The organism is Sphingopyxis sp. EU05-FHT14B03, assembly GCF_058790875.1.
Genome location: NZ_JBYTDC010000005.1, coordinates 161,092 through 217,000 on the forward strand (window position 1 = coordinate 161,092; position 55,909 = coordinate 217,000).

Annotated in this window: 50 protein-coding genes and 2 tRNA genes (2 of these 52 running past the window's edge); 19 read left to right on the forward strand and 33 right to left on the reverse strand. The window is 65.9% G+C overall.

The features are described from left to right. On the reverse strand, window positions 1–48 hold the 5' end (the start) of the coding sequence (locus AC3WS4_RS23780; RefSeq protein ID WP_492740652.1) for an aromatic ring-hydroxylating oxygenase subunit alpha. The gene continues 1,182 nt to the left of window position 1, outside the view; only the first 48 of its 1,230 coding nucleotides appear in the window; the start codon lies at window positions 46–48; its stop codon lies off the left edge, out of view. Between the two features lie 101 nt (window positions 49–149). Here AC3WS4_RS23780 and AC3WS4_RS23785 point away from each other — a divergent pair, with 101 nt between their 5' ends. Continuing rightward, the gene (locus tag AC3WS4_RS23785; protein ID WP_492740651.1) at window positions 150–686 is read left to right on the forward strand and encodes a VOC family protein; all 537 of its coding nucleotides are present in this window, start codon (window positions 150–152) and stop codon (window positions 684–686) included. Window positions 687–817: 131 nt separating this feature from the next. Here the strand turns inward: AC3WS4_RS23785 and AC3WS4_RS23790 are convergent, their stop codons facing one another. From AC3WS4_RS23790 to AC3WS4_RS23830, 9 genes are all read right to left on the reverse strand, one after another. After that, window positions 818–1,636 carry a helix-turn-helix transcriptional regulator gene (locus tag AC3WS4_RS23790; RefSeq protein ID WP_492740649.1) on the reverse strand — a complete coding sequence of 273 codons (819 nt, stop codon included), beginning with the start codon at window positions 1,634–1,636 and terminating at the stop codon, window positions 818–820. 44 nt (window positions 1,637–1,680) lie between these two features. After that, window positions 1,681–2,889 (reverse strand): acyl-CoA dehydrogenase family protein, encoded by a 1,209-nt coding sequence (locus tag AC3WS4_RS23795; RefSeq protein ID WP_492740648.1) that lies wholly within the window; start codon window positions 2,887–2,889, stop codon window positions 1,681–1,683. 7 nt (window positions 2,890–2,896) lie between these two features. Further along, window positions 2,897–4,045, reverse strand: a complete 1,149-nt coding sequence (locus AC3WS4_RS23800) for a thiolase family protein (protein WP_492740647.1) — start codon at window positions 4,043–4,045, stop codon at window positions 2,897–2,899. Further along, complete coding sequence (locus tag AC3WS4_RS23805) at window positions 4,042–4,434, reverse strand: Zn-ribbon domain-containing OB-fold protein (RefSeq protein WP_492740646.1); 393 nt, start codon at window positions 4,432–4,434, stop codon at window positions 4,042–4,044. The genes AC3WS4_RS23800 and AC3WS4_RS23805 overlap by 4 nt, the downstream gene beginning before the upstream one ends. Then, window positions 4,431–5,492, reverse strand: a complete 1,062-nt coding sequence (locus tag AC3WS4_RS23810) for an acyl-CoA dehydrogenase family protein (protein WP_492740645.1) — start codon at window positions 5,490–5,492, stop codon at window positions 4,431–4,433. The genes AC3WS4_RS23805 and AC3WS4_RS23810 overlap by 4 nt, the downstream gene beginning before the upstream one ends. After that, window positions 5,489–6,736 (reverse strand): cytochrome P450, encoded by a 1,248-nt coding sequence (locus AC3WS4_RS23815; RefSeq protein ID WP_492740644.1) that lies wholly within the window; start codon window positions 6,734–6,736, stop codon window positions 5,489–5,491. The genes AC3WS4_RS23810 and AC3WS4_RS23815 overlap by 4 nt, the downstream gene beginning before the upstream one ends. A 75-nt stretch (window positions 6,737–6,811) precedes the next feature. Next, entirely contained in the window at window positions 6,812–7,600 is a 789-nt protein-coding gene (locus AC3WS4_RS23820; protein ID WP_492740643.1) for a ThuA domain-containing protein, read from the reverse strand. After that, window positions 7,597–8,613, reverse strand: a complete 1,017-nt coding sequence (locus AC3WS4_RS23825; protein ID WP_492740642.1) for an NADP-dependent oxidoreductase — start codon at window positions 8,611–8,613, stop codon at window positions 7,597–7,599. The genes AC3WS4_RS23820 and AC3WS4_RS23825 overlap by 4 nt, the downstream gene beginning before the upstream one ends. 9 nt (window positions 8,614–8,622) lie before the next feature. Then, window positions 8,623–10,746 carry a molybdopterin-containing oxidoreductase family protein gene (locus AC3WS4_RS23830; RefSeq protein WP_492740641.1) on the reverse strand — a complete coding sequence of 708 codons (2,124 nt, stop codon included), beginning with the start codon at window positions 10,744–10,746 and terminating at the stop codon, window positions 8,623–8,625. Window positions 10,747–10,864: 118 nt separating this feature from the next. Between AC3WS4_RS23830 and AC3WS4_RS23835 the strand changes: the two genes are divergently transcribed. Both AC3WS4_RS23835 and AC3WS4_RS23840 read left to right on the forward strand, forming a co-directional pair. Further along, window positions 10,865–11,863, forward strand: a complete 999-nt coding sequence (locus AC3WS4_RS23835) for an NADP-dependent oxidoreductase (RefSeq protein ID WP_187140364.1) — start codon at window positions 10,865–10,867, stop codon at window positions 11,861–11,863. A gap of 10 nt (window positions 11,864–11,873) precedes the next feature. Then, window positions 11,874–12,686: an SDR family NAD(P)-dependent oxidoreductase gene (locus tag AC3WS4_RS23840; protein ID WP_492740640.1), complete on the forward strand. Its 813-nt coding sequence runs from the start codon at window positions 11,874–11,876 to the stop codon at window positions 12,684–12,686. Window positions 12,687–12,784: 98 nt separating this feature from the next. Here AC3WS4_RS23840 and AC3WS4_RS23845 read toward each other — a convergent pair whose 3' ends face one another. The 5 genes from AC3WS4_RS23845 to AC3WS4_RS23865 form a co-directional block, all read right to left on the reverse strand. Then, the gene (locus tag AC3WS4_RS23845) at window positions 12,785–14,371 is read right to left on the reverse strand and encodes a fatty acid--CoA ligase (RefSeq protein ID WP_492740639.1); all 1,587 of its coding nucleotides are present in this window, start codon (window positions 14,369–14,371) and stop codon (window positions 12,785–12,787) included. 16 nt (window positions 14,372–14,387) lie between these two features. Then, complete coding sequence (locus AC3WS4_RS23850) at window positions 14,388–15,851, reverse strand: carotenoid oxygenase family protein (RefSeq protein ID WP_492740638.1); 1,464 nt, start codon at window positions 15,849–15,851, stop codon at window positions 14,388–14,390. A gap of 111 nt (window positions 15,852–15,962) precedes the next feature. Next, window positions 15,963–18,356, reverse strand: coding sequence for a TonB-dependent receptor (locus tag AC3WS4_RS23855; protein ID WP_492740636.1), 2,394 nt, complete (start codon window positions 18,354–18,356; stop codon window positions 15,963–15,965). Between the two features lie 130 nt (window positions 18,357–18,486). After that, a complete protein-coding gene (locus AC3WS4_RS23860; protein WP_492740635.1) occupies window positions 18,487–19,200 on the reverse strand; it encodes an SDR family NAD(P)-dependent oxidoreductase in 714 nt (237 codons plus the stop codon). After that, entirely contained in the window at window positions 19,200–19,949 is a 750-nt protein-coding gene (locus AC3WS4_RS23865) for a glucose 1-dehydrogenase (protein ID WP_492740633.1), read from the reverse strand. The genes AC3WS4_RS23860 and AC3WS4_RS23865 overlap by 1 nt, the downstream gene beginning before the upstream one ends. Before the next feature lie 117 nt (window positions 19,950–20,066). Between AC3WS4_RS23865 and AC3WS4_RS23870 the strand changes: the two genes are divergently transcribed. Next, window positions 20,067–21,704, forward strand: a complete 1,638-nt coding sequence (locus AC3WS4_RS23870; protein ID WP_492740632.1) for a GMC family oxidoreductase — start codon at window positions 20,067–20,069, stop codon at window positions 21,702–21,704. Window positions 21,705–21,937: 233 nt separating this feature from the next. On the opposite strand, the gene AC3WS4_RS23875 is transcribed toward AC3WS4_RS23870, so the two are convergent. Then, window positions 21,938–22,699 carry a ThuA domain-containing protein gene (locus AC3WS4_RS23875; protein WP_492740631.1) on the reverse strand — a complete coding sequence of 254 codons (762 nt, stop codon included), beginning with the start codon at window positions 22,697–22,699 and terminating at the stop codon, window positions 21,938–21,940. A gap of 125 nt (window positions 22,700–22,824) precedes the next feature. Here AC3WS4_RS23875 and AC3WS4_RS23880 point away from each other — a divergent pair, with 125 nt between their 5' ends. Next, window positions 22,825–23,607 (forward strand): SDR family NAD(P)-dependent oxidoreductase, encoded by a 783-nt coding sequence (locus tag AC3WS4_RS23880; protein WP_492740630.1) that lies wholly within the window; start codon window positions 22,825–22,827, stop codon window positions 23,605–23,607. Here the strand turns inward: AC3WS4_RS23880 and AC3WS4_RS23885 are convergent. Continuing rightward, on the reverse strand, window positions 23,604–24,704 hold the full coding sequence (locus tag AC3WS4_RS23885; protein ID WP_492740629.1) for an NADH:flavin oxidoreductase/NADH oxidase: 1,101 nt from the start codon (window positions 24,702–24,704) through the stop codon (window positions 23,604–23,606). The two genes, AC3WS4_RS23880 and AC3WS4_RS23885, sit on opposite strands and share 4 nt — an antisense overlap. A 256-nt stretch (window positions 24,705–24,960) precedes the next feature. Here AC3WS4_RS23885 and chrA point away from each other — a divergent pair, with 256 nt between their 5' ends. Next, entirely contained in the window at window positions 24,961–26,148 is a 1,188-nt protein-coding gene (gene chrA / locus AC3WS4_RS23890) for a chromate efflux transporter (protein WP_187140353.1), read from the forward strand. On the opposite strand, the gene AC3WS4_RS23895 is transcribed toward chrA, so the two are convergent. The 3 genes from AC3WS4_RS23895 to AC3WS4_RS23905 are packed head-to-tail and all read right to left on the reverse strand — an operon-like array spanning window position 26,143 to window position 28,821. Then, the gene (locus AC3WS4_RS23895) at window positions 26,143–26,925 is read right to left on the reverse strand and encodes an FkbM family methyltransferase (RefSeq protein ID WP_492740627.1); all 783 of its coding nucleotides are present in this window, start codon (window positions 26,923–26,925) and stop codon (window positions 26,143–26,145) included. The genes chrA and AC3WS4_RS23895 overlap by 6 nt on opposite strands. Beyond that, entirely contained in the window at window positions 26,922–28,076 is a 1,155-nt protein-coding gene (locus AC3WS4_RS23900) for a CDP-glycerol glycerophosphotransferase family protein (protein ID WP_492740626.1), read from the reverse strand. Before AC3WS4_RS23900 ends, AC3WS4_RS23895 begins: the two co-directional genes overlap by 4 nt. A 4-nt stretch (window positions 28,077–28,080) precedes the next feature. Continuing rightward, a complete protein-coding gene (locus tag AC3WS4_RS23905; RefSeq protein WP_492740625.1) occupies window positions 28,081–28,821 on the reverse strand; it encodes an HAD family hydrolase in 741 nt (246 codons plus the stop codon). 160 nt (window positions 28,822–28,981) lie between these two features. Here AC3WS4_RS23905 and AC3WS4_RS23910 point away from each other — a divergent pair, with 160 nt between their 5' ends. Next, entirely contained in the window at window positions 28,982–29,656 is a 675-nt protein-coding gene (locus AC3WS4_RS23910; protein ID WP_492740624.1) for a winged helix-turn-helix domain-containing protein, read from the forward strand. Further along, on the forward strand, window positions 29,653–31,017 hold the full coding sequence (locus tag AC3WS4_RS23915) for a sensor histidine kinase (protein WP_492740623.1): 1,365 nt from the start codon (window positions 29,653–29,655) through the stop codon (window positions 31,015–31,017). The genes AC3WS4_RS23910 and AC3WS4_RS23915 overlap by 4 nt, the downstream gene beginning before the upstream one ends. Before the next feature lie 44 nt (window positions 31,018–31,061). On the opposite strand, the gene AC3WS4_RS23920 is transcribed toward AC3WS4_RS23915, so the two are convergent. The 5 genes from AC3WS4_RS23920 to AC3WS4_RS23940 all read right to left on the reverse strand — a co-directional run bounded on the left by AC3WS4_RS23920 (window position 31,062) and on the right by AC3WS4_RS23940 (window position 38,902). Beyond that, window positions 31,062–34,388 (reverse strand): S8 family serine peptidase, encoded by a 3,327-nt coding sequence (locus AC3WS4_RS23920; RefSeq protein WP_492740621.1) that lies wholly within the window; start codon window positions 34,386–34,388, stop codon window positions 31,062–31,064. A 138-nt stretch (window positions 34,389–34,526) separates the two neighbouring features. Next, window positions 34,527–36,671 (reverse strand): prolyl oligopeptidase family serine peptidase, encoded by a 2,145-nt coding sequence (locus tag AC3WS4_RS23925; RefSeq protein WP_492740619.1) that lies wholly within the window; start codon window positions 36,669–36,671, stop codon window positions 34,527–34,529. A gap of 90 nt (window positions 36,672–36,761) precedes the next feature. Further along, window positions 36,762–37,184, reverse strand: coding sequence for a DUF4112 domain-containing protein (locus AC3WS4_RS23930; RefSeq protein WP_492740618.1), 423 nt, complete (start codon window positions 37,182–37,184; stop codon window positions 36,762–36,764). Window positions 37,185–37,236: 52 nt separating this feature from the next. Next, the gene (locus AC3WS4_RS23935; protein ID WP_492743030.1) at window positions 37,237–38,751 is read right to left on the reverse strand and encodes an ABC transporter substrate-binding protein; all 1,515 of its coding nucleotides are present in this window, start codon (window positions 38,749–38,751) and stop codon (window positions 37,237–37,239) included. A 65-nt stretch (window positions 38,752–38,816) separates the two neighbouring features. Continuing rightward, window positions 38,817–38,902: transfer RNA gene (locus AC3WS4_RS23940), tRNA-Leu, on the reverse strand. A 90-nt stretch (window positions 38,903–38,992) separates the two neighbouring features. Here AC3WS4_RS23940 and AC3WS4_RS23945 point away from each other — a divergent pair. Both AC3WS4_RS23945 and AC3WS4_RS23950 read left to right on the forward strand, forming a co-directional pair. Continuing rightward, window positions 38,993–39,940, forward strand: a complete 948-nt coding sequence (locus tag AC3WS4_RS23945; RefSeq protein ID WP_492740616.1) for an ABC transporter ATP-binding protein — start codon at window positions 38,993–38,995, stop codon at window positions 39,938–39,940. Continuing rightward, entirely contained in the window at window positions 39,937–40,704 is a 768-nt protein-coding gene (locus AC3WS4_RS23950) for an ABC transporter permease (RefSeq protein WP_056350481.1), read from the forward strand. Before AC3WS4_RS23945 ends, AC3WS4_RS23950 begins: the two co-directional genes overlap by 4 nt. A gap of 131 nt (window positions 40,705–40,835) precedes the next feature. Here the strand turns inward: AC3WS4_RS23950 and AC3WS4_RS23955 are convergent, their stop codons facing one another. Beyond that, on the reverse strand, window positions 40,836–41,114 hold the full coding sequence (locus AC3WS4_RS23955) for an integration host factor subunit beta (protein WP_056350482.1): 279 nt from the start codon (window positions 41,112–41,114) through the stop codon (window positions 40,836–40,838). Between the two features lie 195 nt (window positions 41,115–41,309). Then, complete coding sequence (gene rpsA, locus AC3WS4_RS23960) at window positions 41,310–43,022, reverse strand: 30S ribosomal protein S1 (RefSeq protein WP_056350484.1); 1,713 nt, start codon at window positions 43,020–43,022, stop codon at window positions 41,310–41,312. Between the two features lie 332 nt (window positions 43,023–43,354). Between rpsA and AC3WS4_RS23965 the strand changes: the two genes are divergently transcribed. After that, window positions 43,355–44,644 carry an adenylate/guanylate cyclase domain-containing protein gene (locus AC3WS4_RS23965; protein WP_492740615.1) on the forward strand — a complete coding sequence of 430 codons (1,290 nt, stop codon included), beginning with the start codon at window positions 43,355–43,357 and terminating at the stop codon, window positions 44,642–44,644. Here AC3WS4_RS23965 and AC3WS4_RS23970 read toward each other — a convergent pair. Together AC3WS4_RS23970 and aroA are read right to left on the reverse strand one after the other, a co-directional pair. Then, window positions 44,628–45,257: a (d)CMP kinase gene (locus AC3WS4_RS23970; RefSeq protein WP_492740614.1), complete on the reverse strand. Its 630-nt coding sequence runs from the start codon at window positions 45,255–45,257 to the stop codon at window positions 44,628–44,630. The genes AC3WS4_RS23965 and AC3WS4_RS23970 overlap by 17 nt on opposite strands. Beyond that, on the reverse strand, window positions 45,254–46,582 hold the full coding sequence (aroA, locus tag AC3WS4_RS23975; RefSeq protein WP_492740613.1) for a 3-phosphoshikimate 1-carboxyvinyltransferase: 1,329 nt from the start codon (window positions 46,580–46,582) through the stop codon (window positions 45,254–45,256). Before aroA ends, AC3WS4_RS23970 begins: the two co-directional genes overlap by 4 nt. 124 nt (window positions 46,583–46,706) lie before the next feature. Between aroA and AC3WS4_RS23980 the strand changes: the two genes are divergently transcribed. Then, a complete protein-coding gene (locus AC3WS4_RS23980) occupies window positions 46,707–47,030 on the forward strand; it encodes a TIGR02300 family protein (RefSeq protein ID WP_187140340.1) in 324 nt (107 codons plus the stop codon). 119 nt (window positions 47,031–47,149) lie between these two features. Continuing rightward, window positions 47,150–47,225, forward strand: a tRNA-Ala gene (locus tag AC3WS4_RS23985). A 210-nt stretch (window positions 47,226–47,435) separates the two neighbouring features. Here the strand turns inward: AC3WS4_RS23985 and AC3WS4_RS23990 are convergent. Then, window positions 47,436–47,879, reverse strand: a complete 444-nt coding sequence (locus AC3WS4_RS23990; RefSeq protein WP_056350496.1) for an RrF2 family transcriptional regulator — start codon at window positions 47,877–47,879, stop codon at window positions 47,436–47,438. Between the two features lie 203 nt (window positions 47,880–48,082). Here AC3WS4_RS23990 and AC3WS4_RS23995 point away from each other — a divergent pair, with 203 nt between their 5' ends. From AC3WS4_RS23995 to AC3WS4_RS24010, 4 genes are read left to right on the forward strand one after another with little or no spacing between them, the layout of a single operon-like run. After that, on the forward strand, window positions 48,083–48,595 hold the full coding sequence (locus tag AC3WS4_RS23995) for a hypothetical protein (protein WP_492743032.1): 513 nt from the start codon (window positions 48,083–48,085) through the stop codon (window positions 48,593–48,595). After that, a complete protein-coding gene (locus AC3WS4_RS24000; RefSeq protein ID WP_492740611.1) occupies window positions 48,570–49,289 on the forward strand; it encodes a COG3904 family protein in 720 nt (239 codons plus the stop codon). Before AC3WS4_RS23995 ends, AC3WS4_RS24000 begins: the two co-directional genes overlap by 26 nt. Window positions 49,290–49,311: 22 nt before the next feature. Continuing rightward, on the forward strand, window positions 49,312–49,914 hold the full coding sequence (locus AC3WS4_RS24005; protein WP_492743034.1) for a hypothetical protein: 603 nt from the start codon (window positions 49,312–49,314) through the stop codon (window positions 49,912–49,914). 33 nt (window positions 49,915–49,947) lie between these two features. Beyond that, window positions 49,948–50,550, forward strand: coding sequence for an HD domain-containing protein (locus AC3WS4_RS24010; protein ID WP_492740610.1), 603 nt, complete (start codon window positions 49,948–49,950; stop codon window positions 50,548–50,550). A 40-nt stretch (window positions 50,551–50,590) separates the two neighbouring features. Here AC3WS4_RS24010 and AC3WS4_RS24015 read toward each other — a convergent pair whose 3' ends face one another. Next, window positions 50,591–51,391: an enoyl-CoA hydratase-related protein gene (locus AC3WS4_RS24015; RefSeq protein WP_056350503.1), complete on the reverse strand. Its 801-nt coding sequence runs from the start codon at window positions 51,389–51,391 to the stop codon at window positions 50,591–50,593. 125 nt (window positions 51,392–51,516) lie between these two features. Beyond that, window positions 51,517–52,080: a hypothetical protein gene (locus AC3WS4_RS24020; RefSeq protein ID WP_492740609.1), complete on the reverse strand. Its 564-nt coding sequence runs from the start codon at window positions 52,078–52,080 to the stop codon at window positions 51,517–51,519. A 256-nt stretch (window positions 52,081–52,336) separates the two neighbouring features. Here AC3WS4_RS24020 and AC3WS4_RS24025 point away from each other — a divergent pair, with 256 nt between their 5' ends. Beyond that, on the forward strand, window positions 52,337–53,806 hold the full coding sequence (locus tag AC3WS4_RS24025; RefSeq protein WP_492740607.1) for a transglutaminase domain-containing protein: 1,470 nt from the start codon (window positions 52,337–52,339) through the stop codon (window positions 53,804–53,806). On the opposite strand, the gene AC3WS4_RS24030 is transcribed toward AC3WS4_RS24025, so the two are convergent. Continuing rightward, window positions 53,781–54,314: a hypothetical protein gene (locus AC3WS4_RS24030; RefSeq protein WP_492740605.1), complete on the reverse strand. Its 534-nt coding sequence runs from the start codon at window positions 54,312–54,314 to the stop codon at window positions 53,781–53,783. The genes AC3WS4_RS24025 and AC3WS4_RS24030 overlap by 26 nt on opposite strands. Window positions 54,315–54,425: 111 nt before the next feature. Between AC3WS4_RS24030 and AC3WS4_RS24035 the strand changes: the two genes are divergently transcribed. Next, window positions 54,426–55,909 carry the 5' portion of a peptide chain release factor 3 gene (locus AC3WS4_RS24035; protein ID WP_492740604.1) on the forward strand. 115 nt of this gene lie beyond the right edge of the window, so the window shows 1,484 of its 1,599 coding nt (coding positions 1–1,484); its start codon is at window positions 54,426–54,428; the stop codon falls past the right edge of the window.

Sequence of the window (55,909 nt, forward strand, 5' to 3'; positions counted from 1 at the left end):
GACGGCGGGCCAATCCTTCTGGACGATATGGGGATCGGACTCGGCCATGGCTCTCCTCACATTTTGCCCAGTATGACTCCGGGTCTCGAACAGCTTATCGCACAAAGCCCGGCGCTTGTGCGCTATCGCTTTTGAGGGGGAGAGACCCGATGACCCGACCCGCCACGCTCGCATCGCTGGGCGAGATCATGCAGTTGGCTTTCGTGCCGGCGGATTTCGACGCGGCGCTGAAGCACTGGACCGAGGTGATGGGCGCCGGGCCGTTTTTCCTGCTGCCGAACGTCGGGCTTGCCGGCGGGCGCTATCGCGGCGAGCCGAGCGACCCGGTGTTCACCATGGCGCTGGGGTATTGGGGCGATATGCAGATCGAGCTGATCCGGCCCGAGAATGACGCGAAATCGCTCTATCGCGGGGAATATGCGGTGGGTGAGGGGCTGCATCATGTCTGCGTGCTGGTCGACTCGATCGCCGAGGCGCGGGCGCGGTGCGGCGAGGTCGGCGCGGAGATTATTTTCGAGGCGCCGGTCGGCGACAGCGGCGGGGTGATCTACGCCGATCCGGGGACCGGGCCGGGAACGCTGGTCGAACTGCTCGAACCGCAGGCGGGGACGCGTGAACTGTTCGCGATGATGCGCGATGCGGCGAAGGATTGGGACGGGAGCGCGCCGCTAAGGTCGCTGGGATAGAGCGCGAGCTTTTCGCCAAAAGCTTCGTCATTGCGAGCGAAGCGAAGCAATCCTGGGCGGTTTACGCAGGCTCTGGATTGCCGCGTCGCTTCGCTCCTCGCAATGACGAAGCATATTGACGCCGTCACCAGCTAGCTATTCGCCCCCAGATACCCCAGCTGCCCGGCCTTGAAGATCGTCTGCGCGCGGTTGACCGAGTTGAGTTTTTCACCGGCGCGGTGGACGTGATAGCGCACCGTCGCGTGGCTCAGCGAGATGATCATGCCGATCTCGCGGTCGGTCTTGCCGATCGCCGCCCAGCGCAGGCATTCGACCTCGCGCTTTGACAATTCGCAGTCCGAGGGGATGCGCCGCTTGGTCCGCATCGCCGAGGCATAGCCGGCGATGAAGCGCCGCGTCGCCAACGCCAGCGTGTCGCCGATGTCCGTGAACAGGTCGGACAGATCGTCGATGTCGGGATCGGTCGGATGAAAGCTGTTGGCGGAAATCTGGCCGAACGGCAGATGCACCGGAATAACGATCGCCGCCTTGTAGCGCGGGTTCGCGGCGAAATAGCGCGCCGGGTTGATTTCATCGAGATAGGGGTTGGGCTGCGCGGTGCGGAACCCGTCGCTGTTGCACCAGAAGGGCTCGCTTTCGTAGCGGCACGAGCGCGGCAGCGGCGAATGCAGCGCTAGCCGATGATCTTCCCACCAGCGTTCGCCGTCGCCGAGCCAGCCGAACAGGTCGGCGGCGAGCACCGCGCCATCGGCGTCGACCATCGTTTCCTTCGACGCGATATCGTCGCACAGCGCGGCGCGCAGGCCAAAGGCCGCGGCATAGTCGCGCAGCAGCACCGCGGCATCGTGGATATCCTCCACGTTGCGGATCGTGACCGCATCGACGAGCGTCCGGGCATCCATTGGGGGCGCGAACCCGTCGAGCGGCAGTTTTTCTGCCTGTTCTCCCATGATCGGGACTATCTCATATGGGCCGGTAAGTCGCAATGCATGTGTCATAAGCGGAGCACCGTCTTTGCTATGATGTTTTTCTGAACTTCGCTCGAACCGCCGAATACGGTCCAGGCACGGCTGTTGAGATAGCGCGCGGCGGCGACCTGCGCGTCGGCGTCGCCGATCGGGGGCGGGGCTTCATTGCCGTAGAGCGGGCGGACGGTTGGCAGTTGCAGCCCGTCATAACCATGGAGATCCATCGCGAGCCCGTCGATCCGCTGGTGGAGTTCGGACGAGATCAGCTTGACGAGCGAGGTCTGGGGGCCGGCGGGGCGGCCCTTGGCGATGTCGGCAAGGATGCGCAGTTCGGTGGTTTCGAGCGCTTCGGCCTCGAGCCGCAGCCGCGCGATTTGCATCGCGACCTGGATGTCGCCGCCGAGCGAACCATTGTGCCCGCTGGGCGCTATCCCTGCGAGCTGTTCGAGATGGTCGATCGCGCGGATCAGGCGCGGGGCGTGGAACGATCCGCCGCGCTCATTCTCGAGCAGGAATTTGGCGATCGTCCAGCCCTGGCCTTCTTCGCCGATGCGGTTGGCGACCGACGTGCGCGCGGCGTCGAGGAAGACCTGGTTGACCTCATGATCGCCCGCCATGGTGATGATCGGGGTGACGGTGACGCCGGGCTGGTCCATCGGCACGAGCAGGAAGCTGATCCCCGCCTGTTTCCTGACCTCGCCGTCGGTGCGGACGAGGCAGAAGATCCAGTTCGCGTGATGCGCGTGGGTCGTCCAGATTTTCGACCCGTCGACGATATAATCGTCGCCGTCGCGCCGCGCGCGGGTGCGCAGCGAGGCGAGGTCGGAGCCGCTTTGCGGTTCCGAATAGCCCTGGCACCAATAATCGGTGCCGGCGCGGATCGCGGGCAGGAAACGGTCCTTCTGCTCCTGCGTGCCGAAGGCGCAGATGACCGGACCGACGAGCCGCAGCCCGAGCACCGACAGCGCGGGTGCGCCGGCGATCGCGCATTCCTTTTCGAAGATATAGCGCTGCATCGGGGTCCAGCCGGTGCCGCCGCAATCCTCGGGCCAGTGATAGGCGACCCAGCCCTTGTCATTGAGGATGCGGTGCCAGACGAGCCCGATATCGGGTTCGACAAATACCCCGGGGGTGCGCTTGGCGCCGTCGCGGACATAGTCGGGCAGCGAGGTGCGCAGGAAATCGCGCACCTCCTCGCGAAATTCGAGTTCGTCTTGGGTGAGGTCTAAGTCCATGATTTCACTAGCGTTCGAGGATCGCCACCGCCGACAGGCCGGGCGCTCCATAGACATGGGAATAACCGACCCTGGGGTCGTTCGGCACCTGCCGGCCGCCGCCGCGACCGCGCAGTTGCACTGTATTTTCGTATACCTGCCGCAGCCCCGACGCACCGATCGGTTCGCCGCAGGCGAGGCAACCGCCGTCGGTGTTGATCGGCAGCTTGCCGCCGATCTCGCTCCAGCCCTCGGCGAACCATTGTTCCTGGTCGCCGTCGGCGCAGAAGCCGTTTTCGGCCATGTGCATGATCTCGGCGCCCGATTCGGTGTCCTGCAATTGCGCGACCGAGACGTCGCCGGGACCGATGCCCGCCATTTCGAAGGCGGCGCGGCTGGCGATCTGGGTCGGCTTGCCGCCGCCATCGACGCTGACCGACGGCGCGAACACCTCGAACGATCCCTCGGGGCGGGTGCGGAAGGCGACGCTGGCGATGCGCACCGCGTCGGACCCCAGTTCGCGCACCTTCTTCGCGCTCGCCAGCACCAGCGCGACCGCGCCTTCGGCGGGCGAGCAGAACATATATTTGGTCAGCGGGTCGTTGACCATCGGCGCGTTCAATATCGTGTCGAGGTCGACCGGCGAGCGCCGCCAGGCATGGTCGCACAGCGTGCCGTTGCGGAACGCCTTTTCGGCGACGAGGCCGAGGGTGCGGCGGCTGATCCCGTGGAGCGCCATGTAGCGCTGAATCTTGAGCGCGAAGAACTGTGTCGTCAGCATCATGCCGGTTTCGCCATACCATTCGGGCAGGCCATATTCGGCGGGCTTGGCGTTGAAGGCACCGCGCGGATGCTTGTCGAAGCCGACCGCGAGCGCGATATCGCACGCCCCCGCCGCGATGGCGTTGCGCGCCGAGGTCAGCGCGCTGCCGCCGGTCGCGCAGCCGTTGGCGACGTTGATGAAGGGGACGCTGGTCAGGCCCAGTTCGTTGACCATGATATCGGCCGACCCCGCCGCCGCCGAGCCGCCATAGGCGAATTCGACGTCGTTCCACGCGACGCCGGCGTCGCCGAGCGCCTGCCCTACGGCATAGACGCCCTGGTCGCGGCCCGAGCGGCCGTCGGTGCGGCCGAAGGGGTGGATGCCCGCGCCGATGATATAAACGTCGTCGTTCATGCGGTGCTCCGGGGCCTGAAGGCATAGGTCGAACGGTTGTCGTCGAAGGCGACGACGGCGAATTCCATCGCCATGCCGATGCGCATGTCGGCGGGCGTCGCATCGACGATCCGCGTTTCGACGATCACTTCGCCGGGTAGCTCGACATAGCCGATGAGAAAGGGCTGGAAGGGCTGGGGGCCGCTATAAGGGGCCTTGGGTTCGAAGCCCTGCGTGGTCCACGACCACAGCGTGCCGTGGCGCGACAGCGCGACCGGTTCGACCAGCGCGGCGGCGTCGCCGTCGGGAACCGGAAAGATGATTTCGCCGTTCGCACGGCGCCCGCCGATCAGCTGCGGTTCGGCCTCGTCGGTCCACAGACCGGGGGCGATGGGGGGCAATGCGGTCATGCCGCCCTCGCATAGCTGCGCAGGCAATAGGCCTGATCGCCCAATAATTTGTCGAGCAGCATGACGCGTTTCAGCGCATGGCCGATCGCGAGTTCGTCGGTCTGGCCCATGCCGCCGTGCATCTGCACCGCTTCGAGCCCGATCTGCGTCGCCGCTTCGCCGACAAAGGCCTTCGCGCCCGCGGCGATGCGCGGCCAGCTCGCATCGTCGGTCGTCGGGTCGAGCATCGCGGTGCGCAGCACCATCGAACGCGCCTGTTCGAGCGCGGCATAGCATTCGACGAGTCGGTGCTGGAGCGCCTGGAAGCTGCCGATCGCGGCGCCGAACTGCTGGCGCTCGCCGACATAGGCGAGCGTGTCGTCGAACATCGTCTGCGCGAGGCCGAGCATTTCGGCGGCGGCGAGCAGGCGGACGTCGCCGATGACGCGATCAAAGGCGGCGCGCGGCAGGTCAAAGATTTCGGCCGGGGTGCGGTGCAGATCGACGGTCGCCGCGTTCGATCCGTCGATGACCGGATAATCCTGCTGCACGATTCCGGCAGCGCCGCTCGCAATCTTCGCGAGCTTCCCGCCGGCGAGCGTCACGAGCAGCGTATCGGCCATCGGCGCACCGAGGACGAAGGTCTTGGCGCCGGCGACATGGTCGCCGTCCGACTTCGTCCCGACGGCCTCGGTCTCATAGCGGCGGCCGGGTTCGGCAAAGGCGACAGCGGCGAAGCGCTCGCCCGCGAGCAGGTCGCCGACTAGCGCCGTTTCACCCACAGCAGCGGCAAGACGGATCGGCAGCACGCCATTTTCGAGCCAGGGATCGATCGCAAGGCCCTTGCCCAGCGCTTCGCCGACCAACGCGAGGTCGACCATCGTCCCGCCCATGCCGCCCATCGCTTCAGGCGCGGCGAAGGCAAGCAGGCCGAGGTCCGCGAGTTGCCGCCAGCGATCGCGCGAATAGCCGCTGGCCTGCCCACGCATCGCATGGCGTGCCGCGACGTCGACCGGGCCGAGGAAGCGGCCGATCGACTCGCGAGCCATCTGCTGGCCTTCGTCGAGATCGAAGTTCATGCCCGGCGTCCGAAGCGGATCGGCAGCGTGGTGAGTCCGCGCAGCAGCATGTTTGGCGGCCAGCTCGGCTGGTGGCCGTCGGCGACGCGGAAGTCGGTCAGGCGTTTGAGCAATTCGGCGTAGGCGACCGCCATCTCCTTGCGGCTCAGCATATTGCCGACGCACATATGAATGCCCTTGCCGAAGGCGAGGTGGCTGCGTGCATTACTCCGTTCGATGTCGAAACGGTCGGGATCGGGATATTTGGCGGGATCGCGGTTCGCGGCGGCATAGCGCAACTGGACCATCGCGCCCTTGGGGATTTTCACGCCGCCGAGTTCGGCATCCTTCAATACCATGCGCCACATGCCCGCGGTCGGGCTTTCGGTGCGCAGCACTTCTTCGACGAGGTTGAGGATCGCGCGCTCATTGCCTGCGTCGACCGCCGCGACCGCCTTCGCCATCTGGTCGGGGTTTTCGATCAGCTGGAGCAGGCCGCCGGCGAGCGCCGAGGTCGTGGTCTCGTTCCCCGCGACCATCAGTTGCTGCATGATCGACAATATTTCCGCGTCTTCGAGCGGGCGTTCGCCATCGACCTCTGCGTAAACGAGGTCCGAGAGCAGGTCATCGGTGCGGTTGGCGCGGCGCTCGTCGATCTTGGCTTTGACGAAATGCTGAAATTCGACGACTTCGCGTGCACATTCGAGTTCGCGATCCTTGGGGATCATCCGCCCGAGGCGGTCGACGAAGGCGTCGGACCAGCGCTTCACCTTGTCGAGATCGTCGTTCGTCATGCCGATCTGGCTGGCGATCATCGCGACGGGCAGGGGGATGCCGAAATCGCGCACGAAATCGGCTTCGCCTTTTGCCGCCATCTTGTCGATCAGGTCGATCACGACGCCGCGCATATTCTCCTCGATCGCGGCGACGCGCTTCATCGAGAAGGCAAGGTTGACGAGCTTGCGAAAGCGCGTGTGGGTCGGCGGGTCGGCGGTGAGCAACGTATCGACCTGCGGCCAGCCCTCGGCAAGGATCGCCGCGACATCGCCATCCTCGGCCATCGCGCCCGACAAGGTACCCTGAAAATTGTTCGAGAAGGTTTCGACGTCGCCGGTCGCCTGCGAACAGAGATCGTAGGAGAGGACGAGGAACATGCCCTCCGACAGCTGGACGACCGGGCTCTTGGGCATCCACGCGCGATAATAGTCGAACGGGTCCGCAATCACCTGTGGTTCGAAAAAACTGCCTGCGGCGATGTCGTTCACGCGCCTCTTCCCTCAATCTTGTTCTTATACGCCCGACTATATGCAGCCGCTCCCCGGGCGCGATGCACAATTTCGTTAGGCGACTGCCAAATCGGGGGCGACATAGGCGAGGGCATTGGCGAGCAGGCGGCGGAAGTTCGGGTCGGCATAAGCGGCGGGTCCGTCGCCGGGCTGCAGGTAGACGAGGCGGCCGGCGCCGACGGGTTTTTCCCAGGCGATGAGGTCGGTTTCGGGGCGATGGTCCCAGCCCGTATTGCTGAACATCTGCCCCGCGACGGCCTGCGCCGCCGAATAGAAATTGTCGCGAACGAAGGCGTGGTCGGCGCGGAGCAGCGGTTTGGCCGCGCCCCAGACCGGGGCCAGATACAGCTCGTCGCAGAGCGGAAAGCGGGACGGCAGTCCGGCGGTCACGGGATGTTCGGGGTCGAGGACGATGGCGTCGTATTGGACCTCGTGGCGATAGCCCGAGTCGAGATGCGCAGCGCCGTTCGCTTCGCCGGGAGCATAGAGAAAACGCCCGCCGACCATCTCGGCCCACTCGGGCCACTCGGCCCAGCCCGCGATCGCATGGTGCATCGCGACCGCACCGCCGCCGCGCGCGAAATGGTCGGCGATGGCGCGGCGATAGGTGAAGGAGGGCGGCCGCGTCGCCGCCTTGCCGTCCTCGAAGCGATAGCCGGGCATGTCGTAGAAGAGGATCGCATCGGCGTCCTGCGCCGCGCCTTCGGCGATGGCCGTCTCTGCCTCGGGGTGGATCAGATGCGTGGCCGTCCAGCCGTCGAAGCTCGCGAGAAGCCCGGCGAAGGGTTCGGCCTCATAGGGATGCCCGCCCGAGAGGACGAGAAGTTGCCGTGGCCCCGTCATGCGATTTTTAGGATCATCTTGCCCTGATTGCTCCCCGCAAAGAGCCGCATGAAGGCGTCGAAGCTGTTCTCGATCCCTTCGTCGATATGTTCGTCGGCGACGAGTTTGCCCTGCTGCAGCCAGGCCGCCATCTCGGCGCCGCCTTCGGCAAAGCGCGGGATATAATCGGCGACGAGTAGCCCGCGGATCGAGGCGCGGTGGACGATGAGTTGCCAGATGTTGCGCGCGCCGATCTTTTCGACGCTGTTATACTCGCTGATCAGGCCGCAGAGGCCGATGCGCGCGCCGTGGCGCAGATTGTTGAGGCCGGCGTCGAGGATGTCGCCGCCGACATTTTCGAAGATGATGTCGACGCCGTCGGGCGCCTCGGCGCGGATCGCGGCGGTGAGCGCCTGAAGGTCTTTCCCGCGATAGTCGATCGCGGCGTCGAAGCCGTAGCGGCCCGTCAGCTTCGCGCATTTTTCGGGACCGCCGGCGATGCCGATGACCTTGCTCGCGCCCTTGATTTTCGCGATTTGTCCGACGAGCGAGCCGACCGCGCCCGCTGCGCCGGTGACGAGTACGACGTCGCCGGGCTTGGGCTCGCAGACGTCGATATAGCCAAAATAGGCGGTCATCCCGACCGCGCCGAGGATCGAGAGATAGTTGGTCACCGACGGCACCAGCGTCGCGTCTATCGGCTGGGTGAAGCCGCCGACGGTGCCGACCGAATAATCCTCGATGCCGTTGAGGCCGAGCACCCACTGGCCGGGTTCGAACCCTTCGGCCTTGCTCGCCTCGACCACGCCGACGGTCGAGGCGCGGACCGGGTCGCCGAGCGGGATCGGCGGCATATAGCTTGGCGCATCGTCCATCCAGCCGCGGATTGCGGGGTCGAGCGAGGCATAATGGTTGCGGATCAGGAACTGGCCGTCGGCGAGCTCGGGCGTCGGTGCGGTGACCAGCGAAAAATCGTCGGCGACCGGTTCGCCGTTGGGACGGCGGGTCAGCAGGAAACGGCGGTTGTCGGGCATGGGTAGTCCTCAGGCAGGGGTGATGGCGACCGGGATCGCGCTTTGCAGCGACTGGCCGGTGATCGGGTCGTAACGGACGGTTTCGCTGACGAGGCGGTTGGTCGAGTTGCCGCGGGTCCGCACCTCGTCGGCGCCGACGTCGGGACCGCCGAACGCATGCGCCATCGACACGACGCCGGGGCGCATGCCCGTGGCGGCGCGCGCCTCGGCGACGACCTCGCCCGCTGCCGAGCGGATGCGGACGATATCGCCCTCGCTGCACGGGATGCGCGCCATGTCGTCGGGGTGGAGGAAGGCGGGGTTGGTGGTGCGCTTGGCGGTGAGCGCGGGCAGGTTCTGACCGGTCGAATTGAAGCGGTGGCGGCTGCGCCGCGACACCATGCGGTAGGGGAAATCGGGAGTCGGCTGGCCGGCGGTCGCATAAGCGATCAGCTGGTCGGGCATCGCCCCGGCGGTAAGGTCGAACCGGCCGGGGGCATCGGGATCGCCGGCTTCGACGATCGGATGGAGGTCGCGATAGATCACCGCCTGGCCATCCACGGTGTCGGCGCGGACCTGGCCCGGCGCGACGACGCAGCCGGCGGTCATCAGGTCGAGGAACGTCTGTTTGCTGGGCTTCTCGTCCATCGGACAGGGACCGCCCGCGAGCGGGATCGGGCTGCCAATGCGGTGCGCGAGGCCCCAGAGCATTTCCCACTCCTCGATCAGGTCGCCGGGCGCGTCGATCATCGCCTCGGTATAGCGGGCGTAGGGGATTTCGTACCACCATTCGGAAAGGTTGCTGATGTCCTCGCGTTCGAGGCACATGGTCGGGGCGAGGATATAGTCGGAGCGTTTCGCGGTCGCGCTCTCGGCGTTGACGTCGATGCTGACGAGCAGGTCGAGACCGCCGAGCGCGCGGGTCATCTTGTCCTGATCGGGGAAGGCGACGACGGGATTGCCACCGATCACGATCAGCGCGCGGATCTGGCCTTCGCCGGGGGTGAGCATCTCGTCGGCGAGGACGTTGCACGGCATTTCCATGCCGAGATGGGTGAGGCCGCGGATACGTGAGGCGGGGAAGCCCTCGCCATAGAGCGCCATCGGCGGCGACACTTGCGCGCGGCGCGGGCTGACCGCGGTGAAGACCCGCGGGATCGAGCTTTTCTCGCCCTCGCGGCAGAAGCGCCCGCAGAGGATGTTGAGCGACGAGACGAGATATTGGGTGAGGGTGCCCTGGCCCGCCATTTCGGGGCCGGTGCCGGTCGAGACCACACCCTTGGTTCCGGTCGCGAACATGCGCGCGGCGGCGACGAGCTGCGCCTCATCGACCCCGGCGCGGCCGGCGGCGACGGCGGGGGTGAAATCGGCGACGGCGCGCTTGAGGTCGTCGAGGCCATCGACATATTGCTGGACGAAGCCCTTGTCGTAGAGTCCTTCGGACAGGATGACATGGATGATCCCGGCGAGCATCGCGGGATCTTCGCCGGGGCGCACGGGCAGGTGGATATGCGCGAGCGCGGCGACATCGCTCTCGCGCGGGTCGGCGACGATCAGCTTGAGGCCCTTGTCGAGCGCATCGCGCAGGCGGCGCGAGGGCGAGAAGGGGGGCAGGCCGCCCGGCGGGCCGTAGTGCGAGACGATCGGGTTGTTGCCGATGAAAAAGGCGACGTCGGCCTCGGCAAAGGTGTGCATGCCGCCCATCCAGTTGCCGTAGCGCATCGTCGTATAGACCTTGGCGGGCTGATCGAGGGTCACCGAGGTGTAGATGTTGCGCGTGCCGAGCCCCTGCGCGAAGGCCATCGCGCTGCCGACCCCGGCGCTGTTTTGAAAGGCGTAAGTGCCGCCATAGACCGCGACCGCGTGCGGGCCATGTTCGGCGATGATCGCCGACAGCCTGGCGCCGATCTCGTCGAGCGCGGTCTCCATCGCGATGTCCTGAAACGCGCCATCGACGCGTTTACGGGACACCGTCAGCCGCTGCGGGCCGTGATGCGCCTCGGGCAATTGGCGGCCCTTGATGCAGGTGTACCCGCCGAACACCGGGTCGTCGGGGTCGCCCTGCACCTTGGTGACGCGGCCCTCGTCGATGGTGACGAGCATCGCGCAATTGGCGTGGCAGAAGCGGCAGAAACTGCGGCGGACCTCGGGCATCTTCTCTCTCCCTGATCGCACCCTACGCCCCCGGCGGCGTCAATCGACTGGCACTTTTGGCGGTGGCTGACGGCGGGACGCGGGCGCAATTTCCGGACAAAGAACAGGGAGAGTATCGATGCCGACATCGCGCCAATGGCTGCTCAACGGACATCCGCGCGGACGCGGGATCGAGGACGGCGATTTCGTGCTGGCCGAAAAGGAGGTCGGTGCGCCCGGCGACGGCGAATTGTTGCTCAAGACACTCTACCTCGGCTTCGACCCGGCGCAGAAGGGGTGGATGGAAAATATCGCCGACTATGTCGCGCCGATGGCGATCGGCGACGTCATGCGCGGAAGCGGGATCAGCGAAGTCGTCGAGAGCCGTCATCCGGGTTTCGCCGCCGGCGACCTGGTGATGGGCTCGACCGGCTGGACCGAATGGCATGTCTCGAACGGCGACGGGCTGGTGAAGATCGACACCGCACTGCCGCCGACCGCGATGCTCTCGGTGCTCGGCACCACGGGGGTCACCGCCTATTGCGGGCTGTTCAAGGTCGGGCGTCCGGTCGCGGGCGATACGGTGCTCGTCTCGGGCGCGGCGGGGGCGACGGGATCGGTGGTCGGCCAACTCGCGAAGATCGCCGGGTGCCGCGCGGTCGGCATCGCGGGGGGCGAGGACAAGTGTCGCTGGCTTGTCGAGGAAGCGGGCTATGACGCCGCGATCGATTACAAGGCGGGTAATGTTCGAAAGCAGATCAAGGAGCTTTGCCCCGGCGGCGTCAACGTGATCTTCGACAATGTCGGCGGCGCGATTTTGAACGACATGCTCGGCGAGATCGCGACGGGCGCGCGGGTCGCGGTGTGCGGCGGGATCAGCCGGTACGAGAGCGGATCGCTGCCCGCGGGGCCGCAGAATTACTTCAACCTGATCTTCCGCCGCGGATCGATGGCGGGGTTCATCGTGCTCGACTGGGCGGCCGAGTTTCCGGAGATCCGCAAGCGGCTCGAGGGCTTCGTGCTCGATGGCCGGCTGAATTACCGCGAGGATGTGCAGCACGGGTTCGAAAATGCGCCCGCGACGCTGAAACGCCTGTTCAGCGGCCAGAACCGCGGCAAGCAACTCTTGAAACTCTGAGGAGAACGACATGGGCAGGCTGGCAGGCAAACGCGCCGTCATCATCGGCGCCGCATCGACGGGCAATATGGCGCAGGTCACCGCGCGGCTGTTCGCGCGCGAAGGCGCGACGGTGATGGTCGCGGGGCGTAAGCGGGAACCCCTCGACGCGCTGGCGGCCGAGATCGGCGGTCACGCCGCGCTGTGTGACATCACCGACAAGGCGTCGGTCTTTGCGCTCGCCGATGCGGCGAAGGCGGCGATGGGCGGGATCGACATCGCGATGAACGCGAGCGGCTGGGGGCTGCTCAAGCCGCTGCTCGAGGTGACCGAGGAGGAACTGGACGCCATCGTCGCGCTGCAGTTCACCGGGGTGCATCATTTCCTCCAGGCCTTCGTCGGCGCGATGCTGGCCAACGATCCGACCGGCGGCTCGATCATCCAGATTTCGTCGGCGACGACGCGATCGCCGATCGGCAATCATGCGGCTTATATCGGGACCAAGACGGGGTCGGAGGCGCTGGTCCGCTGCGTCGCCAATGATTTCGGCGCCGCGGGCATCCGCGCGAATATCGTGTCGCCGGCATTTACCGAGTCGCCGATGACCGAGGGGGCGTTCGCGACCCCGGGGCTCGTCGATGCCTTTTTGCCGCGTTATCCGCTGGGGCGGCTCAACACGGCGCAGGATGTGGCGAATGCGTGCCTGTGGCTGGCGAGCGACGAGGCGTTCGTGACCGGCGAGAATTTGCAGCCCAATGGCGGGCTGGCTTTGCGGGGGAATCCGCAGGAGCATGATATTGCTGCGGCGGTGGGTGCGGCGATGGCGAAGTTGCAGGCGCAATAGTAAGCTTCGTCATTGCGAGCGCAGCGAAGCAATCCAGAGCGGTTTACGCAACTCTGGATTGCTTCGCTGCGCTCGCAATGACGACGATATGGGGTGCGCTATCCGATCTGCCGCTCGCGGCCTTCCCAATAGGGTGCGCGCAGTTCGCGGCGTAAAATCTTGCCCGACGGATTGCGCGGCAGCGCGGGGATGAAATCGACCGACTTGGGGCATTTATAGCCCGCGATCCGTGTCCGCGCCCAAGTGATGATCTCGGCTGCGTCGGCGGTCTCGCCGTCCTTCAGCACGACGCACGCCTTCACCGCCTCGCCCCATTTTTCGTCGGGGACGCCGACGACCGCGACGTCGGCGACGGCGGGATGGCCGTAGATCGCATTCTCGACCTCGGCCGGATAGACATTTTCGCCGCCCGAGATGATCATGTCCTTCACCCGGTCGTGGAGGTAGAAATAGCCGTCCTCGTCGGTGTAGCCGGCGTCGCCGGTGCGCAGCCAGCCGTCGCCGTCGATCGTCTCCTCCGTCGCCTCGGGCCGGCCCCAATATTCGCGCATGTTGGCCTGCGCGCGGATCGCGATTTCGCCGATTTCGCGCGGGGGCAGGGCGTTGCCGCTGCCGTCGATCACCCGCATCTCGACCCCGCGCAGCGGTTTGCCGACCGAGCGCATCCGTTCGTTGCCCGCCGGGTCGTGATCCTCGGGGGGCAGCGCGGCGATGGTGCCCGACGTCTCGGTCATCCCGTACATCTGAACGAAACCGCACTGGAAGATGTCGATGCACTGGCGCAGCAGGTCGAGCGGGATCGGCGAGGCGCCATAGGCGATATGGCGGAGCCGCGAGAAATCGACCTCGCGGGCGCGCGGCTGGTTGACGATGATCTGCATCGCCGCGGGGACCATGAAGATTTTCGAGATGCCATGCGCCTCGATCAGGTCGAGCACCCCGCCGGGGTCGAATTCGCGGGTGATGACGCCGGTCGCGCCATTGGTCATCACGGTGATGCCGTAACCGGTGCCGCCGATATGGAAGCTGGGCATGGCGACGAGCCCGACGTCGTCTTCGTCCCAGCGCTCCCAATCGGCCTGAAGCGCGGGGTCGCGGTCGAGCCGCGAGCGCAGCACCGACCCGTTGGTGAGCACCGCGCCCTTGGGTTTTCCGGTGGTGCCCGAGGTGTACATCTGGATCACCGCGTCACTTTCGCCGCGCGCGATATCGGGGTCGGTGTCGGCAAAACCGTCGCGCCAGCGGCTGTAATCGGGAAAGCCGCTCGCCGCGCCTTCGGTCGCGATGACATGGTCGATGCCGGGAAAAGTATCCCGGTTTGTCGCGACCAAATCAGTGAATTCGGGGCCGACCAGCAGGAAACGCGCGTCGCAATCGGCGATGATCCACGCGATCTCGGGCACCGCGAGGCGCCAGTTGACCGGAGTCATCACGCCGCCGGCCTTGGCCACCGCCATCACCGCCTCGAAATAGAGATCGCTGTTCTTGCCGAGATAGGCGACGCGGTCGTCGGGTTTCAGCCCAAGCGCGATCAGTCCGTTCGCGGCGCGGTTGCTGTTCGCGTCGAAGTCGGCATAGCGCGTTGCGCGGCCTTCAAAATGGAAGAGAATCTTGTCGGGCCGTTCGTGCCCGTTCCGCCGCGCGACGTCGGCGACGCGCTCGAATGCTGCGACCTTTTGCGTCACCTTTGTCCCGCTCCCTTTATGCGCGCCCTTCGCCGAGCGCCTGCCGGTAGAGCATGGAGTCAGCCGCGTAGAAATTGCAATGGAAACCCGACGGGACGCGGAACGGTATCTGCACCATCGCGACCGGACCCGCCGCGATGTCGAGCGCGTCGAAGATCGCGAGTTCGCTCGTCGCGGCGCCGGCGCGGTGGACGAGCGTCATCGCATAACCGTCGCCCTCGCCTTGCGCGCCGACCCTGGGCGCGAAGACCATCTCGCCGCACGAGGCGCCGTTGCCGAAATGATAATAGTCTTCCTGGCCGCTCACCGTGTCGAACCGCAGCACACCGTCCATTCCCTCGGCGCGGCCGTCGCGGCTGTTCAAGTTGATGTTGGCGAAGCTGTGGCGCGAGGCGCGCGTCATGAAGCGGTCGTCGGGGCGCGGGAACTGGATGTCGCGGTCGTTGAGCGTTTCTTCCTTGATCCAGGTGCCGTTGCCGTTGGTGCCCGGATCGATCGTCCAGCGGCGCAGGCTTTGCTGGGTGTCGCCATGCGTCCGTTTGACCCCCGTCTCATCGGGGAACAGCGCGGTGCCGTTGGCGGCGGCGACATCGGCGACGATCTTGCCGTCCTGTTCCCAGGCGTTGAGTTCGTGGAACATGTGGCGCGGTTCATAGTCGAACCATCGGATATCGCTCGCGCTGCCTTCGCGCGGCATCATCCCGAATTTTGTCGGACGGCCGTTGACCCAGGCGGTCATCGGGCCGCCCTTCATGAAGCGACCCAAGTCGGCGTCGATCGGAATGACCGGGAAAACGACCCAGTTTTCGGTCAGGAAAAAGGTGTGCATCAGCGCGTTGTGCGGCATGTCGATGACTTCGGCCTTGCGGACGCTGCCATCGGCGGCGATCACGTCGTAGCGCATTTGCGGGGCGCCCATCGGGCCATTGATCGCCATGCCGATGTTGATCAGTTCGCCGGTAAAATGGTCGATCTTGGGATGGGCGGAGAAGGTGGTGGTGATCGTCCCGCCATAATGTTCCTCGCCCAAAGTCTCGAGCGTGCGCGGGTCGAGTTGGACCGCCGGCGCGCCTTCCATCAGGGCGAGCAGCTTGCCGCCATGGACGATGATGTTGGTGTTGGCGGTGTTGTAGCGCTTGCCGGCGACCGAGGGATCGGCGGTCATCGGGTTGCCGAACAGCCCGAACAGGCGCTTGCCCGCCGCTTTCTCCAGCTCGAATTTCTCGGTCCGCACCCAGCGGTTGAGCATCGCCGCGCGGCCGCCTTCGATGTGGAAGGCATAGACCATGCCGTCGCCGTCGAACCAGTGATACTCGCCCTCGCGCGTCGGATAGAGCGGCTCGGGGCCGTTGCGATAGAAGACGCCGACGAGGTCGGCCGGAATCTCGCCCTCGACGATCAGGTCGGGGGCGGTGCCCTCGAACCGCACCGGCTGGTGGTGTCCTGACAGATAGGGATGGTCGAAAAAGGCCTGGGTCATCGCTGGTCCTTTTGCGGTTCGCTGGGCTTGATCGAACAAGGGGCGGTGCAACGCGCCGCCCCTTGCTCCCCCTTTCTTCCCGCCGTGCCCGGGGCGGGAAGTTTCAATCCGTCAGAAACGGAAGCCCAGTTCGACCCCATAGGTGCGCGGTTGCTGCGCCGCGCCGAAGGTGAAGAGCCCGGCGACCGGCAGGGTCGATGACAGCCCCTTGTGGTTGGTCAGGTTGCGCCCGAACAGCGACATGCTGACCTCGCGATCGTCGCCGAGCAGGAAGGTATAACCGATCTGCGCCGACAGGTTTTCGCGGTCCTCGGTGAAGCAGCGGTTGTCGTTGGTGACCGCGCCGGGGGTGATCGGCTTGTTGGGCGCGATGCAGGTGGCATATTTGCTCTGGTACCGCAGCAGCGTCGAGGCGTCGAAGCGGCCCGACCCGATCTCCTTGCTGTAGTTCAGCCCCGCCGACCATGCGAATTTGGGCGCGCGGCGCAGCGTCAGCGTCGAGACGTCGTCGGGGATGCCATCCTGCGCGCTGCCCAGGGTCAGGCCGACGACATCGTTGAAGAAATTCTTGTAATTGGCGTCGGTGTAGCTGAACGAAGCGTTGAAGCTGAACGCGTCGGACATTTGCGCGATGATCTCGGCCTCGAACCCCTTGATGTCGGCCGACGACGCGTTGCGCACCACGGTTTCCTGCGGGCTAGACGATCCCGGCGGCGAGGGCTGGACGACCTCTTCCTGCTTGTTGTCATATTTGGTGTAGTAGAAGGCGAGGTTGGTGCGCAGCGTGCGGTCGAGCCAGTCGGCCTTCAGCCCGACCTCATAGGCGTCGACCGTTTCGGGCTGGTACGGCCCGAGCGAGGTCGGCGACGCCGCGCGGCCGTTGAAGCCGCCCGAGCGGAAACCGCGCGAGAAGGAGGCATAGGCGAGCTTGCCGGGTTCGAAGGTATATTCGGCATTGGCGCGCCAGGTGAACTTGCCGAAGCTGTCGCTGCCCGAACAATTGTTGGCGGGGCTATAGGCGGGCAGGACGACCCCCGGCGCAGGGCTGATCGTGCCGGTCACCGCGACGCATGTCGTGCCGTCGAAGGTCGGCTGGGTGATCCGGACGAGCGCGCCGATGCGGCCGTAATTGTTGAAGATCGTCTTTTTGTCATCGGTATAACGGGCGCCGAGCGACACTTTGAACTGGTCGCTGAGCTTGATCTGCGCGTCGGCGAAGCCGGCGTAGGATCGTGCGCTATGATCGACATATTGGCGCAGCACCGCCGTCGATCCGCCACCGAGCACGACGCCGAAGTTCGTCGACTGGTCGAGCGTGTAGCCGCTGTCGAAATAATAGCCGCCGACGAGCAGGTTCACCATGTCGAAATCGGCCAGCAGGCGAAGCTCCTGGCTGAACTGGTGATATTTCTGGTTGCGCTTGGTTTCGAAGAAATTCGCCGAGCTGCCGTCGAAATCCTGCGTCACCGACTCCTTGTTCTTGATATAGCCGGTCACCGAGGAAAGGGTGATGGCGTCGCTGAGGTCGATGTCGATATTGCCGGTGATGCTGTCGACATCGTTGCGAACCGGCGCGTCGATGTTGCTGAAGGTCGTATACAGACCGCGGTTGGGCAGCAACGAGCGGTTGCACTCGGTCAGCGGTGAAAAGCCCGGTGCACCCGGCGCGGCGCAAATCACGTCGCGGCGGGTTTCGGACAGCGCCGCGGCGATCGTTTCGCCGCGCTCGCGGCTGTGCTGATAGGTGACCTGCGCGGTGATCGCGTCGCTGGGGGTGATCAGCGCGGTGACGCCGCCGGTCAGCGTTTCATATTTGCCCTCGCGGCGGCCCTTGGTGACGTTGTAATAATAGCCGTCGGTCTTGTCGTAATAGCCGAACGCCTTGAGCGCGATGAAGCCGCCGAGGGTGCCGGTGTTGACCACCAGGCGCCCGCGCTTGGTGTCGAAGCGGCTATAGCCGAACTGGCCGCGCACCCCGAAATCGTCGGTCGGTTTGGTGCGGGTGACGTTGATCACGCCGCCGATGGTGTTGCGGCCGAACAGGGTGCCCTGCGGACCGCGCAGGACTTCGAGGCGTTCGAGGTCGAAACTGTCGAGCAGCTGGCCGGTGTTGGTGCCGATGAAGACACCGTCGACAACGACGCCGACCGCGGGGTCGAAGCTCTTCTCGATATCCTCGAAGCTGATGCCGCGGATCGAGATGGCGGCGGCGCTCGGCCCGGCGCCGACAGAGTCGACGACGAGGCTGGGAACGCGGCCGGCGATGTCGCGGATGTCGTCGATCGTCGCCGATTCGAGCGCGGTCTGGTCGAGCGCGGTGACCGCAATCGGGATCGACTGGACGCTTTCGGAGCGCTTCTGCGCGGTGACGACGATTTCGCGGAGCGCGCCGCCGCTGTCGTCGGTGGCGGGGGCGTCCTGGGCGAAGGCCGGCGTGGCGATCGCCAAAGCGACGAGCGAGACCGTGGCGTAGACGGCGGGCAGCATTCGGGCATGCGTGGACATCGGATTTCCTCCCTCTCGTGCCGCCGCATAGGCTCGTCGGTCACGTTGGAAGGCAAGGTCCGCTTTATGCCGGGTTTGAACAATCATCAAAAATATCAGGCGTCCCGCAAAGGCAGGCAACGCGTTGAATTCAGGTTCTTTGTGTCGAGCCTCCGTCGACAAACAGCCCGTGGCCCGACATGAAACGCGCGTCGTCGGAGGCCAGAAACGCGGCGACGTCGGCAATATCTTCGGGCTGGCCAAGCCGCCCGAGCGCCGCCTTGTCGATCCAGTGCTGCTTGAACTGCGGCATGGCGCCAAAGGCGGGCGCGGTCATCGGCGTATCGATCGCGCCGGGCTGGATGCAGTTGGCGGTGATGCCATGGGCACCGACCTCTGCGGCGATCGATTTGGTCATGCCCAGCACCGCGTGTTTCGACGCGCCGTAGGCGGTCATTCCCGCCTCGCCGAAACTCGACATCACCGACCCGATCAGGATGATCCGGCCGTGCGGCGAGCGTTTGAGCAGCGGCAATGCGTCGCGGACGAGCCGGAACACCGCGGTGACGTTGACCGCCATCATCTGGTCGAAAAATTCGTCGCTATGATCGTCGAGCGGCTGCATGCCGGTAATGCCCGCGCAGGGAATCAGGATGTCGAGCCCGCCGAAACGCGCTTCGGCTTCGGCAATGAAATGCGCGTTGGCGCCCGGATCGGTGACATCGGCGACGATGTCGACCTCGCCGGCGCGGTCGGTGGTCAGCACCCGCGCGCCGTCGGCGGCGAGGCGCCTGGCGATCGCCAGCCCGATCCCGGAACCGGCGCCGGTGACGAGCGCGGTGCGGCTTTCCAGACGCCCCGCCATCAGAGCGAACTGCCGCCGTCGATGCGAAATTCGGCGCCGGTGGCAAAGGCGGACTCGTCGGAAGCGAGATAGAGGACGATCGACGAGACTTCTTCGGGCTTGCCAAGCCTGCCGACGGGATGTGTGGCGACGAAACCGGCGTAGAGCGCTTCGGGATCGTCGACCTGAGCCATCACCTTGTCGATCATCGCGGTGTGGATCGCCCCGGGATGTACCGAGTTGCAGCGGATGCCATAGCCTTTGGCGGCATAATGGAGCGCGACCGACTTGGTGAGGTGGGTGACCGCCGCCTTGGCCGCATTATAGCCGGCTAGGTCGGCCTGCGCCCGCACCCCGCACATCGACGACATGTTGATCACCGACCCGCCATGATCCTTCATCTTCGGAATGATGTGCTTGCAGCCGAGAAAGACACCGTCGACATCGACGGCGAATTCGTGGCGAAAGGCCGCGAGCGTCAGGTCCTCGATCGAACCCATGGTGGTGATGCCGGCATTGTTGACGAGGATGTCGATCCGGTCGCAGGGGCCGAGCGCGGCGAGCCAGTCCCCTTCGTTCGACACGTCGAGTTTCACGAAACGCTGTCCGGTTTCGGCGGCCAGCGCCTCGCCCGCGGCGTCGTCGATGTCGGCGATCACGACGCTGGCGCCCTCGGCGACGAAGCGGCGGACGATGTCGAGACCCAGCCCCGACGCGCCGCCGGTGACGAACGCCGTCTTGCCGGCGATCCGCCCGCGTTCCTCTGCCATGCCATCCTCCCTGTTTATGCGGCCACTATCATGCCGCCGGCGACCCGAGGGGACTATTTATTGCGCTAGGTGCGAGCGTGCCGCGCCGCTGTCAGGTCGGATGCGAGGAGAGGCGCCATGGCGGAAAGCTGGGATTACATCGTCGTCGGCGCGGGATCGGCGGGCTGCGTGATGGCCGAACAATTGAGCGCCGATCCCGACGTCCGTGTGCTGCTGCTCGAAGCCGGCGGCCGCAACGACAGCCGCTGGGTCGCGATCCCGAAGGGGGTCGCGAAGCTCGTCACCAATCCCGACCATATCTGGGCTTACGGGGTGTCGCAGCCGCGCGGCGACGGCGGCGCGCCGGGCGAAGTGTGGATTCGCGGCAAGGGGCTGGGCGGATCGTCGGCGGTCAACGGCATGATCTGGAGCCGCGGCGAGCCCGCCGATTATGACGAATGGGAAAAACTCGGCTGCACCGGCTGGACCGGCGCGGCGATGACCGAGGCGTTCCGCAGCCTCGAGGATCATGGGCTGGGTGCGAGCGAAATGCGCGGGCAGGGTGGCCCGGTCGGGGTCGCGCCGAAAATCCACAGCTATCCGCTCGCCGAGACGATGGTGCAGGCGGGGATGGAGATGGGGTTGAAGCCGGTCGACGACCTCAATGCGTCGACGTCCGACCGCGTCGGCTTTTACGCGCACAATGTCCGGCGCGGGCGCCGTGAGAGTGCGGCGACGACTTTCCTCGCGCGGGCGAAGAAGCGGCCGAACCTGCATGTCGTGACGCATGCCATGGCCGAGCGGCTGGTCGTCGAGAATGGACGCGTGACGGGCGTGGAGGCGAAGGTTGCGGGTCAACCGCGCCGCTTCGATTGCGGCGGCGAGGTCATCGTCTGTGGCGGGACGCTCGAAAGTCCGTTGCTGCTGCAGCGGTCGGGGATCGGTCCCGCCGACGTGCTGCGCGCCGCGGGGGTCGAGCCGGTGTTCGATTCGCCCGACGTGGGCGGACGGCTGCGCGAACATCTGGGGTTCAGCATGCCGCACCGGCTGTCGCGCGACGTGGGCAGCAACCGCAGCTTTTACGGCCTCGGCCTGGCGCGGGCGATGGCACAATATCTGCTGACCCGCGGCGGCATCATGGCGACCGGGCCGTTCGAGGTCGGCGCCTTCCTCAACCTGACCAGCCGCGACGGCCGGCCCGATTTGCAGCTCTATCTTGGCGGCTACACCTTCGCGCTCGGCGACGACAAGCATCCGGTGCCGCTCAGCACCATCGACCGCAAGCCGGGGATGACCATTTATGGCCAGTTGCTGCGGCTGACCAGCGAGGGCAGCATCCTGATCGCCGGTCCCGGCAGCGATGCAGCGCCCGATATCAAGCCCAACTGGCTATCGACCAAGGAAGATGAGCGAACGGCAATCGCGGCGGTCCATGCGATGCGACGCTATATGGCGCAGCCCGCGCTCGCCGATCTGGTCGAGCGCGAATTGCTGCCCGGTGCGGCGGTGCAGAGCGACGCCGAAATCCTCGCCGCCTTCCGCCGGCTCGCGACCTGCGGGCTGCACGGGGTCGGTACGTGCCGGATGGGCAGCGACAATCGCGCGGTCACCGACGCGCGGCTGCGGGTCAACGGCGTCGGGGGTCTGCGCGTCGTCGATTGTTCGGTGATGCCCTCGCCGGTGACCGGCAACACCAACGCCCCCGCGATGGCGCTGGCGCTGCGCGCGGCGGGGCTGGTCCGCGAGGATCGGCGGCGATTGCGGGCGGTGGCGTGAAGCGTTGGGCGACGGCGGCTTTGGGGTAGGGAGCGGACGATCCTTACATCCTCCCTGTGGCGAAGCCATGGGGAGGGGGACCGCGCCCGAAGGGCGTGGTGGAGGGGCCGCGAGGTTGTACGACGCCTGCCGGCGTCGGCCCCTCCGTCAGCGCTTCGCGCTGCCACCTCCCCATCGCTGCGCGACAGGGAGGATCTAAACCTCCACTTCCGCCCGAAATCAGATGCTTTGGTTCAAACGGGCTCGCGCTCTTTCAGCCAACCGATCCCGCGGCGCAGCAGGTCGTAAAAGACCGGCAGGTCCCACGCGCAGCGATCGACCGTCGGCCACCAGTCCATCATCGGCTGCAGGTCGTAATGCCCCCGGCAATGGCCGAGCGTGAGGTACAGCACCGCGCCCGCGCCGTGCTGTTTGATGTAGAAGACCGGATAGGTTCCCGGCGCATCCTCGGCCTCGACGAAGCCGGTGCCCGGCCCGGTGCACTCGGTGTCGAGCAGCACATGCAGGTCGCCATGGGTTTCGAGGTGATAAAGTTCGTCGGTGGTCTCGAAGGGTTCGATGCCTTTGGTCAGCGCGTGTTCGGGGTCGGCGACGCGCACCGTATAGGGTTCGATCGCGGGGTGGGTGATGAACTGCGAGCCGAGCAGGTCCATCATCAGCGGCGCCCAGCGCGGCGCGTCCCAGACGCCGGTATCGAGCAGGCGCAGGATCGAATTGGTGCCGTGCAGCGCATACCAGCGCCCGCCGCGCTTCAGCCAGTCGCGCAGCGCCTCCTGCGCCGGCAGCGACGGGGTGACGTCGCAGGTATAGGTGATGAGGATGTCGGCGGCTTCGATCGCGGCGATATTGTCGTAATTTTCGAACACCCGGGTGCGGATGCGCGGGTCCTCGGCGAGCAGCTTGAGCAGTTCGAGCCGCGCGAAATCCATGTCGTGCCACACGCCGCCGCAGATCAGCACGCAATCGATGCGGGGCGGATGTTCGCTGTCGCTCATCGTCGGTCCTCTCCTCCTGTTATGGCGCCATCATGCGGGCATGATCCGCAGGCGTCACCTTGCTGTATTGATAGGTTCCCGTTCGCGCTGAAACTGGCAAGAGGGCAGGCGAGAGGAGAAGCGCGATGCAGCAACGACTGCAAGGCAGGGTGGCTTTGGTCACCGGCGGGACGAGTGGGATCGGCGCGGCGACGGTGCGGCGGCTGGTGGAGGAGGGCGCGCGCGTCGTCTTCACCGGCTCGAACGCTGCGGCAGCGGCGAAGGTCGAAGCCGACACCGGCGCCGTCTTTCGCACCCACCGCGTCGAGGACGCCGCGGCATGGCCCGCGCTGATGGCCGATATTGAGGCCGAATATGGCCGACTCGACATCGCCTTCGCCAATGCCGGGACCGAGGCGGGCGACGCCAGCGTAGAGGACATCGGCATTGATGCGTGGAACCACATCGTCGCGGTGAACCAGAACGGGGTGATGCTGACCGTCCAGCACGCGATCCGCGCGATGGCGAAGAACCCGCAGGGTCCCGCGGGATCGATCATCGTCAATTCGTCGATGAACGCCCACCGCGCGATGGGCAATTATGCCGCTTACTCGGTGACCAAGGCCGCTGTCGTCGCGCTGGTCAAATCGGCGGCGATCCATTGCGCGGGCAAGGGATACAAGATCCGCGTCAACGCGATCCTGCCCGGTGTCGTCGAAACCGACATGATCCGCGGCGTCATCGACCGCGCGCCCGACCCCGTCGCCGCGCGCGCGGCATTCGAGGGCATGGCGCCGATGAAGCGCATGGCGCAACTCGATGAGGTGAGCGCGCTCGTCGCCTTCCTCGCGAGTGACGAGGCGGGTTTCATCTCGGGCGCCGACTATGTCATCGACGGCGCGACCACCGCGGGCATGATGGGGGTTTAACCCCGCTCGATCCGGTACAGCCCGCGATGCTCGCGCGGTTCGCTGCGTTCATATTGCGGCGGCACCGCGATCGTCGCGCCCAGCGCGGCGGCGGCGTGCCAGGGCCAGCGCGGGTCGTAGAGCGCGGCGCGGGCGATCGCGACCATGTCGGCATCGCCGCTCGCGACGATCGCCTCGGCCTGCGCGGCGTCGGTGATCAGCCCGACCGCGATCACCGGCATCGCGACCGCATCCTTGACCCGGCGCGCCAGGGGAACCTGATACCCCGGCGACAGCGCGATCTGCTGCGCCGGGTGCAGCCCGCCGCTTGACACATTGATCGCCGCGCAGCCGCGCGCTTCGAGGGCTTGCGCAAAGGCTATCGTTTCCTCGATCGTCCAGCCGCCGTCGACCCAGTCGGTCCCCGACACGCGGACGGTGACCGGCCCGCCAAAGGCAGCGCGCACCGCATCGAAGATTTCGAGCGGGAAGCGCATCCGGTTTTCGAGGCTGCCGCCATAGGAATCGTCGCGCCGGTTCGACAGCGGCGACAGGAACTGGTGGAGCAGATAGCCGTGCGCGGCGTGGAGTTGCACGGCGTCGATCCCGAGCCGGGCCGAACGCCGCGCGGCGTCGGCAAAGGCGGTGCGGATGCGGTCGAGCCCGGCGTCGTCGAGCGCAAGGGGGGCATTCTCCGTGTCGAGGAAGGGGATCGCCGATGGCGCCAGCGTTTGCCAGCCGTTCGCATCGCCGAGGGCGATCTGGCCGCCGCCGTCCCATGGCTTCGCGGTGCTCGCCTTGCGCCCGGCGTGGGCAAGCTGGATCGCGACGGGGATGTTGGAAAAGCGGCTGATCGACGTCAGCACCCGCGCCATCGCGGCTTCGGTTGCATCGTCGTAGAGGCCGACGTCGGCGTAGCTGATCCGGCCTTCGGGGGTTACCGCGGTCGCCTCGATCGTCAGCGCGCCCGCGCCCGACATCGCCAGCTGGCCGAGGTGGATCAGATGCCAGTCGGTCATGCAGCCATCGTCGGCGGAATATTGGCACATCGGCGCGATGACGATGCGGTTGGGCAGCGATAATGCGCCGATGTCGATCGGGTTGAACAAATGGGCCAAGATCGCCTCCCGCTGATGATGAGATGGGTCGCTCTAAACGAAAATCCGGCGGGACCCATGATCAATTTGCCGAGTATCTTCGGCCGAAGGGAAGACAAGCCCAAGCCAAACTCGCGTGGGCGATAGCAAGACTATATTTCCTTCGCGGGGCGCCGTGATAAGAAGGGCGCACGGGCAAATGCGGACGCCCGTCCAGGCGGCGCGCCGCCCAAGTTCCGCTCCACGGGCCGCATTTTGCGGCAGGAGCGCGCTTGGCATGACGAATCTCGAACCTTCTCCCCCTTCGCTCGGCCTGTTCCGGCTGTTCCTGAAGTTCCTGCGCTTCGGCTTCCTCGCATTCGGCGGGCCGGTCGCGCAGATCGCGATGGTGCGCCAGGCGCTTGTCGAGGAGGAGCGCTGGATCTCCTCGACGCGTTTCAACCGGCTGCTCGCGGTGATGCAGGTCCTGCCCGGGCCCGAGGCGCATGAACTGTGCGTCCATCTCGGCATGGTCGCGCGCGGGCGGATCGGCGGGCTGCTCGCGGGACTGGGGTTCATGCTACCGGGTTTCTTCCTGATGCTGCTCGCCGCCTGGCTCTACGACAGCTGGATCGTCGGCCAGCCGGGGACGGCGAGCATCTTTTTCGGTGTCCAGGTCGTCGTGCTCGCGATCATCCTGCGCGCGGTGCAAAGGATCGGCAGTCATATCCTCGAGGATATGCCGCTCTGGATCATCGCGGGGGTCAGTTTTGCCGCGACGCTCGCCGGGGTGCCGTTCTGGATTCCGCTGCTGGCCGGCGGGCTGGTCTATGCCTTGTCGGCGCGCAAAACGCTTGCCGCGACGGTGCTTGTCGCGGCGGCGGCTCTGACGTGGCTGATCCCGGCATCGAACGGCTTCCACCCTGCAGCGAATGTGGCGGCGGCGGGTCCGGCGACGACGCTCGCCCTGTTCATCGCGGGGCTGAAGGGCGGGCTGCTGACCTTCGGCGGCGCCTATACCGCCATTCCCTATGTGCGCGCCGATACGGTCGGGCGCGGCTGGCTGTCCGACGGTTCGTTCCTCGACGGCGTCGCGCTGGCGGGCATTCTGCCCGCGCCGCTCGTCATCTTCGCGACCTTCGCAGGCTATGTCGCCGGCGGGTTCAGCGGCGCGATCGCGATCACAATCGGCATGTTCCTTCCCGCCTTCGCCTTCTCGATGATCTTTTTCGAGCGGCTGGAGGCGGTGGTCGAACATCCGGCGCTGCACCGCGTGCTGGCGGGCGTTGCGGCGGCGGTCGTCGGGGTCATCGCGGCGACTTTGGTACAGCTCGGCTGGTCGACCGCCGAGCGCGCATCAGGGTTCGTGGCGCCGGTGTTGATCTTCGCGGTCGCGCTGGTTCTGGTGTGGAAATTGAAGGGCAAGTTCGTGATCCCGGCGCTGGTGCTGGCGGGCGGGGTTGCGGGCTGGCTGCTGGGCCTATGAGGCGCGCTCCGCCAGCACGTCATAGTGCCGCCCGAAGCCATAGCGGGTGAAGCGAGCAAAGCCCGCGCCGCGCAGCCGGGCCTCGATCGCCGCCGCGTCGGTCCAGCGGCGGTCGACCTCATAGAAGATCGCGGCGATGCGCGGCAGGTGCGTCGAGGCCGCCAGGGCTTCGATCACGGTTTCCTCATGTCCCTCGACGTCGACCTTGACGACCAGCGGGAAACGTTCGTCGATTGCCGCGTCGACATCGGCGATGCCGAGGATGCGGATCGTTTCGCCGCCCGCGCCGCCGTGGCGCAGGCTGGCCGTGCCGCTGTGCGCGGCGTCGGTGGCGATCGTCGCGGTGCCGGATTCGAGCGAGACCGCGGCATCGACGGCGCGCACTTTTTCGCTGTCGCCGTTGAGCGCGATATTGTCGGCCAGCCGCGCGAACGTCGCGGCGACGGGTTCGAAGGCGGTGACCGTGCGGCAATGCGGATTGGCGGCGGCGATCAGGCTGTACAGCCCCTGATTGGCGCCGATGTCGACGAAAGAAAAGGGGCGGCGCTGGTCCGCCAGATAGTCGGCAAGGACGCGCCCATAGGTGGCATGATAGCAATATTGGAAGGTGCGGTCGCGCCAGTTGGCGCGCATCAGCACGCCGTAGCGGGTGCGCACCGGGTCGGCAGCGGTGCGGCGGAGCGCCGACAACAGCCGGGCGCGCCATTTGGCGAGCGTCTTGAACAGGCCATATTCGATGAAAGCGCCGACGGGCGAGGGGGCGACGAGGCCGGTCATGCGCGCCCCATGAAATCGAGGATTGCGGTCGCTGCACGCTCGGACGACGGGCGCGCGTCGAGGTCGAAGCTGTAAGCGAACTGGTCGCGCTGGCGTTGGCGGTCGGCGGGGTCGAGCAACGGCACCTCTTCGAAGGCGGCGGCGAAATCCTCGAGCGTCTCGACCACCGGACCCGCCCGCCAATGCGCGAAATCCTGATTGCCGCGCCAGGCGTGGCCGCGCGGGTTGAGGAAGACGCAAGGGCGCGGGCGGCGGAGGAATTCATAGACCTGGCTGCTCGCGTCGCCGAGGTAGATGTCGGCGGCGTCGGTATAGGTCATGTCGAGGCTAGCCGGGCTGCCGGTGTCGATCAGCATATGGTCGCGGTCGTAATGCGCCGGATCGGGCAACCGGTTCCAGCCGAGCGCGAAGGGAGACAGCGACGCGGTCACCCGTTTCTGGAACAGCATGACATGCGGCGCGAAGATCAGGTTATACTGGTCGCTCTGCGCGAACCAGTCGAGGATCTGCGGCCCCATGCGGTACCAACTGGACAGCGCGGGCGAAGGGTGCGGATTATAGAGAACGGTCGGCCGGTCCTTGGCGAACAGGCGCGGGCGCGGGCTGCGCGGCGGCAGGTCGAATTTGGGATAGCCGACGATCGCATGGCCGTCCTCGCGCACCAGTCCGGCGTCGGCCAGCCGGTCGCGGATCTTCGCGCCCGACATCAGCACGAGGTCGAACTTGCCGCTCGCCTTGTCGAAGCCTATCGCGCGGTCACCGGCGCCGTGGCGGGTGTGAATCAGCTTGAGATTGTCGAGCCCGAAATGCGTCTTGAGCAGCAGCGAGGTTTTTTCGGGGACGACGAGCGCATCGAGGTCGCGGAAATGGTTGAGGTTGCGGCGAAGGACCGAGAGGCTGTCGGTGGGGAGCGCGCGGCCGCTAGCCCGGTGCGCGGCGCGGGCTAGGCGCGATGCCGGGCGCAGGCGGACGATGTCGGGGCGCGGCCCGGCTTCGCGATCGACGAGGCGTGTCACCTCGGCCTCGCTGCCCGCGGAGACGAGGATGCGGATGTCGGCGCGGTTCGACAGGCGGCGGAGCGCGAGCGCGACGGGGAGGGCGTGGGCGACCTGATGGCCGCCGCCGTGGTTGAACAGGAAACCAATGCGCATGGGGTCAGTCCTTGGGCTTGCGCCAGTCGAGCACCGGCCAGCCGCGCGCGGCGGCGATGGCGGCAAGCCGGGGCGAAGGGTTCACCGCGACGGGTTCGTCGCAGAGGTCGAAGAGCGGCAGGTCGGAGGCGTGGTCCGAAAAGAAGCGGATATGCGCGGCGTCGCGGGCGATGCCGGCGCGCGCGAGGAAAGCCTGAACCATCGCGCATTTGTCGGCGCCGTAGCAGTTGGTGCCGGTGATCGCGGGGACGAGGTGGCCGTCGCGCCACGACGAGCCCGTCGCGACGACGTCGCCGATGCCGAGCCGGCGCGCGAGCGCGGCGGTGTAGAAATGCGGCGCCGCGGTCGCGAGCAGGATGCGGCGGCCGGCGGCGCGTTCGCGTTCGATCAGGGCGAGGCCCTGGCGATAGAGGCCGCGCGCGATGAGGTGCTGTGCGAAGCGATCGGCGAGGCGCGCGGCCTCGCGCTCGGGCAGCGCGCGGCCGAGCGCGACCCGGTGCATCGCCTGCTTCATCCGGCCACGCGGCAGCAGCTTCAGCGCATAAAGCAGCGCGAGCGGCAGCAGCAGCGGCACGAGCAGCAGCCGCCACGGCGCGCGCGTGCGCGCCGCGAAGAAGAGAAAGGGGGTGTAGGTCGGCAGGATCGAGAGGGTGCGGTCGAGGTCGAAGACCGACAGCAGGGCCGGGACCGGCGCGATGACGGCTTGCGGCGCCCGCGCCGCGATATGCATTTCCGCCCGACCCATGGTCTGCTCCTTGTCCGGAGCGAGCCATGGCGGCGGCGGTTATCGCCTTGGTGGGCCGAAGATTTGATTTTGGCCATGTTCGGTATCGCGGCGCGAAGATGACGAAAATCAAATGTTCGAAAGCGTGGCGGTGCGCCGCCCGCTTGCCTAAGGGAAGGGGATGCAAATCCTGGTGATCGAGGACGATGCCCGTGTCGCGGAGCATATCGGCAAGGGGCTGAAGAGCGCCGGCCATGTCGTCACGCGCGAAGCCGATGGCCGTGCCGGGCTGATCCGCGCCACCACCGACGGTTTCGACCTGATCATCGTCGATCGGATGCTGCCCCATGTCGACGGGCTGACGATCGTGCAGACGATCCGCGCAACGGGCGACGCGACGCCGATCCTGTTCCTGAGCGCGCTGGGCGAGGTCGACGAACGCGTTGCCGGGCTGCGCGCCGGGGGCGACGATTATCTGACCAAGCCTTTCGCGATGTCCGAACTGCTCGCGCGCGTCGACGTGCTCGCGCGGCGCGGGCCGGCGATCGTCGCCGAAACGAAGCTCGCGGTCGGCGACCTCGAGATCGACCTGCTCGGCCAGCAGGTGAAGCGGCAGGGCAAGGCGATCGACCTGACGACGCGCGAATATCGCATCCTGACCTATCTCGCGCGCAACGAGGGACGGGTGGTGACCCGGTCGATGTTGCTCGAGCATGTGTGGGACTATCAGTTCGACCCGCAGACCAACATCATCGATCAGCATGTCAGCCGGTTAAGGCAAAAGGTCGATCGCGGCTTCGACGCGGCGCTGATCCACACGGTGCGCGGCACCGGTTATCTGATCCGCGCGGGATGAGCGGCGGGCGCCTGCGACGCGTCCTGCGCAGCCTGACCTTTCGGCTCGGGCTGATCTATGTCGCGCTGTTCCTGACGTCATTGGCCCTGCTGTTCGGCACCGCCTGGTGGATCGGCGTCCATCGCCCGTTGACCGCCGAAGCCGACCGGGTGCGCGCCGAAGCTGCGGCGCTGGTTCGCGTCGACGCGGACGAAGGGCGCACGGCGTTGATCCGGGCGCTCGACCGGCGGCGCGAAGCGGCCGGACGGACGCGCGCCTTCCACGCGCTGGTCGGTAGCGGCGGTGTCGTCGCGACGGCCAATCTGCCGAGCTGGCCGCGCGAGCAGATCGCGGGATGGCAATTGCTGGAGGCCGACCTTTATTTCGAAGGGCAGGAGATCGATTTCGAAGCGCTGGTCGTCGAGCGCCGCCTGGCCGACGGCGCGCGCCTCATCGTCGGGCGCGATGTCGAGGAAATCGACGATCGCGACGAGATGTTCACGCTCAATTCGGCGTGGATGATCGCGATCGCGGCGCTGCTCGCGGTCGGTGGCAGCCTGGCGATGGGCGCGGCGATCAGCCGCCGCATCGACGCGGTGACCCGCACGGCGCGGCGCGTGATGGCAGGCAGCCTGACCGAGCGTATCCCGCTGCGCGGCACCGGCGACGATTTCGATGAGCTGGCCGAAACGCTCAACCTGATGCTCGGGCGGATCGAGGAAGCGGTCGAGTCCGTGCGGCGGGTGTCGGACAATGTCGCGCATGAACTGCGCACCCCGCTGGCGCGGCTTCACGCCGACCTTGACGAACTGCGCACGGCCGACAACGACGCCGAGCGCGAGCGGCTCGCCGAGCAGGCGGTCGCCGAAGCCGAACGGTTGCAGGCGATCTTCGATGCGCTGCTGCGGATCGCGCGGATCGAGAGCGGACGGCATTTCGCCGGGATGAAGCCGGTCGACCTGTCGCTGTTGCTCGCCGACGCGGTCGAACTGCACGGACCCGACGCCGAGGATCATGCCCAGACGATCGCGGCGCGGATCGCACCGGGGCTGACCATCGAGGCCGACCGCAACCTGTTGTTCCAGGCGATTTCGAACCTGCTCGACAATGCGGTCAAATATGGCCGCGAGGGCGGCAGTATCCGCGTCGAAGCCGATAGCGTCGGCGGGCGTCCGCGTATCGCGATCAGCGACAGCGGGCCGGGGATCGCGCCCGCCTATCGCGAGCGGGTGAAGGAACGTTTCTTTCGCCTGCCCGAGACGGCGGGGCGGCCGGGCACCGGGCTGGGCCTCGCGCTCGTCGCGGCGATCGTCGCACTGCACAAGGGCAGCATGGAGATCGGCGACGCCGCGCCGGGGACGAAGGTCGTGCTGACCTTCTGACCCCTATGGTCGCGGCGCCGTCCGCCGCGATCGGCGCCTTCGCGTCAGAACAGGTGGATGTCGTGCCGCTGCAATCCAATCTGCCAGTCGGTCCATTGATCGGGTGCGGTATCCGCCATCCAATGCGAGGCAAATCCGCCGGTATCGAACACCAGAATATCGTGCCCGGTCGTGCCGGAACCGACGGGCGCCAGGAACAGGTCGCCACCCCAGCCGCCGGACCCCATCAGCAGGTCGCCCGCCGCCGCACCCTGCGCCGCCGGGCTGGCATAGATGAAATCGCCCGACTGCAATTGTGCCTTGGTCACGCCGCGCAGCGTCACCAGATCGCCGCCGCCCAGATCGATGACCGCGTTGCCACCGACATTCTGGGTCGCATCGATCACCGCCTGATAGTCCAGGAATCCGCGCTGCGAGAGGTCGATCCTGTCGGTTCCCGACAAGAAATCGGTGATCAGATCCTGGCCTGAATCCGCGAAGAAGCGGAAGATGTCGGTGCCGCCGCGGCCGGCGAACTGGTCGTTGCCCTGGCCGCCGACCATGGTGTCGTTGCCCTCCCCGCCGCGCAGCACGAAAGTCCCGTTGGTCTCGGCCGATCCGTCGAAGTTCAGGGTCTCGGTTGCCCCAAGCGGCTTGGCATCGACGATCAGCTGCGCGCCGCTGGCGACATTGCCGTCGACGGTGGTGATCACATAGCTGTAGCTGTTTCCGGCGGTATCGTGGAAGCTCGTGTCGCTGCCCGACAACAGATTGATGCGCTCGATACTGACCAGGCTGGTCGCGGCGAAGGTCAGGCCCGCGCTGTAATTGCCCTGCAGCACAAGCGTGTCGGTGTGGCCGCCGCCATTGACCCGATCCGCGGCGGTCATCGCGGCACCGAAGTAGAAGAGGTCGTTGCCGACAAGCCCCGACACGGTGTCGTCGCCGCCTTGCGACAGGTTGAAGATGTCGTTGGCCGTGGTGCCGGTGATGACATTGTTGGCGCCATTGCCGTGCAGTTCGTCGCCCGGGCCTTCGAGACCGCGGACCATCACGGTGACCGTGGCGGTCGACCCGCCGACCAGGCCATAGGTGAAGGTGTCGGGTACATAGCCGTTGGCCGCGCCGAGCTGTATCGCCAGCGTGTTCTTGATCAGATAGTCGAACTTGTGGTTCGGGTCGTAGGTATAGGTCCCGTCGCTGTTCACCGTCAGCAGCGCGCCCGAAGGCAAGGTGATCGGGGTGCCGAAGGTGATCACGTCGCCATTGACTGAGCGGACGACCGCGGACTGGCCACCCGATGCCACGATGTCGTTGGCGATCAGATTGCCGCTGACGGTCACATTCTCGCGAACCTGCGTCGTTTCGCCGACCGCCGTCGCCCGCGCGCCGATCAGCGCCTCCAGCGCGGCATCGGCCTGGATCAGCCCCCAGCCGGTGTCGATGTCGTAACCCGTGCCCGTGAGCACGCCGATGTTGTGGGTCGGGCGGCCGGTGGCGAGCGCTTGGATATCGATCGCGGTCGTTTCGAGCGCGGCCTGGATTTGCGCCGGGGTCGCATTCGGCGCCGCTTGAAGCAGCAGCGCGGCGATCGCGGCGGCATTGGGCGCCGCCGCCGACGTGCCGTAGAAATTGGGCAGGGTGTCGAGGTCGCTGCTGATGTCGCTGCCGAAGAAGGTGTTGTTGCCGCCGTCGGCCATCGTGATGTCGACGGTGGTGCGCGTCTCGGGCGTCGCCAGCGCATTGCCGTCGGTGTCGAAATAGATTTGCTGACCGCCGCGCGAGGTGAAGTTTTCGCCTAGCGGCGGGCTTTGGCCAAAGGCGGGGGTGTTGAACCAGTCCGCCGCCGCGACGCCGATCGCGCCCGCCGCGTTCGAATGGCCGAACGAGGTCGAGCTGTTGGTGGCATATTCGCTCGCCGACCAGGTGCCGCCGAAGGTGACATATTTGATGAAGGTCGGATTGGTGCCGACAGGATCGACGCCGATCGAGAGGGTGAAGCTGCCATTGCCGTTCAACTGCGCGAGTTCGAGGGCGTCGGCGTTGATATTGTTGCTGTCGATGATCGTGATCACCGTGCCGTTGGTCTGGCGGAAGATAAGTGCCAGGTCGGAATTCCCGCCGACCCCGCTCGCCGAGAAGAAGGATTGCGCCCATTGCAGGTCGTAGATGACCGAGCCGGTCTGCGACATCAACTGGGTCGAATCGACCCCTGCGCCGGGATCGAAATCGTGCAGGCGATAGGTGATGCCGTTGGCGGTAAAGGTCTCGCCCGAATCGCGGAACACCGATTCATAGGAGCGCTGCGCCTGATTGCCCGCCGACGAGAAATATTGGACGCCGCCCGTCGTCACCGCATCGACCGCCTGTGCGATGATGCCGTCCTGGAACATCGGTTCGGCAAAATAGATGATGTCGTCGACGATGATATGGGCGCCGGCGTCGGCGAGCGCCTGGATGCCGGCGGCGAACACCGCCTGACCGCCCTGCGCGGTGTGGAACGACAGAGTCGCGCCCGGCGCGATGTCGTGCGCGAGCTGCATCATCGCGCGGCCTTCGTCGCGGTTCTGGGCGAGGGTGCTGTCGAGCAGCACCTCCACCCCGGCGGGCAGGTCGCCGCCGGCGACGTCCTGCGCATAATGGATGGTCAGCGCGGCGCCCGTGGTGGTCAGCGTCGCGGTGTTGAAGCTGTCGGAGATGAAGCCGATCTTCACGCCGCTGCCGTCGAGGCCGTAATGATTCTGCACCAAATCGGCGTTGCCCGAAAAGACGTTCTGGCTTTGCACCGAGCCGGCGCTCGACATCGAATAGGCCGGCCGCGCGAAATTCAGGTTGGCGAGCGCTGCCAGATCGTCGATCGCGCTGAGCGGAATATAACCGCCGACGAGCGCGCCATAGGCGATGCCGCCTTCGAAGCCGAGCGCCTCGAGCTGCGCGAGCAAGGCCGCGCCATTGCCGTCGAGTGCGGTCGCGTCGATCGCGACATAGCCCTCGACGACCGGCGCGATGCTGTTGCTGCTCTGAAAATCGGCGAGCGCGCTGGCGCGCGCGGCGTCGTTGAGTCCCATCACCGCGAGGCTCGATTCGACGAACAGGTCGCCGAGGCCGAACTGCAATTTGCCGAAATCGGCATCCGCGGCGACCATGCCGGCCGACGTCAGGGTGGACAGGTGGGTGGCGGACAGCGCGGACTTGGAGTCGCCCCAGCCGACGGTAAAGATCGGTCCGGCATCGACGGCGCCGCCGTCCGTGGCGCCCGGTTTCGCGGCCTGCGCTGCGGTGTCGCTTTGGCGCGACGAAAGGGTTTGACGGCCTGCCGACTGGTTGTCGCCCGGCAACGCCCTGTTCGCCCGGCCACCCAATGTGGCCGTGTCATATGCATCGATTTTCATGTCAGCCCCCTGACTATCAAGTTGGCCGCGATGTCCTGGTCCGGCATCGAACGCCAACGGTCGCGACTCGCGCGAACGGAGCATCGTCTCAGAAAAATCGAATCGTTACTAGGGCGTTAACTTTGAGGCGCCGTCGCTTTACTTCTTCTCCACCAGTTCGCGCAGCAGAAAGGCGTGAAGCATCGCGGCGCGGATCGCGTCTTCGGCATGGTCGGCGCCGACCGAATGGCCGCCCTCCATATATTCGTGATAATAGACGCGATTGCCGAGTTCCTTCAGCCGCGCGGCGAATTTGCGCGCGTGGCCGGGATGGACGCGGTCGTCCTTGGTCGACAGATAGAGGAAGATTGGCGGATATTTCACGCCCTTCCTGATGTTCTGGTATGGCGAATATTTCGACATGAAGGCCCAGTCCTCGGGCACGTCGGGATCGCCATATTCGGCGACCCAGGAGGCACCAGCGAGCAGCTTGTTGTAGCGCTGCATATCCTTCAGCGGCGAACCCGAAATGACCGCGCCATAGAGGTCGGGCCGCTGTTCCATCGCCGCGCCGACGAGGACACCGCCGTTCGAACGGCCGGAAATGGCGATCTTGCCCTTGGCGCTGACCCCGGTGGCGACCAGATCCTCGGCGACCGCGTGCAGGTCGTCGAAGCTGTTCTGGCGTTTCTCGCGTAGCGCCGCCTGATGCCAGGCGGGGCCATATTCGCCGCCGCCGCGGATGTTGGCGAGGACATAGGCATTGCCGTCCTCGACCCAGAAGAGGCCGAGCGGACCGGCGCGATAGGGCTGGCCGGTGAGATAGCCCGGCGTTTGCGCGGCGCGAAAGCCGCCATAGGCATGGACGAGCGCGGGGCCGGGGCCGGTGGCGCCGGTCTTGCGGACGAGGAAATAGGGAATTTTCGTCCCGTCTTTCGACGTCGCGAAGCGCTTTTCGACGGTCATGCCCTTGGCGTCGAAGGTCGCGGGCAGGCTCTGCACCGCCGCTGCCGCCTTGCCCTCCGAAACCGCATAGAGCGTCGGCGGCATCAGCATTGTTTCGGCGGTCGCGAGGATGATGTCGCGCTTTGCGACGGCACCGGCGATCGTGACCGTCGCATTGTCAGCGAGCGCGACGTCCTTCTGGCTCCATTTGCCGGTCTGGGGGTCGCGGCGCAGCGCGAACAGCTTGCCCTCGACATCGTCGAGCGCCTTCACCCACAGGATATTGTCGGTCGCGGCGACGTCTTCGATCGCCTGCGCGCTCGTCGGCGTCATCGCGGTGACGATGGGCACCTGACGGTCGGCCGACATGTCCTCGAGCGACAACGACACGAGCGAGCCCGCGGCGATGCCCGCCCATTCCTTGTTGAGGAAGATGACGAGCTGGCCGTCGATGACGTCGCGCACGCTCGCGGTGTCGGGGATGATCGTCGAGATATAGCGCGACGCGTCGATGTTCGGCAGCTTGTAATCGGCGGTGTAGAAGGTCTTGCCGCGGCTGATCATCGGCCAGCGCTTGTCGCCGTCGGTGAAGGCGAAGACGTTCATGCCGACGTCTTCGGTTTCGCCCTCGGCGACCGTCTCGGCCGATGCCAGTGCCGTGCCGCGCCTCCAGCGCTTAACGATGCGCGGATAACCCGATGCGGTCATGCTGCCTTCGCCATAATCGGTCGCGACGAGCAGGGTGTCGGCATTTTCCCACGTCACGCTGCTCTTGGCGAGCGGAACGGTGAAGCCTCCATGGACGAATTGTCCGGTGCTGCGGTCCCATTCGCGGACGATATCGGCGTCGGTGCCGCCGGGGCTGAGCGAGACGAGGCAGCGCGTATAGGCAGGGGCGAGGCAGTCGGCGCCGTGCCAGACCCAACTCTGCTTCTCGGCCTTGCCGAGCGCGTCGACGTCGATCAGCGTCTTCCACTCGGGCTTGCCCGCGAGATAGGCCTCGAGCGGACTCTGCCGCCAGATTCCGCGGGGGTTCGACGCATCGCGCCAGAAATTGGTGATCGTGGCGCCCATCACTTCGCCGGGCATTGCGATCTGGCGATCGTCGTCGAGAATGTCGCGCGCGCGCTTGCGGTCGGCTTCGAAACCGGGGCGCGACCGGATCAGCGTGTCGGCCTCGGCATTTTCCTTTTTGACCCAGTCGAGCGACTTCTGGCCCTCGATATCCTCGAGCCAGAGATAGGGGTCGGCGGGTTCGGGCGCGACCGCCTTGGGCGTGTCGGTCTCATTGTCCTGCGTCGCGGCGAGAGCGGAAAAGGAACAGCCTAGGGCCAGCGCGGCGAGCGCGGTGCGGATCATTGTCGTCTCCCTGTCGCCGGCACGCGCCGGCATCGGCCGCTGTGCTAGCACTGCCACACAGCGAAAGGGAAGCGACGCTTTCTTCCGCAGCTATTGATCGATGATGATCGTCCCCGGATGATGCTTGTCGAGATGCTTCTTGATGATCTTGAGGTTGCGGGTGTTCGACCGGAACAGGAAGTCGAAGGCGTCGCCGACGAGCGGGATCGCGCCGAGCGTCGTGTCGACCCCCAGATTGCCGATCATCCGCCAGATCTTCCATTTCGGCATGCCGAGGTTGCGCGCCTCCCAGATCAGATAGGCGCCCATGATCGCGGTGATGACGTCGCCGACCACCGGCACCAGCCCGACGATCGCGTCGAGGCCGACGGGGCGGTTGATGCCCGGGATGACGAAGCTGCGTTCGAGAATGATCTCGAGCGTCTCGACCCGCTTGCGCAGCGCGGCGGGGTCGCGGCGGTTCTGGATCAGCGCGTCGAACAGCGCGTCGGTGTCGGGAGACGAAGGGGCCATCGGGGTCCTTTCAAGCGGCGCTCGAAATGGAGCGCCAATATTATTCGGTGTATTAGTTGGGTAGAGCAATCAAGTGATTCAAGGGGTGCTGGCTGCGGCCGTTGGCGCGCAGCCCGGTCAGCCGTTGCGATGCGACCGACCAGCGCAGCGGGGTCGCGATCGGAATGAAGGGCGAATAGCCCGCGAGCATTTGCTCGGCCTCGCCGATCAGGCGCGCGCGGTCGGCGGCGCTGGTTGCGGCGGTCGCTTCGTCGATCCGTTGCTGGGCGTCGCGATGGCACATGGTGTCGGCGCGGCAGGACAGGCGGCGCAGCCCCCACAGGGCATCGTCGTTGGGCATCACTTCGTCGATCAGTCGGAGGTCGGCCGTCGCGGTCATGGCGACGCGGCGGCTGGGCATGCCGATGCGCGTGAAGTCGGCGGCGATATAAGCAAAAAGGATGCGGCCGCCCGGCGAGTCCGGCACCGCGATGCGCAATGGTTCGACGACATTTCCGCTATCTCTCCACGCATCGACGGCGCGTTTCGCCTGCTCGAAGCGCATTTGTTCGGGATAGTCGGCCCAGGCGGGCAGCAGTGGGGTCGGTCCGACGTCGCGCGTGTAAAGGTCGGGGCGCAGCGTGACTTGCGGCTCCCATTCCTGAAGCCCGAACGCACCGACGATCCGCTCGCGTCGGAGCGCGCGCGACAGCGCCTCGCGATTGGCCTGGACGCCGAGAAAACCGTCGATGCCGACGATGCTGAGGCCGAAGAGTCCCGGAACCGGATCGACGACGAGCCGCGAGCGGCCGATATTCGACGCGGCGAAATAGGGCAGGGTGGAAAAGCGCCCGCCGACGACGCCGTCGGCATAGCCGTTCTTGAAGCGCGCGAGCGCGCCCGCCGCCGAGGTGCCGGTGAGTTCGATCGACGCCGCAGGATCGGCGGCCGCGGCTTCGGCGGCTTCGGCATCCTCGGCGAGTGGATCGGGCACCGGGGTCAGCAGCATCGCGCGGCCGGAGCGTTTCGGGCGCATCGGACCCCAGCCGAGTCCGCGATTGACGATCGCCATCGACGGCTGAGCGAGCAGTTCGAGCATCCCGGGCTGCGGCACCGACAGGCGGATTTCGATGACGCTGTCGGTCATCGCCTTGATCGTCTCGATCTCGGGAAAATCATCCTTGAGCACATGTTTGCTGCGCGGCGCGCGATAGCCCTCGAGGATGTTGGCGACGTCGGCGGCGGTGACCTTGCGCCCGTTCGCCCATTTGGCCTCACGGATGCGGAAGACATAGCTGCGTCCGTCGGCGGTGACCGTCCAGCGCTCGGCAAGGCCGACGTCGATTTGTCCCTCGCCGTCGAAGCTGACCAGCCCCTGCGAGGTCGCGTCGAGCAGCGCCGCATTGGCGGCCGACAATTCGCCGTTGATCGGGTTGGCGGCGCTGTTGAGGGCGCCGATCGCCGCGATCCGCACCGGCCCGCGCTCGCCGAACAGGCCGCAGCTGACGAGCGCGAGCGCCAGCAGGCCGGCGGCGGTCAGGCGTCCGATGGTTCGCGAAAGGGGAATGTGCAGGGGCATCGCGGTCATCATAGCCAAGCGGCGCGAAACCGGAAGGGTGCTAACGCGCCGCGGGGCCTTGAAGGGTGGGGCGCTGGTGCGGACGCCGGGACTTGAACCCGGATATCCAGAGGATGGCAGATTTTAAGTCTGCTGCGTCTACCGATTTCGCCACGTCCGCCCAGCGGTGCCGGTCAAGCCGATGCCCCCGATGAGGTCAAGCGCTGTTTGCGGGTTCACCCGTCCGGTTCCGTCAGCTAGATGACCGCCCATGGAAGCTGTTCTCACCATCGCCGGACTCGGCAAGACGTACAAGAGCGGCCACACCGCGCTGTCGTCGGTCGACCTTACCATCAACAAGGGCGAGATTTTTGCGCTGCTCGGGCCGAACGGCGCCGGCAAGACGACGTTGATCAGCATCGTGTGCGGCATCGTCACCGCGACGAGCGGGACGGTGACCGTGGCCGGGCACGATCATGCCCGCGACTATCGCGCCGCGCGGTCGATGATCGGGCTGGTGCCGCAGGAACTGCATACCGACTCGTTCGAGACGGTGATGGCGACCGTCAGCTTCTCGCGCGGCCTGTTCGGCAAACGCCGCGACCCGGCCTTCATCGAGCAATTGCTGCGCGACCTGTCGCTGTGGGACAAGCGCGATTCCAAGATCATGGAGCTGTCGGGCGGCATGAAGCGCCGGGTGATGATTGCCAAGGCGCTGAGCCACGAACCCGAAATCCTGTTCCTCGACGAGCCCACGGCGGGGGTCGACGTCGAGCTGCGTCGCGACATGTGGCAGATGGTCCACGGGCTGCGCGAACGCGGGGTCACGATCATCCTGACCACCCATTATATCGAGGAGGCCGAGGAAATGGCCGACCGCGTCGGGGTGATCAGCAAGGGGCAGCTGATCCTGGTCGAAGAGAAGAATGCGCTGATCAAGAAAATGGGACGCAAGACGCTGACGCTGAACCTCGCCGAGCCGCTCGAGGCGGTGCCCGCGGAGCTGGCCGACTGGAAGCTCGAACTGGCGGGCGACGGGCATGAGCTGGTCTATGAATTCGACAGCCAGGCCGAGGCGACCGGGGTGCCGTCGCTGCTGCGCCGGATGAGCGACATCGGGGTGGGGTTCAAGGACCTGCACACCCGGCAAAGCTCGCTCGAGGATATTTTCGTCGGGCTCGTCCATGAGCCCCGGGCCGCGAAGGGAGCCGCCGCATGACCGCGAACTGGCGCGGCGTCCGCGCGATATACCTGTTCGAACTGGCGCGTTTCGGGCGTACCGTCTGGACCAGCCTTGCGCTGCCCGTCATCACCACAGCGCTCTATTTCGTCGTCTTCGGATCGGCGATCGGCAGCCGGATGAGCGAAGTCGGCAACGTACCCTATGGCGCCTTCATCGTCCCCGGCCTGATGATGCTGACGATGTTCACCGAAAGCATCAGCAACGCCAGTTTCGGCATCTATATGCCCAAATGGACCGGCACGATCTATGAGATGCTGTCGGCGCCGCTGTCGCCGCTCGAAACGGTGATCGCCTATGTCGGCGCGGCGGCGACCAAGTCGGTGATCATCGGGGCGATCATCTTTGCCACCGCGCATCTGTTCGTCGACGTCCAGGTCGTCCATCCGCTGTGGATGGTCGCCTTCATGATCCTGATGGCGGTGACCTTCTGCCTGTTCGGGTTCATCATCGGCATCTGGGCGCAAAGCTTCGAGCAGTTGCAGGTGATCCCGCTGCTCGTCGTCTATCCGCTGACCTTTTTGGGCGGCGCCTTCTATTCGCTCGACATGCTGCCCGCCGCCTGGCGGACGATCACGCTGTTCAACCCCGTCGTCTATCTGATCAGCGGCTTTCGCTGGACTTTCTTCGGACAGGGCGACGTCGGCATCGAGGTCAGCATGGGCGCGGTCGCGCTGTTCCTGACGCTCTGCCTGAGCGTGATTTTCTGGATGTTCCGGACCGGCTACCGCCTCAAGAATTGAGCGCGGAATATTGCGCTCCGTCATTGCGAGCGGCGCGAAGCAATCCAGGGCGGTTCACGCCAACCTGGATTGCCGCGTCGCTTCGCTCCTCGCAATGACGAAGTTTTGGGACCTGGGCGACCGTTGGCAACTCAGTCGTTGAGCCGCTCGCGCATTTCCTTGCCGGGCTTGAAATAAGGCACGCTTTTGGCCTGCACATCGACCGCCGCGCCGGTGCGCGGATTTCGGCCGGTGCGCGACTCGCGACCGCGGGTCGAAAAGGCGCCGAAGCCGCGCAATTCGACACGGCCGCCCGAGGCGAGCTGGTCCACGATGGAATCGAAAAACACATCGACGATCTTCTCCACCTCTTCGAGGCGCAGATCGTTGTTTTCGCTAGCGATCTTTTGAACCAGTTCCGACCGGATCATTGGCTTCCCCTATTTTTCACGCGCATCGCTGGATGCAGGCTCCCGGTCTTTGCCGGTTCGGTGCGTGAGACCCCTCCCAACGCGCCGCCAGACTAACATGAATCAAGCGGGGCGCAAAAGATATCGCCGAATCAAAAGGCCCGCCGGACGCATCCGGCGGGCCTTCTGTCTCATTCTGGTGACAAGGAGCTGGGATCAGCCCTTCTTGCCGGCCTTCAGCGCTTCGCCGAGGATGTCGCCGAGCGACGCACCCGAGTCCGACGAACCGTACTGCGCGACGGCCTGCTTCTCTTCGGCGATCTGCATCGCCTTGACCGAGAAGCTGGGCTTTTTCGAGCGGTCGAAACCGATGACCATCGCGTCGAACTTCTGGCCGACCTGGTAACGTTCGGCGCGCTGTTCGTCGCGGTCGCGGCCGAGGTCGGCGCGCTTGATGAAGCCGGTGGCGCCATCGTCGCCGGCCTGGACTTCGAGGCCGTTGTCGCGAACTTCGAGGACGGTGACGGTGATGACGTCGTTCTTCTTCACCGAACCGGCAGCGGCGACGCCGCCGCCAACGGCAGGTGCACCCTTTTCAAGCTGCTTGATGCCGAGGCTGATGCGTTCCTTCTCGACGTCGACGTCGAGAACGACGACCTGCACGGCCTCGCCCTTGCGGTGGAGGTGCAGCGCTTCTTCGCCCGAGATGCCCCAGGCAATGTCCGACATGTGGACCATGCCATCGACGTCGCCCGGCAGGCCGACGAACAGACCGAATTCGGTCGCGTTTTTGACTTCGCCTTCGACGACCGAGCCGACCGGATGCTCATCGGCGAACGCGCCCCAGGGGTTCGACTGAGCCTGCTTGAGGCCCAGCGAGATGCGGCGCTTGTCGCTGTCGACTTCGAGGACGATGACGTCGACTTCCTGGCTGGTCGAAACGATCTTGCCGGGGTGGACGTTCTTCTTGACCCACGACATTTCGCTGACGTGGACCAGGCCTTCGATGCCGGCTTCGAGTTCGACGAACGCACCGTAATCGGTGATGTTCGTGACCGTGCCCGACAGCTTCGCACCGACGGGGTATTTGGCGGCGACGCCTTCCCACGGATCGCTCTCGAGCTGCTTCATGCCGAGGCTGATGCGCTGCGTGTCGCGGTTGATACGGATGATCTGGACGCGGACATTGTCACCGATGTTGATGACTTCGCTCGGGTGGTTGACGCGCTTGTAGCTCATGTCGGTGACATGGAGCAGGCCGTCGATGCCGCCGAGGTCGACGAACGCACCATAGTCGGTGATGTTCTTGACGGCGCCTTCGATGATCTGGCCTTCTTCGAGGTTCTGGATCAGGCCCGAGCGCTGTTCGGCGCGCGTTTCTTCGAGGATGGCGCGGCGCGACACGACGATGTTGCCGCGGCGGCGATCCATCTTGAGGATCTGGAAGGGCTGCGGCAGGTCCATCAGCGGGCCGACGTCGCGCACGGGGCGGATGTCGACCTGCGAACCCGGAAGGAACGCCACGGCGCCGCCGAGGTCGACGGTGAAGCCACCCTTGACGCGGCCGAAGATGACGCCTTCGACGCGAGCTTCCTTGTTGAATTCTTCTTCCAGGCGGTCCCAGGCGGCTTCGCGGCGGGCGCGATCGCGGGACAGCATGGTTTCGCCATTGGCGTTTTCGACGCGGTCGACATAGACTTCGACTTCGTCACCGACTTTGATGTCGGCCTTCTGGCCCGGCATGGCGAATTCGCGAAGCGGCACGCGGCCTTCGCTCTTCAAACCAATGTCGATCACTGCCAGGTCGTTTTCGATCGCAGTCACGGTGCCCTTGACGACGCGGCCTTCAAAGCCGCCGTCGGCACCACCAAGCGATTCATCGAGCATCGCGGCAAAATCGTCGCGCGTCGGGAAAGCCGTAGTGGCCATAGATGTGTCTTCCTTACTTCGTTTGTTCCGGCCAAGCGGTTGGTTCCGCTGGTCTTAATGGCCGATATGCCGTGCCTGCCGAATGCATTGCACAGCATCCTTCGGACCTTCATCGGCGAGGGACGGGCAAAGCAAAAAGGGCGCGACGGGTGTGCCCCGTCACGCCCGACGCTCGGAACGAGCGGCGGTTCATCCGTGCCTCGACCGGCAAAAACACCCGTCGGACGCGGCGGCCTATAGTCGAACGGCGCAGCGCGGGCAAGGCGAAAGCACGGATAAACGCCATCGTAAGATGTTGGGTTTATCGTCCCGCTGCAATCGAGAGGGGTCTCATGCAAGCGGCATATCGTGGCAGTTTCGCCGATCCGGCGGTCGAGGCGCGTTTCCAGGAAACGGCGCGGAAGCTGCGGCTGCCCTTCGTGCGCATCTATGGCGTGCTCTTCATGCTCGTCGCGCTCGCCTATACGATCGCCAACCCGCTGTTCGTCAGTCATGAGGATACGGCGACACTCGCGGTCTATTTCGGCTGCATGCTGATCCTCGCCGGCGCCTATATCGGCGCGACCTTCTGGTCCGGATATGTCGCGCGGTCGGGAATCGATTTCGCCGCGCTGCTCGGCATCGTCTTTCTGCTCGGCCATATCAATCTGGTGCTGTTCGACGAACTGATCGACATGCAGGAGGAAATGCACGCGGTCGGCGTCATGAACCGGCTCTCGGTCAGCGCTTTCGCGGCGGTCGTTCTGGCGAGCCGACCGCGCCTGTTCCTGTTGTGGCTGGCGCTCGATGTCGTGGTTTTCCTCTCGACGGTGCTGGCGGTGCAAAGCCACGGCGCGGGGCTGTGGTATGCGCTGCTTTCCTATCTCAGCGGCGCGATGATCATGGTCGCGATCAATTTCGCGATCGACCGGTCGAGCCGCGGCGCCTTCGCGCTGGCCGAAGCACTCGAGGCCGAGCGCAAACGGAACGAGGAACTGGTCTACAACATGCTGCCGGTCGCCGCGGTCGAGCGGATTCGCGACGGGCGCCTCGTCGCCGATTCCTATGCCGACGCGAGCGTGATCTTCATCGACATGGCGGGCTTTACCAAGCTCGCGCAGCGGGTGTCGCCGGGGCATCTGGTCGAACTGCTCAACACCTTTTTCAACCACGCCGACCGCTGCGCGGCGCAGCACGGGGTCGAAAAGGTCAAGACGATCGGCGACGCCTATCTGGCGATCGCCGGCGGCAACCTGACCGCGCGCAACAGCGCCGATACCGCGATCGCCTTTGCGCGATCAGTGCTCGAAGTCGTCGACGACCTGCAATCGCTCGCCGGGGTCGAGACCGGGCTGCGCGTTGGCATCCACAGCGGACCGGTGGTCGGCGGGGTGATCGGCGCGACGCGCATGGCCTATGACTATTGGGGCGAAACGGTGAACATGGCGGCGCGGCTGGAGAGCACGGCGCCGGTCAACGGGATCGCGATTTCGGAAAGCACCTGGCTGCGGGCGAAGGACCGCGGCGCATTCGGCCCGCCGCATTTGGAAATGTTGAAGGGCGTCGGCGAAACCGCCGTCTACCACGCCGCGCCGGCGAAGCCCGCGGTCGACGCGCTGCCCGATATCAGCTGGGTCGCCTGACCCGCTCCGCGACGAAGGCGATCGCGGCGGCGATGCCTTCGGCCACATCCATGTCGCTATTGTCGAGCAGCATCGCGTCGGTGGCGCGCAGCAGCGGCGCCTCGGTCCGCCCGGTGTCGCGGGCGTCGCGGGCGTGGATGTCGGCGAGCACGGCGTCGTAGCCGATATCGACGCCGCGCCCGAGCATCTCCGCATGGCGGCGGCGCGCGCGTTCCTCGGCGCTGGCGGTAACGAACAGCTTGGCGTCGGCGTGCGGCGCAATCACCGTGCCGATGTCGCGCCCGTCGAGCACCGCGCCGCCCGGCTGGCCCGCAAAATCGAGCTGGCGCTGGAGCAGCGCCTTGCGGACGGCGGGGTGAACCGACACGCGGCTCGCGAGCCCGCCGGTGCTTTCATAGCGCAGCGCCGGATCGTCGAGCAGGGCATCCGGAAAGTCGCAGGCGGCGAGTGCGTCGTCGGCGTCGTCGGGGTCGCCATGGTTGAGCTGGGTCTGATAGCCCACCGCACGATAGAGCAGTCCGGTATCGAGCACGGGCAGCCCGAAATGCGCCGCGATCGCGCGGGCAATCGTGCCCTTGCCCGATGCGGTCGGGCCATCGACCGCGATGATCATTGCGCAAGTCCGGCGAGCAGCGCCTCGAAATTCGGGAAGCTCGTCGCCACGGGTGCGATGTCGTCGATCGTCACCGGCGCCTTGCTGACCAGCCCCGCGATGGCGAAGCACATGCAGATACGGTGGTCGAGATGGCCGGCGATGGTGGCGCCGCCGGGAAGCGGGTCGCCGCCGGTGCCGTCGATCATCAGGCCGTCCTTGCTCTCCTCGACGCGGGCGCCGATGGCTTTGAGGCCGGTCGCCATCACCGCGAGCCGATCACTTTCCTTGACGCGCAATTCGTCGAGGCCGGTCGTCGTGGTGCGGCCCTCGGCAAGCGCCGCGGCGACGAAGAGGATGGGGAATTCGTCGATCATGCTCGGCGCGACGGCGGGGTCGACGGCGACGCCCTTGAGGATGCTGTGGCGGACGCGGAGGTCGGCGACGGGTTCACCGCCGACTTCGCGCGCGCCCAGCAATTCGATATCGCCGCCCATCGCCTGCAGCACAGCGATCAGCCCGGCGCGGGTCGGGTTGAGGCCGACATTGGCGATGAGGACGTCGGAGCCGGGTACGATCAGCGCGGCGACGATGAAGAAGGCGGCCGACGAAGGGTCGCCGGGAACGGCGATCGTCTGTGGTTTGAGTTCCGCCTCGCCAAGGATGCGGATGTGGCGCGTACCGTCGGCATCGGTCTCGACACTGAGATCGGCGCCGAACCCGCGCAGCATGCGCTCGCTATGGTCGCGGGTCGGCACCGGTTCGATCACTTCGGTGATCCCCGGCGTGTTGAGTCCGGCGAGCAGGATCGCGCTTTTCACCTGGGCCGAGGCCATCGGCAGGCGGTAGGCGAGGGGGATGGCGGGCGCGAGGCCGCGCAGCATCAGCGGCAAACGGCCCCCCGGCGAGGCGGTGATGTCGGCGCCCATCTGGCTCAGCGGATCGATGACGCGGCCCATCGGACGTCCCGACAGGCTGGCGTCGCCGATGAAGGTGACGGTGATCGGGTGGCTGGCGACGAGACCCATGAGCAGGCGCGTCGAGGTGCCGCTGTTGCCCATGTCGAGCGCTTCGCGCGGCTGGAGCAGCCCGCCGACCCCGACACCGTGGATGCGCCATTCGCCGTCGTCGCGCCGTTCGATGTCGGCGCCCATCGCGCGCATCGCGCTGGCGGTGGCGAGCACGTCATGGCCCTCGAGCAGCCCGGTGACGCGGCTTTCGCCGACCGCGAGCGCCGACAGCATCAGCGACCGATGCGAGATGCTCTTGTCCCCCGGGATCGCGACCCTACCTTTGAGCGGAACGGAAGCGGAAAAGCTGCGGGGCGTGGCGGTGTGATCGGTCATGGCGTGCGGCTTTTGACAGCGGCCTTGCAATCTGGCAAGGCGCACGCCGATTTGATGGATGCCGCGCAGGCAACCGTCGCTTTCCAGAAATTCTAATCTCTTTCCAGAAGGTTATGAGGAATTTATGATAAAGGCTGAATGGGGCACGAAGCGTAGCTGCCCGAAATGTGCCACCCGATTCTATGATCTGACCAAGGATGATCCGGTCGCCTGCATCAATTGCGGTTACAACTGGATTCCGGAATCGGTGCTGAAATCGAAGCAGCCGATGCCGTTCGAGGAAGCGGAAAAGCCGGGCAAGGTCGCCAAGGAACCCGAGGCCGACGACGATCTGGATCTGGACGTCGATGTCGACGAGGACAGCGATTCGCCCGACAACGACGTCGATCTCGGCGGCGACGACGATCTGGGCGTTGCGACCGCGGACGACGACGACGTCGAAACCTGATTTTTGACGCGGGGGGCCAAAAAGGCATCGTCAGATGCATTTGGCCCCTTGCATCGGTCGCCGGCACTGCTAAAGGCGGCCACCCGATCGCAGTCACCCAGGCGCGATCACGAAGTTGTGGGGCCTTAGCTCAGCTGGGAGAGCGCCTGCATGGCATGCAGGAGGTCAGCGGTTCGATCCCGCTAGGCTCCACCATTTCTCTCCAAAAAGGCCCGCCGACGCGGGCCTTTTTTGTTGCCTGTCCGGTGCATTGGAAATGCGGCAGCGGGATGACCGGTGTCGGGCGGTGGCGGGCGTTTAAATCCTCCCTGTGGCCGCAGGCCATGGGGAGGGGGCCGCTCGCGAAGCGAGGGGTGGAGAGGGCCGAGAAGGGTAGCACGACGCCTGACAGCGTCGGCCTCGCGGTTATTCGGCGGCTTCGCTCTCGAACACCGGTTCCATCGCGATCGGATCGGCGAGGTTGATGCGGTCGAGGATCGCGGCGGTGTCGTCGCGCACCTTCAGCATCAGGCTGCGCATCCGGCATTCGGATTCGGGCAGGCAGTTCTTGCAATGCTCGTGCGCGTTGCGCGCGGCGCAGGGCACGAGCGCGAGCGAACCGCGGGTCAGGCGGACGAGGTCGCCATAGCTGATGTCGATCGGCGACAGCGCGAGCTGGTAGCCGCCGTCGCGCCCGCGCTGCGACAGCAGCAGCCCTTCGCGCGCCATTTCCGACAGAATCACGGTCAGGAATTTGGGCGGGATATTCTGCGCCTCCGCAATATCCGCGAGCTGGACCTGCCCCTTGCCCCAATGGTCGGCGAGGTGCTGAAAGGCGCGGATCGTATAGCGGGTCTTTTGCGACAGCATGGTTCATCCTGTGTTACATATTCAGCCTTAATTCAACCTGTCTGGATGACATTCGGGCAAGAGTTGATGAAAATCACAGCGGGTGGCATGAACCGCCCCTACAGGGGTCGCAGGGTGCCCGGTTGCGGGCGTGGTTGCGTGGAGCGGATGGAATGCGAAAGATTTTGACAGCGCCGGCGGTTTTGGCCGCATGTCTGCTGGCGGTGGCGCCAGCGCAGGCGCAGTTTGGCGGCCTGTTGCGTAAAGTGACGTCGCCCACCCCGACGCCGAGTCCGAGCGAGAAGGACAATGGCGGTTGCCCCAAGGGCAAGAAGGGCAGCAGCGTCGGGCGCGGCATATTGGGCGGCGTGATCCGCGACGCTGTCGGCGATGCGGCGGGCAAGACCGGTTTCGGCAGTTACCTGCCGACCGCAGAGGTTGCGGGCACGCTGACCGACGCGATCGCGTGCCGCCTCGATCCCGGCGAGCAGTTGCAGGCTGCGGCGGCGACCGAGGAAGTGACGCGTGGAGAAGAGATCGGCGCGACGTCGAACTGGACGAGCGCGACGCGCGAAAATGTCAGCGGGTCGTCGACCGTGGCGTCGATTAATGAGGAAAGCGGCGGTCGCAAGTGCATGAACGTCAACGATTTCATCATCGTCGACGGTGAAGAGACGCAGGTCTCCAAGCGCATGTGCAAGGGCCCGGGCGATGCGCGTTATGTCTTGGCGGCGTAAACTGCCACGACTGGCATTGGCGGCCTTCGCACTGGTCGGACTGACCGGCGCGCAGGGCATGGATCCTGCGAACCCGACCTGTCCGCTCAATCCGAACTGGTCGGCCAATCCGACGATGACGCTGAAGGTCGAAAAGCACGGCGACATGAAGGTCATGCTCGCCGAAGGCCGTGTCGATGCGGGACTTCCCGATCGTCTTGCCGCAGCCTTGAAAGCGAATCCCGATGTTGCCGAAGTTTGGCTGCGGTCGCCCGGGGGCGATGCGCGCGCAGGCAATGCGGCGGGCCGGATCATCCGGTCGAACTTCGGACTGGGTACGCGTGTTCCAAACGGTTGGACGTGCTTCAGTGCGTGCAATTTCATATTCATGGGCGGGCAGCCGCGCATGATCGATCCTGGCGGAGTGTTCATGGTCCATATGTTCACGCGCACCGGCGATCGTTCGGCGATCGATATGAGCGTTGCGATGGGCACCGATGCGACCAAGGAACTCATCGGCAATATCGAACAGGATTCGGCGCTGCTCGCGAGTGAAGACAACGCCTTCCTGATCAAGATGGGCGTGTCACGCAAATTGCTGACCGACATCATGTACCGGCAACAGGCCGTCGCGACCGAGGAAGACAAATCGACTCGGCGCTGCCTGACGCTCGACGAGGCTTTGAAGTATGGGGTTACTTATAAGCTTGACTAGGGCGCGCATCTTCGCCGGAGGATTGTTCGGCGTACTGTTGGTTGCGGCCACCCCCGATCGTGCGACGGATTGCGCGCCGACCCGTTCGGGATGGGATGCGCCGGTCTTGCAAATGGAATTGCAAAAGTCGGACGGTGTAGAGACGTTATTTCTCGAAGGCCGGATCGGACCGGACCTTCCGATGCGGCTTAAGGCGTTGCTCGCCGACCATCCCGATATCGGGAAAATCCATTTCAATGCGTCAGGGGACGACAGGAATAGCGCGATGGAAGCCGGGCGTATTCTGCGGTCGGCGGGGAATTTCGTGGTGCATGTTCCCCCGGGTGCGGGCTGCACCGGCGCGTGTGCCCTGTTGTTCCTCAGCGGGCGTATTCGGTCCGTCGATCCGACGGCTGTGTTCGATCTTGGGCAATTTTATGAACCGACGGCGACGTCGGTTTCCGGTGCCGACATCGCGCGGCAGAGCCTCGGAATCTCCGATTATCTGATCCGGATGGGGGTCTCGCGCCGACTGCTTACCGGGACGCTCGATCGCGAAAATGCGTCCACAGGCCAGGCGCCGCAACGCCAATGCCTGACGCCCGAGGAGCTTCACGGCTATAACGTTGCAAATTGGAACGAATAATTTAGGCTGCCCGCCAAAACAGGAGAGGCTGCCATGACCGATATGACGCACGACCACGCGAGTTTCCGTTCGATGATCGATGGGACCCAGCAGGACTGGGACATCATCGCGCGCGAGCAGAAGGAGTTTGCGCCGCAGAACGGTACGCGCATCCTCGAGCATCTGATGCTGCTTGGCGGCGATTATGGCGGGTTTCCGGTCGACCGGCTCGAACATTGCCTGCAGACCGCGACGCGGGCGCATCGCGACGGGCGCGACGAGGAATATGTCGTGATGGCCTTGCTCCACGACATCGGCGACACGCTGGGCGCGTTCAACCATCCCGACGTCGCGGCGGCGATCCTCAAGCCCTTCCTGTCGGAAGAAAATCTGTGGATCGTCCAGCACCACGGCATTTTCCAGGGCCATTATTTCTTCCACTATCTCGGCCTCGACCGCGACATGCGCGACCAGTTCAAGGATAGCCCGCATTATGCGGCATGCGCCGAATTCTGCGAGAAATATGACGCGCCGGCGTTCGACCCCGATTATGACAGCGAGAGCCTGGAATTCTTCGAGCCGATGGTGATGCGGCTCTGCTCCTACCCGCGCACGAGCATCTACAAGAAGGTGATGGTCGAGGAAGCGGCGGAGTAACTGGAGCGTCGCCCCCGCCTGCGCGGGGGCGACGCTCTCCTTATTTCCCCTTGAAGGCCGTCTTGCGCTTCTCGACGAATGCGAGCACGCCCTCGACCGCATCCTCGCTGTTACCCGCGACAAACTGGCCCTTGGCCTCGGCGTCCAGTGTTTCCGAAAAACTCTGCGACAGGCCGGCGCGCAAAATCTGGCGCATCGTGCCGAGCGACACCGTCGGGCCGTTCGCCAGCCGCGTCGCGAGCGCGCGCGCTTCGGTCAGCAGGTCGGCGTCGTCGACGCACTTGTAAACGAGGCCCCATTCAGCCGCCTGTTCGCCGCCGATCTTTTCACCCAGCATCATCATCTGCGTCGCGCGCGGCAGGCCGATCAGGCGCGGCAGCAGCCACGACGAGCCGCCATCGGGGACGAGGCCGATGTTGACGAAGGCTTGCAGGAAATAGGCCGACTTGCCGACCAAGGTGAAGTCGCCCGACAGGCCGAAGCTGCAGCCGACGCCCGCTGCGGGGCCGTTGACCGCGGTGACGACCGGGATGTTCAGATTGGCGAGCGCGAGCAGCATCGGGTTATAGTGGTTGCGCAGCGCCTTGCGACTGTTGGCGCCGCCGCCGACCGCCGACGCGGCACGGTCGCCGCCAAGGTCGGCCCCCGAACAGAAACCGCGCCCCTCGCCGGTGATCAGCAGCGCGCGCGCGCCGAGGACGGGCAGGTGATCGAGCGCGTCGCGAATCTCGTCGGCCATCGCGGGCGGCATCGAATTGAGCCGCTCGGGGCGGTTGAGGGTGATCGTCGCGACATGGTCGGCGACTTCGAGCTTGATCATCTCATAGGTGGGGGTGGTCATGGGGAAGAACTCCTCTCGCGGGTTTTGGCTTTACCTTTACGTTCACGTAAAGTTGTGACCGATTTGCGGCGAAAGTGCAAGGGGCGACGGGCGGGTGGATTTGATAGCGGTGGGCCGAAGGGGCCTTATTCTTCGTCCACCCGTACGCGCGCGAAGCGCAGTTCGCCGTCGCTGCGCCGCAGGACGAAGCGGTCGCCGTTCGCGCTGAGGCAGGCGCCCTGAAAATCGACCACGCCCATGTCATTGGGCACCAGCCGCACATGCAGCCGCCCCTTGTCCTCGGGGCCGAGTTCATAGCGCGGCGCGGTCACATCATAGATCGGCTCGCGCACTTCGACCCAGCGCGGCACGCGCTTGTCGTCCTCGGGCATCGTCCAGCCATAATATTGGGTATAATCCTCGACCGGATCGCCGCTGTCGAAGCCGATGGTGAAGGTGACCCCCGCGACGCCTTCGCCGGTCGGCCAGCTGACGAAGATCGTCGGCTGCGCGTCATCGACATCGATCAGAGGCGCCTTTTCGAAGGCGGGCGGCACCGGCCGGGGTTCGGTGAACAGGCAGACGGCGTCGCCCTGCTGCTCCCAACGCCCGCCGGCGCGCTCGTCGAGTGCGCCGGCGTAGAGCGCATAGAGAAAGGTCCCGTCGGGCGCGATCCTCCAGCCCGCCGCCGACGTCGGGACCTTCGGCAAGCTGATATTCGCCGATCAGGCCGGGCGCTGCCGCGGCGGGGACGGCGGGCGGCTGAGCCAACGCGCCGATGGTCGGCAAGGCGGACAGCAACAGGGCGCATGGGGCGAAGAGGGGGTTCCGCATGCGCCCAGCCTGCGCCCGTTTGCGCCGCGAATCCAGTCCGATCTGGTGGGCCTTTTCCTTTGACAGCGACGCGGACCGTCGCGACGTTGCGGGCGGGAGCGGGTTTGATTTGGAAGGGGGCGATGGCGGGCGATGGCGAAGGCGGCAACGCGCACGAATTTCACGCTCCGCTTTGCAGCGCTGGTGGGACTGCTGCTGTCGGGCGCTGTCACGGCGGGCGGGCAGGCGGCCGCGAGCGGCGAGGTCGCGATCGCCATCAGCGGCGAGAGCGACCAGTTGATCGGTCGCCAGACCGAGCGGACCGTGGTGATCGCGGGCGGCAGCGAAAGCGTTCGGCAACTCGAAACCGCCTATACGGTTTCGGGTCACGGCCCGACCGAACTCAGCGATACGCTACAGATCGCGGTCGATGCCGATGGCCGTCCGCAACGTTGGCGGTGGCGGCGCAGCGTCAATGGCCGGATACTCACCGTCGAACTCGAACGGTCGGGCGCCGCGCTGACGGGGCAGGCCGTCAACGAGGGCGAACGGCACGCGGTGAGCGCCGTCCTGCCCGTGTTGCCGATCGGCGATCCCGACACGCTGGCACCCTTTTTGACCGAACCGTCCGCGCCGCGCAGCTGGTCGATCGCCGAATTCGATCCCGTGTCGCTGCAATTCCGGCCGGTCGAGCTGGCGCTGGCGAAACGCAACGGCACCGATCATGGCTGGGTGCTGACGCTGTCGCGCGGCGGGCGGCTGCAGTCGGTGCGCTGGCTCGACTATGCCGATGGCAAGCTGGCCGCGGCGCGCCAGCCGCTGCTCGGCAGTGGGCGGTCGTGGCATCGCGACGAGGGTCCGCCGACCAAAACGGATATGCTGTCGCGCGGTCGCATCGTCGCGCACGAACAATATCGCCCCAATATCCATATGACGCAGCGCGCGGCGCTTGGGCAGATGCGCTATATCTTCGGGCTTCCCGCGGACGTGCCCGTCACCGTCCCCGAAACCGGCGAGCAACGCGTCAAGTCGGATGGCGACGGCTGGCAGGTCGACATCTGCCAGGACTGTGGTCCGGCATCCGCCCCGGCGGCGGCCGATCTCGAACGCTGGCGGCGACCGGGCCAGTGGGTTCAGAGCAACGACGCCGTTTTCAAGGAGAAGGCGGCGCAGGCGCGGCGCGGCGCGAAGACCGACGATGCGGTGATGGCGCGGCTCGCGATCGTCGCCCGCGCGCGGCTGCCGCGCATCGATTTCGACGGTTATGTCTCGGCGCGCACCGCCTGGCGGCGGCGGGCGGGCGATTGTACCGAGGATGCGTTGCTGCTCGCGGCGCTTGGCCGCGCGGCGGACATTCCGGTGCGCGTCGTCCACGGGCTGGTTTTTTCGCCGGGGCGCTATCACGGCGCCAGCAACGCCTTCATGCCGCACAGCTGGGTGATCGCCTTCGTCGACGGGCGCTGGAAAAGCTATGATATTTCGTTGAACGGCTTCGACGCGACGCATATCGCGCTCAGCCTCGGCGATGGCGAGCCCGAGGCGATGGTCGAGGCCAACCAGATCGCCGCGCTGCTCGACTGGCGCGCGATATCCGAGGTCAGGAGGCGGCCGGCCGATCCTTGATCAAAGGCGGGGGATCGCGATCGTCGCGCGTCTTGGCGTCCGTCGGGGCATCGACGGGCGCGGACGCCGGTGTCGCCTTGGTCACCGCGGCCGGCTCGTCGTCATAGACGACAGGCATGTCGGGCAGGTTGCTGTCGAGATCGGCGGTCAGCCATTCGACCTCGCCCGGCTTTTTCAGCCCGCCGACGATGATATAATTATCCTCGAGGCAATATTCGCCGCTGGTGGGTTCGCCGTCGACCGCCAGCACCTCGTCGATCTGGGCATAGGCCGGGGTCGCCATGCTCGCGCTCAGCGCCATCGCGGCGAGCGCCGATTTTATGGGCACCTTGTAACTCACGCAAATCTCGTCGCTGCATCCCGCGACCAGCGCCTGGCGCGCCGCGCCTGACAGATCGGAAATATCATGCACCTCGCGGTGGCAGAGGCGGCAGGTGTCGCCGTCCATGATGTCGCTGAGTTTGCCCTTATAGGGGCAGGGGCTTTGAATCCGCGGGAACAGGGACATCACTCGCCTCCATTTCTCTCCGTCGGCAAAAGATGCCAGACATCGCAGCGCCGGGCAATCGCTAAAGGCCAGCCCCTTCCCACGCCGCCGCGCCGCTGCTAGGCGCGCGCCATGATCGCTCCGCATCCCGACCGCCGCACCTTCGCCATCATCTCGCATCCCGACGCGGGCAAGACGACGCTGACCGAGAAATTGCTCGTCGCCGGCGGCGCGATCCATATCGCGGGTGAGGTCAAGGCGCGCGGGGCCGCGCGGCGCGCGCGCTCCGACTGGATGAAGATCGAACAGCAGCGCGGGATTTCGGTGACCTCGTCGGTGATGACCTTCGAGCATGCGGGGCTCATCTTCAACCTGCTCGACACCCCGGGGCATGAGGATTTCAGCGAGGATACCTATCGCACGCTGACCGCGGTCGACAGCGCGGTGATGGTGATCGACGCCGCCAAGGGGATCGAGCCGCAGACGCTTAAGCTGTTCGAGGTGTGCCGGCTGCGTTCGGTGCCGATCATCGCCTTCATCAACAAGGTCGACCGCGAGGGCCTGCCGCCGTTCGAGCTGCTCGACGAGATCGCCGAGCGGCTGGCGCTCGACGTGTGCCCGATGAACTGGCCGGCCGGGATGGGTGGACAGTTCGAGGGGATTTACGATTTGGTCGATCCCGCGATCATGAAGCCGGGTGGCGACGCGTCGCGGATGTATGAAGGTCACCGCGCCAAGGTTGCGGGGCTGGACGACCCGGCGCTGGCAGCGGAGCTTTCGGAGCGCGCGCTCGCGCTGCTCAAGGAAGAAACCGAGCTGGCATCGGCCTGCTACGCGCCCTTCGACGTTGCGGCCTACCGCAACGGTGACTTGGCTCCGGTCTATTTCGGATCGGCGCTGAAAGAATTCGGCATCATCGACCTGCTGTCGGCGCTCGCCAACCACGCGCCGGGCCCACAGCCGCAGCCCGCCGAACCCGCGCCGGTCGATCCGGCCGACGATGCCGTCACCGGCTTCGTGTTCAAGGTGCAGGCGAACATGAACCCCGCGCACCGCGACCGCATCGCGTTCATGCGGCTGTGTTCGGGCAAGTTCGAGCGCGGCATGCGTTTAATGCAGGGCGGCACCGGCAAGGCGATCGCGATCAGCCGCCCGATGCTGTTCCTCGCGCAGGACCGCGAAATGGCCGAGGAGGCTTTCCCGGGCGACATCATCGGCATCCCGAACCATGGCACGCTGCGCGTCGGCGATACGCTCTCCGAACGCACCGACATCACGATCACCGGCCTGCCGAACTTCGCCCCCGAACTGCTGCGCCGCGTCGCGCTCGTCGATCCGACCCAGACCAAGAAATTGCGCAAGGCGCTCGACGACATGGCCGAGGAGGGGATCATCCAGGTCTTCTACCCCGAAATCGGGGCGAACATGATCGTCGGCGTCGTCGGGCAGTTGCAGCTTGAGGTGCTGATCAGCCGTTTGGACGCCGAATATAAGGTCGAGGCGAAGCTCGAACAGTCGCCCTGGGAAACCGCGCGCTGGATAGCCTGCGACGATCCGGCGAAGCTGAAGGCGTTCCAGTCCGAACACCGCGGCGCCAGCGCCACTGACCGCGATGG

What these genes read in the sequence shown, in the direction of transcription:
- AC3WS4_RS23785 (WP_492740651.1), top strand. Translation starts at nt 150, where the DNA reads ATGACCCGACCCGCCACGCTCGCATCGCTGGGCGAGATCATGCAGTTG.
- AC3WS4_RS23790 (WP_492740649.1), bottom strand. Translation starts at nt 1,636, where the DNA reads ATGGGAGAACAGGCAGAAAAACTGCCGCTCGACGGGTTCGCGCCCCCA.
- AC3WS4_RS23795 (WP_492740648.1), bottom strand. Translation starts at nt 2,889, where the DNA reads ATGGACTTAGACCTCACCCAAGACGAACTCGAATTTCGCGAGGAGGTG.
- AC3WS4_RS23800 (WP_492740647.1), bottom strand. Translation starts at nt 4,045, where the DNA reads ATGAACGACGACGTTTATATCATCGGCGCGGGCATCCACCCCTTCGGC.
- AC3WS4_RS23805 (WP_492740646.1), bottom strand. Translation starts at nt 4,434, where the DNA reads ATGACCGCATTGCCCCCCATCGCCCCCGGTCTGTGGACCGACGAGGCC.
- AC3WS4_RS23810 (WP_492740645.1), bottom strand. Translation starts at nt 5,492, where the DNA reads ATGAACTTCGATCTCGACGAAGGCCAGCAGATGGCTCGCGAGTCGATC.
- AC3WS4_RS23820 (WP_492740643.1), bottom strand. Translation starts at nt 7,600, where the DNA reads ATGACGGGGCCACGGCAACTTCTCGTCCTCTCGGGCGGGCATCCCTAT.
- AC3WS4_RS23825 (WP_492740642.1), bottom strand. Translation starts at nt 8,613, where the DNA reads ATGCCCGACAACCGCCGTTTCCTGCTGACCCGCCGTCCCAACGGCGAA.
- AC3WS4_RS23830 (WP_492740641.1), bottom strand. Translation starts at nt 10,746, where the DNA reads ATGCCCGAGGTCCGCCGCAGTTTCTGCCGCTTCTGCCACGCCAATTGC.
- AC3WS4_RS23835 (WP_187140364.1), top strand. Translation starts at nt 10,865, where the DNA reads ATGCCGACATCGCGCCAATGGCTGCTCAACGGACATCCGCGCGGACGC.
- AC3WS4_RS23840 (WP_492740640.1), top strand. Translation starts at nt 11,874, where the DNA reads ATGGGCAGGCTGGCAGGCAAACGCGCCGTCATCATCGGCGCCGCATCG.
- AC3WS4_RS23850 (WP_492740638.1), bottom strand. Translation starts at nt 15,851, where the DNA reads ATGACCCAGGCCTTTTTCGACCATCCCTATCTGTCAGGACACCACCAG.
- AC3WS4_RS23855 (WP_492740636.1), bottom strand. Translation starts at nt 18,356, where the DNA reads ATGTCCACGCATGCCCGAATGCTGCCCGCCGTCTACGCCACGGTCTCG.
- AC3WS4_RS23860 (WP_492740635.1), bottom strand. Translation starts at nt 19,200, where the DNA reads ATGGCGGGGCGTCTGGAAAGCCGCACCGCGCTCGTCACCGGCGCCGGT.
- AC3WS4_RS23865 (WP_492740633.1), bottom strand. Translation starts at nt 19,949, where the DNA reads ATGGCAGAGGAACGCGGGCGGATCGCCGGCAAGACGGCGTTCGTCACC.
- AC3WS4_RS23870 (WP_492740632.1), top strand. Translation starts at nt 20,067, where the DNA reads ATGGCGGAAAGCTGGGATTACATCGTCGTCGGCGCGGGATCGGCGGGC.
- AC3WS4_RS23875 (WP_492740631.1), bottom strand. Translation starts at nt 22,699, where the DNA reads ATGAGCGACAGCGAACATCCGCCCCGCATCGATTGCGTGCTGATCTGC.
- AC3WS4_RS23880 (WP_492740630.1), top strand. Translation starts at nt 22,825, where the DNA reads ATGCAGCAACGACTGCAAGGCAGGGTGGCTTTGGTCACCGGCGGGACG.
- chrA (WP_187140353.1), top strand. Translation starts at nt 24,961, where the DNA reads ATGACGAATCTCGAACCTTCTCCCCCTTCGCTCGGCCTGTTCCGGCTG.
- AC3WS4_RS23895 (WP_492740627.1), bottom strand. Translation starts at nt 26,925, where the DNA reads ATGACCGGCCTCGTCGCCCCCTCGCCCGTCGGCGCTTTCATCGAATAT.
- AC3WS4_RS23900 (WP_492740626.1), bottom strand. Translation starts at nt 28,076, where the DNA reads ATGCGCATTGGTTTCCTGTTCAACCACGGCGGCGGCCATCAGGTCGCC.
- AC3WS4_RS23905 (WP_492740625.1), bottom strand. Translation starts at nt 28,821, where the DNA reads ATGGGTCGGGCGGAAATGCATATCGCGGCGCGGGCGCCGCAAGCCGTC.
- AC3WS4_RS23910 (WP_492740624.1), top strand. Translation starts at nt 28,982, where the DNA reads ATGCAAATCCTGGTGATCGAGGACGATGCCCGTGTCGCGGAGCATATC.
- AC3WS4_RS23915 (WP_492740623.1), top strand. Translation starts at nt 29,653, where the DNA reads ATGAGCGGCGGGCGCCTGCGACGCGTCCTGCGCAGCCTGACCTTTCGG.
- AC3WS4_RS23920 (WP_492740621.1), bottom strand. Translation starts at nt 34,388, where the DNA reads ATGAAAATCGATGCATATGACACGGCCACATTGGGTGGCCGGGCGAAC.
- AC3WS4_RS23925 (WP_492740619.1), bottom strand. Translation starts at nt 36,671, where the DNA reads ATGATCCGCACCGCGCTCGCCGCGCTGGCCCTAGGCTGTTCCTTTTCC.
- AC3WS4_RS23930 (WP_492740618.1), bottom strand. Translation starts at nt 37,184, where the DNA reads ATGGCCCCTTCGTCTCCCGACACCGACGCGCTGTTCGACGCGCTGATC.
- AC3WS4_RS23935 (WP_492743030.1), bottom strand. Translation starts at nt 38,751, where the DNA reads ATGACCGCGATGCCCCTGCACATTCCCCTTTCGCGAACCATCGGACGC.
- AC3WS4_RS23945 (WP_492740616.1), top strand. Translation starts at nt 38,993, where the DNA reads ATGGAAGCTGTTCTCACCATCGCCGGACTCGGCAAGACGTACAAGAGC.
- AC3WS4_RS23950 (WP_056350481.1), top strand. Translation starts at nt 39,937, where the DNA reads ATGACCGCGAACTGGCGCGGCGTCCGCGCGATATACCTGTTCGAACTG.
- AC3WS4_RS23955 (WP_056350482.1), bottom strand. Translation starts at nt 41,114, where the DNA reads ATGATCCGGTCGGAACTGGTTCAAAAGATCGCTAGCGAAAACAACGAT.
- rpsA (WP_056350484.1), bottom strand. Translation starts at nt 43,022, where the DNA reads ATGGCCACTACGGCTTTCCCGACGCGCGACGATTTTGCCGCGATGCTC.
- AC3WS4_RS23965 (WP_492740615.1), top strand. Translation starts at nt 43,355, where the DNA reads ATGCAAGCGGCATATCGTGGCAGTTTCGCCGATCCGGCGGTCGAGGCG.
- AC3WS4_RS23970 (WP_492740614.1), bottom strand. Translation starts at nt 45,257, where the DNA reads ATGATCATCGCGGTCGATGGCCCGACCGCATCGGGCAAGGGCACGATT.
- aroA (WP_492740613.1), bottom strand. Translation starts at nt 46,582, where the DNA reads ATGACCGATCACACCGCCACGCCCCGCAGCTTTTCCGCTTCCGTTCCG.
- AC3WS4_RS23980 (WP_187140340.1), top strand. Translation starts at nt 46,707, where the DNA reads ATGATAAAGGCTGAATGGGGCACGAAGCGTAGCTGCCCGAAATGTGCC.
- AC3WS4_RS23990 (WP_056350496.1), bottom strand. Translation starts at nt 47,879, where the DNA reads ATGCTGTCGCAAAAGACCCGCTATACGATCCGCGCCTTTCAGCACCTC.
- AC3WS4_RS24000 (WP_492740611.1), top strand. Translation starts at nt 48,570, where the DNA reads ATGCGCGTTATGTCTTGGCGGCGTAAACTGCCACGACTGGCATTGGCG.
- AC3WS4_RS24010 (WP_492740610.1), top strand. Translation starts at nt 49,948, where the DNA reads ATGACCGATATGACGCACGACCACGCGAGTTTCCGTTCGATGATCGAT.
- AC3WS4_RS24015 (WP_056350503.1), bottom strand. Translation starts at nt 51,391, where the DNA reads ATGACCACCCCCACCTATGAGATGATCAAGCTCGAAGTCGCCGACCAT.
- AC3WS4_RS24025 (WP_492740607.1), top strand. Translation starts at nt 52,337, where the DNA reads ATGGCGAAGGCGGCAACGCGCACGAATTTCACGCTCCGCTTTGCAGCG.
- AC3WS4_RS24030 (WP_492740605.1), bottom strand. Translation starts at nt 54,314, where the DNA reads ATGTCCCTGTTCCCGCGGATTCAAAGCCCCTGCCCCTATAAGGGCAAA.